General features: G+C 66.7%; 55 protein-coding genes and 1 tRNA gene (1 of these 56 cut by a window edge). 45 read left to right on the top strand and 11 right to left on the bottom strand.

Translation table 11 applies throughout. From position 1 onward, the window contains the following. Positions 1-296, bottom strand: partial view of a LysR family transcriptional regulator gene (locus tag ASE50_RS17595; RefSeq protein ID WP_056403702.1) — the 5' portion only. The gene continues 610 nt to the left of window position 1, outside the view; the window shows 296 of its 906 coding nt (coding positions 1-296); its start codon is at positions 294-296; its stop codon lies beyond the left edge, outside the window. A 114-nt stretch (positions 297-410) separates the two neighbouring features. On the opposite strand from ASE50_RS17595, the gene paoA reads away from it, so the two are divergent. The 4 genes from paoA to ASE50_RS17575 all read left to right on the top strand — a co-directional run bounded on the left by paoA (position 411) and on the right by ASE50_RS17575 (position 5,497). Then, positions 411-1,043, top strand: a complete 633-nt coding sequence (gene paoA, locus ASE50_RS17590) for an aldehyde dehydrogenase iron-sulfur subunit PaoA (protein WP_056403925.1) — start codon at positions 411-413, stop codon at positions 1,041-1,043. Continuing rightward, entirely contained in the window at positions 1,040-1,990 is a 951-nt protein-coding gene (locus tag ASE50_RS17585; protein ID WP_056403699.1) for an FAD binding domain-containing protein, read from the top strand. Before paoA ends, ASE50_RS17585 begins: the two co-directional genes overlap by 4 nt. Further along, positions 1,987-4,197 (top strand): aldehyde oxidoreductase molybdenum-binding subunit PaoC, encoded by a 2,211-nt coding sequence (gene paoC / locus ASE50_RS17580; protein ID WP_056403696.1) that lies wholly within the window; start codon positions 1,987-1,989, stop codon positions 4,195-4,197. The genes ASE50_RS17585 and paoC overlap by 4 nt, the downstream gene beginning before the upstream one ends. Before the next feature lie 85 nt (positions 4,198-4,282). Continuing rightward, positions 4,283-5,497, top strand: a complete 1,215-nt coding sequence (locus tag ASE50_RS17575) for an MFS transporter (protein WP_056403922.1) — start codon at positions 4,283-4,285, stop codon at positions 5,495-5,497. A 126-nt stretch (positions 5,498-5,623) separates the two neighbouring features. Here ASE50_RS17575 and ASE50_RS17570 read toward each other — a convergent pair whose 3' ends face one another. The 4 genes from ASE50_RS17570 to recJ form a co-directional block, all read right to left on the bottom strand. After that, complete coding sequence (locus ASE50_RS17570) at positions 5,624-6,448, bottom strand: restriction endonuclease (RefSeq protein WP_268794951.1); 825 nt, start codon at positions 6,446-6,448, stop codon at positions 5,624-5,626. A 122-nt stretch (positions 6,449-6,570) separates the two neighbouring features. Beyond that, the gene (locus ASE50_RS17565; RefSeq protein WP_156347280.1) at positions 6,571-8,484 is read right to left on the bottom strand and encodes a DUF6538 domain-containing protein; all 1,914 of its coding nucleotides are present in this window, start codon (positions 8,482-8,484) and stop codon (positions 6,571-6,573) included. Positions 8,485-8,582: 98 nt separating this feature from the next. After that, positions 8,583-8,657 (bottom strand) — tRNA-Glu (locus ASE50_RS17560). A 66-nt stretch (positions 8,658-8,723) separates the two neighbouring features. Next, positions 8,724-10,487 (bottom strand): single-stranded-DNA-specific exonuclease RecJ, encoded by a 1,764-nt coding sequence (gene recJ / locus ASE50_RS17555; protein WP_056403691.1) that lies wholly within the window; start codon positions 10,485-10,487, stop codon positions 8,724-8,726. Between the two features lie 98 nt (positions 10,488-10,585). Here recJ and ASE50_RS17550 point away from each other — a divergent pair, with 98 nt between their 5' ends. The 33 genes from ASE50_RS17550 (at position 10,586) to tatC (ending at position 43,300) form a co-directional block, all read left to right on the top strand. After that, the gene (locus ASE50_RS17550) at positions 10,586-11,794 is read left to right on the top strand and encodes a trans-sulfuration enzyme family protein (RefSeq protein ID WP_056403686.1); all 1,209 of its coding nucleotides are present in this window, start codon (positions 10,586-10,588) and stop codon (positions 11,792-11,794) included. Next, positions 11,791-12,189: a Co2+/Mg2+ efflux protein ApaG gene (gene apaG, locus ASE50_RS17545; protein WP_056403683.1), complete on the top strand. Its 399-nt coding sequence runs from the start codon at positions 11,791-11,793 to the stop codon at positions 12,187-12,189. Before ASE50_RS17550 ends, apaG begins: the two co-directional genes overlap by 4 nt. Then, positions 12,186-12,977: a LysR family transcriptional regulator gene (locus ASE50_RS17540; RefSeq protein ID WP_056403681.1), complete on the top strand. Its 792-nt coding sequence runs from the start codon at positions 12,186-12,188 to the stop codon at positions 12,975-12,977. Before apaG ends, ASE50_RS17540 begins: the two co-directional genes overlap by 4 nt. Positions 12,978-13,062: 85 nt before the next feature. Further along, positions 13,063-14,055 carry a cysteine synthase A gene (locus ASE50_RS17535; RefSeq protein WP_056403679.1) on the top strand — a complete coding sequence of 331 codons (993 nt, stop codon included), beginning with the start codon at positions 13,063-13,065 and terminating at the stop codon, positions 14,053-14,055. Between the two features lie 11 nt (positions 14,056-14,066). After that, complete coding sequence (locus tag ASE50_RS17530; protein ID WP_056403677.1) at positions 14,067-14,345, top strand: hypothetical protein; 279 nt, start codon at positions 14,067-14,069, stop codon at positions 14,343-14,345. Between the two features lie 440 nt (positions 14,346-14,785). Then, positions 14,786-15,256 carry a division/cell wall cluster transcriptional repressor MraZ gene (locus ASE50_RS17525; protein WP_056403674.1) on the top strand — a complete coding sequence of 157 codons (471 nt, stop codon included), beginning with the start codon at positions 14,786-14,788 and terminating at the stop codon, positions 15,254-15,256. Next, entirely contained in the window at positions 15,253-16,203 is a 951-nt protein-coding gene (gene rsmH, locus ASE50_RS17520) for a 16S rRNA (cytosine(1402)-N(4))-methyltransferase RsmH (RefSeq protein ID WP_056403672.1), read from the top strand. Before ASE50_RS17525 ends, rsmH begins: the two co-directional genes overlap by 4 nt. Beyond that, the gene (locus ASE50_RS17515; RefSeq protein WP_156347279.1) at positions 16,176-16,781 is read left to right on the top strand and encodes a hypothetical protein; all 606 of its coding nucleotides are present in this window, start codon (positions 16,176-16,178) and stop codon (positions 16,779-16,781) included. The genes rsmH and ASE50_RS17515 overlap by 28 nt, the downstream gene beginning before the upstream one ends. Then, positions 16,778-18,493 carry a peptidoglycan D,D-transpeptidase FtsI family protein gene (locus ASE50_RS17510; protein ID WP_056403666.1) on the top strand — a complete coding sequence of 572 codons (1,716 nt, stop codon included), beginning with the start codon at positions 16,778-16,780 and terminating at the stop codon, positions 18,491-18,493. The genes ASE50_RS17515 and ASE50_RS17510 overlap by 4 nt, the downstream gene beginning before the upstream one ends. Continuing rightward, entirely contained in the window at positions 18,490-19,905 is a 1,416-nt protein-coding gene (locus ASE50_RS17505; RefSeq protein ID WP_056403663.1) for a UDP-N-acetylmuramoyl-L-alanyl-D-glutamate--2,6-diaminopimelate ligase, read from the top strand. Before ASE50_RS17510 ends, ASE50_RS17505 begins: the two co-directional genes overlap by 4 nt. After that, positions 19,889-21,283 (top strand): UDP-N-acetylmuramoyl-tripeptide--D-alanyl-D-alanine ligase, encoded by a 1,395-nt coding sequence (locus ASE50_RS17500; protein WP_235512423.1) that lies wholly within the window; start codon positions 19,889-19,891, stop codon positions 21,281-21,283. The genes ASE50_RS17505 and ASE50_RS17500 overlap by 17 nt, the downstream gene beginning before the upstream one ends. After that, positions 21,283-22,353 (top strand): phospho-N-acetylmuramoyl-pentapeptide-transferase, encoded by a 1,071-nt coding sequence (gene mraY / locus ASE50_RS17495; RefSeq protein WP_056403919.1) that lies wholly within the window; start codon positions 21,283-21,285, stop codon positions 22,351-22,353. The genes ASE50_RS17500 and mraY overlap by 1 nt, the downstream gene beginning before the upstream one ends. Then, complete coding sequence (gene murD / locus ASE50_RS17490; protein ID WP_056403657.1) at positions 22,350-23,711, top strand: UDP-N-acetylmuramoyl-L-alanine--D-glutamate ligase; 1,362 nt, start codon at positions 22,350-22,352, stop codon at positions 23,709-23,711. The genes mraY and murD overlap by 4 nt, the downstream gene beginning before the upstream one ends. Next, complete coding sequence (locus tag ASE50_RS17485) at positions 23,708-24,940, top strand: FtsW/RodA/SpoVE family cell cycle protein (protein WP_056403654.1); 1,233 nt, start codon at positions 23,708-23,710, stop codon at positions 24,938-24,940. The genes murD and ASE50_RS17485 overlap by 4 nt, the downstream gene beginning before the upstream one ends. Beyond that, on the top strand, positions 24,937-26,082 hold the full coding sequence (gene murG / locus ASE50_RS17480; RefSeq protein WP_056403653.1) for an undecaprenyldiphospho-muramoylpentapeptide beta-N-acetylglucosaminyltransferase: 1,146 nt from the start codon (positions 24,937-24,939) through the stop codon (positions 26,080-26,082). Before ASE50_RS17485 ends, murG begins: the two co-directional genes overlap by 4 nt. Beyond that, complete coding sequence (gene murC, locus ASE50_RS17475; protein WP_056403650.1) at positions 26,079-27,485, top strand: UDP-N-acetylmuramate--L-alanine ligase; 1,407 nt, start codon at positions 26,079-26,081, stop codon at positions 27,483-27,485. The genes murG and murC overlap by 4 nt, the downstream gene beginning before the upstream one ends. After that, positions 27,482-27,676 carry a hypothetical protein gene (locus ASE50_RS17470; protein WP_056403647.1) on the top strand — a complete coding sequence of 65 codons (195 nt, stop codon included), beginning with the start codon at positions 27,482-27,484 and terminating at the stop codon, positions 27,674-27,676. The genes murC and ASE50_RS17470 overlap by 4 nt, the downstream gene beginning before the upstream one ends. Beyond that, positions 27,673-28,554 carry a UDP-N-acetylmuramate dehydrogenase gene (murB, locus tag ASE50_RS17465; RefSeq protein ID WP_056403644.1) on the top strand — a complete coding sequence of 294 codons (882 nt, stop codon included), beginning with the start codon at positions 27,673-27,675 and terminating at the stop codon, positions 28,552-28,554. Before ASE50_RS17470 ends, murB begins: the two co-directional genes overlap by 4 nt. Next, on the top strand, positions 28,551-28,727 hold the full coding sequence (locus ASE50_RS19585; RefSeq protein ID WP_235512422.1) for a hypothetical protein: 177 nt from the start codon (positions 28,551-28,553) through the stop codon (positions 28,725-28,727). The genes murB and ASE50_RS19585 overlap by 4 nt, the downstream gene beginning before the upstream one ends. Further along, entirely contained in the window at positions 28,724-29,647 is a 924-nt protein-coding gene (locus ASE50_RS17460; RefSeq protein ID WP_200909459.1) for a D-alanine--D-alanine ligase, read from the top strand. Before ASE50_RS19585 ends, ASE50_RS17460 begins: the two co-directional genes overlap by 4 nt. Continuing rightward, the gene (locus tag ASE50_RS17455; RefSeq protein WP_056403641.1) at positions 29,644-30,573 is read left to right on the top strand and encodes a cell division protein FtsQ/DivIB; all 930 of its coding nucleotides are present in this window, start codon (positions 29,644-29,646) and stop codon (positions 30,571-30,573) included. The genes ASE50_RS17460 and ASE50_RS17455 overlap by 4 nt, the downstream gene beginning before the upstream one ends. Before the next feature lie 13 nt (positions 30,574-30,586). Further along, complete coding sequence (gene ftsA / locus ASE50_RS17450) at positions 30,587-31,846, top strand: cell division protein FtsA (RefSeq protein WP_056403637.1); 1,260 nt, start codon at positions 30,587-30,589, stop codon at positions 31,844-31,846. 104 nt (positions 31,847-31,950) lie between these two features. Then, positions 31,951-33,471 carry a cell division protein FtsZ gene (gene ftsZ / locus ASE50_RS17445; RefSeq protein ID WP_056403634.1) on the top strand — a complete coding sequence of 507 codons (1,521 nt, stop codon included), beginning with the start codon at positions 31,951-31,953 and terminating at the stop codon, positions 33,469-33,471. 316 nt (positions 33,472-33,787) lie between these two features. Next, positions 33,788-35,686, top strand: coding sequence for an SPOR domain-containing protein (locus tag ASE50_RS17440; RefSeq protein ID WP_235512421.1), 1,899 nt, complete (start codon positions 33,788-33,790; stop codon positions 35,684-35,686). After that, positions 35,683-36,843 (top strand): deoxyguanosinetriphosphate triphosphohydrolase, encoded by a 1,161-nt coding sequence (locus ASE50_RS17435; RefSeq protein WP_056403628.1) that lies wholly within the window; start codon positions 35,683-35,685, stop codon positions 36,841-36,843. Before ASE50_RS17440 ends, ASE50_RS17435 begins: the two co-directional genes overlap by 4 nt. Before the next feature lie 73 nt (positions 36,844-36,916). Next, on the top strand, positions 36,917-38,644 hold the full coding sequence (gene argS / locus ASE50_RS17430) for an arginine--tRNA ligase (RefSeq protein WP_056403626.1): 1,728 nt from the start codon (positions 36,917-36,919) through the stop codon (positions 38,642-38,644). Beyond that, entirely contained in the window at positions 38,644-39,375 is a 732-nt protein-coding gene (locus ASE50_RS17425; protein ID WP_056403622.1) for an SPOR domain-containing protein, read from the top strand. Before argS ends, ASE50_RS17425 begins: the two co-directional genes overlap by 1 nt. 46 nt (positions 39,376-39,421) lie before the next feature. Beyond that, complete coding sequence (gene nagZ, locus ASE50_RS17420) at positions 39,422-40,426, top strand: beta-N-acetylhexosaminidase (RefSeq protein WP_056403619.1); 1,005 nt, start codon at positions 39,422-39,424, stop codon at positions 40,424-40,426. A gap of 32 nt (positions 40,427-40,458) precedes the next feature. Beyond that, positions 40,459-41,190, top strand: coding sequence for a segregation and condensation protein A (locus ASE50_RS17415; RefSeq protein WP_056403617.1), 732 nt, complete (start codon positions 40,459-40,461; stop codon positions 41,188-41,190). Beyond that, positions 41,187-41,753: an SMC-Scp complex subunit ScpB gene (scpB, locus tag ASE50_RS17410; RefSeq protein ID WP_056403615.1), complete on the top strand. Its 567-nt coding sequence runs from the start codon at positions 41,187-41,189 to the stop codon at positions 41,751-41,753. Before ASE50_RS17415 ends, scpB begins: the two co-directional genes overlap by 4 nt. A gap of 37 nt (positions 41,754-41,790) precedes the next feature. Continuing rightward, the gene (locus tag ASE50_RS18915; protein WP_082439102.1) at positions 41,791-42,078 is read left to right on the top strand and encodes a twin-arginine translocase TatA/TatE family subunit; all 288 of its coding nucleotides are present in this window, start codon (positions 41,791-41,793) and stop codon (positions 42,076-42,078) included. Positions 42,079-42,125: 47 nt separating this feature from the next. Next, positions 42,126-42,527 (top strand): Sec-independent protein translocase protein TatB, encoded by a 402-nt coding sequence (tatB, locus tag ASE50_RS17400; RefSeq protein WP_056403612.1) that lies wholly within the window; start codon positions 42,126-42,128, stop codon positions 42,525-42,527. After that, positions 42,524-43,300, top strand: coding sequence for a twin-arginine translocase subunit TatC (tatC, locus tag ASE50_RS17395; protein WP_056403607.1), 777 nt, complete (start codon positions 42,524-42,526; stop codon positions 43,298-43,300). The genes tatB and tatC overlap by 4 nt, the downstream gene beginning before the upstream one ends. 316 nt (positions 43,301-43,616) lie before the next feature. Here the strand turns inward: tatC and ASE50_RS18390 are convergent, their stop codons facing one another. From ASE50_RS18390 to lipB, 4 genes are all read right to left on the bottom strand, one after another. Continuing rightward, positions 43,617-43,751 (bottom strand): entericidin A/B family lipoprotein, encoded by a 135-nt coding sequence (locus ASE50_RS18390; RefSeq protein ID WP_056500683.1) that lies wholly within the window; start codon positions 43,749-43,751, stop codon positions 43,617-43,619. A 321-nt stretch (positions 43,752-44,072) separates the two neighbouring features. Then, positions 44,073-44,747 (bottom strand): hypothetical protein, encoded by a 675-nt coding sequence (locus tag ASE50_RS17390; RefSeq protein ID WP_056403604.1) that lies wholly within the window; start codon positions 44,745-44,747, stop codon positions 44,073-44,075. Between the two features lie 201 nt (positions 44,748-44,948). Continuing rightward, complete coding sequence (locus ASE50_RS17385; RefSeq protein ID WP_056403601.1) at positions 44,949-45,221, bottom strand: hypothetical protein; 273 nt, start codon at positions 45,219-45,221, stop codon at positions 44,949-44,951. 88 nt (positions 45,222-45,309) lie between these two features. After that, positions 45,310-45,999: a lipoyl(octanoyl) transferase LipB gene (gene lipB, locus ASE50_RS17380; RefSeq protein WP_056403912.1), complete on the bottom strand. Its 690-nt coding sequence runs from the start codon at positions 45,997-45,999 to the stop codon at positions 45,310-45,312. A gap of 63 nt (positions 46,000-46,062) precedes the next feature. Here lipB and ASE50_RS17375 point away from each other — a divergent pair, with 63 nt between their 5' ends. Together ASE50_RS17375 and ASE50_RS17370 are read left to right on the top strand one after the other, a co-directional pair. After that, positions 46,063-46,899: a hypothetical protein gene (locus ASE50_RS17375; protein ID WP_156347278.1), complete on the top strand. Its 837-nt coding sequence runs from the start codon at positions 46,063-46,065 to the stop codon at positions 46,897-46,899. Continuing rightward, entirely contained in the window at positions 46,896-47,639 is a 744-nt protein-coding gene (locus tag ASE50_RS17370) for a hypothetical protein (protein ID WP_056403595.1), read from the top strand. The genes ASE50_RS17375 and ASE50_RS17370 overlap by 4 nt, the downstream gene beginning before the upstream one ends. On the opposite strand, the gene ASE50_RS17365 is transcribed toward ASE50_RS17370, so the two are convergent. Further along, complete coding sequence (locus tag ASE50_RS17365; RefSeq protein WP_056403592.1) at positions 47,612-48,205, bottom strand: GNAT family N-acetyltransferase; 594 nt, start codon at positions 48,203-48,205, stop codon at positions 47,612-47,614. The two genes, ASE50_RS17370 and ASE50_RS17365, sit on opposite strands and share 28 nt — an antisense overlap. Before the next feature lie 4 nt (positions 48,206-48,209). Next, positions 48,210-49,052: an oxygen-dependent coproporphyrinogen oxidase gene (gene hemF / locus ASE50_RS17360; RefSeq protein WP_056403589.1), complete on the bottom strand. Its 843-nt coding sequence runs from the start codon at positions 49,050-49,052 to the stop codon at positions 48,210-48,212. 349 nt (positions 49,053-49,401) lie between these two features. Here hemF and kduI point away from each other — a divergent pair, with 349 nt between their 5' ends. The 6 genes from kduI to ASE50_RS17330 all read left to right on the top strand — a co-directional run bounded on the left by kduI (position 49,402) and on the right by ASE50_RS17330 (position 56,850). Continuing rightward, a complete protein-coding gene (gene kduI / locus ASE50_RS17355) occupies positions 49,402-50,241 on the top strand; it encodes a 5-dehydro-4-deoxy-D-glucuronate isomerase (protein WP_056403585.1) in 840 nt (279 codons plus the stop codon). Positions 50,242-50,440: 199 nt separating this feature from the next. Further along, complete coding sequence (gene kduD / locus ASE50_RS17350; RefSeq protein ID WP_056403581.1) at positions 50,441-51,193, top strand: 2-dehydro-3-deoxy-D-gluconate 5-dehydrogenase KduD; 753 nt, start codon at positions 50,441-50,443, stop codon at positions 51,191-51,193. Beyond that, positions 51,178-52,191 carry a sugar kinase gene (locus ASE50_RS17345; protein WP_082439101.1) on the top strand — a complete coding sequence of 338 codons (1,014 nt, stop codon included), beginning with the start codon at positions 51,178-51,180 and terminating at the stop codon, positions 52,189-52,191. Before kduD ends, ASE50_RS17345 begins: the two co-directional genes overlap by 16 nt. Before the next feature lie 68 nt (positions 52,192-52,259). After that, positions 52,260-54,848 (top strand): PAS domain-containing protein, encoded by a 2,589-nt coding sequence (locus ASE50_RS17340; RefSeq protein WP_056403577.1) that lies wholly within the window; start codon positions 52,260-52,262, stop codon positions 54,846-54,848. Beyond that, positions 54,845-56,044 (top strand): MFS transporter, encoded by a 1,200-nt coding sequence (locus ASE50_RS17335; protein ID WP_056403574.1) that lies wholly within the window; start codon positions 54,845-54,847, stop codon positions 56,042-56,044. Before ASE50_RS17340 ends, ASE50_RS17335 begins: the two co-directional genes overlap by 4 nt. Positions 56,045-56,091: 47 nt before the next feature. Next, positions 56,092-56,850, top strand: coding sequence for a metallophosphoesterase family protein (locus tag ASE50_RS17330; protein WP_056403572.1), 759 nt, complete (start codon positions 56,092-56,094; stop codon positions 56,848-56,850). The last annotated feature ends 389 nt before the right edge of the window (positions 56,851-57,239 follow it).

The following is a 57,239-nucleotide window of genomic DNA, read 5'->3' as shown; positions in this document are numbered from 1 at the left end:
CGGATCTTCCCACCAGGATTGGCGCGGAGCTGATCAAGGTTCAGCAGCGCAGAGCCGATGTCGGCAAACGATCCGGAAACGGATTTCTCCAGCGCCTTGCCTGCCGACGTCAACGTCACGGCTCGGTTCGTCCGGTTGATCAGACGAACGCCCGCACGCTCCTCGAAGCCCTTCAGTGCGTGGCTGACCGCGGAGGCAGAAACGCCAAGCTCAAGCCCGGCCAGTCGGAAATTGCGATGTCGCGCGATCGCCAGAAAACAGGCCAGGTCAGTTAGGTTTGTTCGGGTAACGAGCATGGCTGATGCTGAACCAGATTCATGGTTGCATCAAGTAGTGTATGGGTAACCGCCTTTCTCCTAATGCGTTTAATAGTCTTGATCGGCGACGATAGCCCGCATGCGGAGGTCCGGATGGCCAGTGAGACTTTCCAACTATCACGAAGGGAGATGTTGATGAGCAGCGCCACCACTGCCGCGGTATCTTCATTTGCGGGTGGAACGGCCGAAGCCGCGCCATCCGCGAAAGCCTGGCCGACGTACAAGGTCGCTATGAAAGTGAACGGCACGTCCCAAGCGCTGACGCTTGATCCGCGCACCACCCTGCTCGATGCACTACGCGAACATCTGCACCTGACTGGCACGAAAAAAGGCTGCGATCACGGACAGTGCGGCGCCTGCACGGTCATCGTCAACGGCGAGCGGATCAACGCCTGCCTCAGCCTCGCCGTCCAGCATGAAGGCGATGACGTGACCACGATCGAGGGGCTGGGTTCTCCCGGGCGCCTCCACCCAATGCAGGCCGCCTTCGTCAAGCATGACGGGTATCAGTGCGGTTACTGCACGCCGGGGCAGATCTGCTCCGCAGTTTCAGTATTGGAGGAAATCAAGCGTGGCATTCCCAGCCATGCGCAAGCCGATCTTATGGCGGCCCCGCAGCCTACCGGCGCCGAAATGCGTGAGCGGATGAGCGGCAATATCTGCCGCTGCGGTGCCTATTCCAACATCGCTGAGGCGATGGCCGATGTCGCAGGAGCGCGCGCATGAAGAGCTTTACCTACGAGCGAGCAAAGACGCCTGCCGACGCGGCTCGGATAGTCGCGCGCAATCCCGGTGCGCGTTTCCTAGCAGGCGGTACCAACCTCCTCGATCTGATGAAGCTCGAGGTCGAGACGCCGACCCATCTGGTCGACGTCCAGGACCTTAAGCTCGACCGGATCGAGACGACGGACACTGGCGGGCTGCGTATCGGTGCGTTCGTCAGCAACACCGCGCTGGCGAGCGATGAGCGAGTGCGGCGTGACTATGGCATACTCAGCCGCGCTATCGTTGCCGGCGCCTCGGGCCAGCTGCGGAACAAGGCGACGACCGCGGGCAATCTGCTACAACGGACGAGGTGCCCGTATTTCTACGATACCAACCAGCCCTGCAACAAACGCAAGCCGGGGTCGGGCTGCGCCGCAATCGGCGGCTATTCGCGCCAGCTTGCCGTGATCGGGTCGAGCGACGCCTGCATCGCCACCTATCCTGGCGACATGGCGGTCGCGATGCGCGTGCTCGATGCCACGGTCGAGACGGTGAAGGCGGACGGAAAGACACGATCCATCCCGATGGGCAGCTTTCACACGCTGCCAGGCAACACGCCCGAGCGCGATAACGTGCTCGATCACGGCGAACTCATCACCGCGGTCATGCTACCGCGTCCGGTCGGTGGGACGCACGTCTACCGCAAGGTTCGCGACCGCGCGTCCTATGCATTCGCGCTCGTATCGGTCGCTGCCATCGTTCAGCGCGACGGCAGCGGACAGGCAGCGTTCGGCGGTGTCGCTCATCGGCCCTGGCGCGTGGAGGCAGCAGAGGCGGCGATGCCCCGCGGCGCGGCCGAGATGGCGAAAGCCGTCTTCGCCGAGGCGCGGCCGACCGACGACAACGCATTCAAGATCCCACTCGCGACGCGCACCCTCGCGGCGATAATTGCAGAGGTGATGCCATGATCTTCGACACACCCGCAGGCGCCAACCCTACCGACCGGATGAAGGTGCTCGGCAAGCCACTCGATCGCTACGAAGGGCATCTGAAGACCACCGGCACCGCGACCTATGCTTATGAATGGCAAGATGTCGCGCCCGGATTCGTGTACGGCTACATCCTAGGCGCCGCGATCGCCAAGGGCCGGATCACGATGATCGACACCCGCGATGCCGAACGTGCGCCCGGCGTGGTCGGGGTCGTCACGTACCTCAACGCCGGCAAGCCCGGGGTCGGCAAGTTCTACGTCCAGAAGATGCTCGCCGCGCCGGAAGTCGACCATTACCATCAGCCGGTAGCCGTCGTCGTTGCGGAGACCTTCGAACAGGCTCGTGCGGCCGCAGCACTGGTGCGGGTCGACTACCAGCGGACGGCGGGGCGGTTCGATCTGGCCGCGCAGAACGCCAGCGCGCCGGTCCCACCGGAGGGCGAGTTTGGCGGCCCCAACGAGAAGCAGGTCGGCGACTTCGTCAGGGCGTTCGCCGCGGCACCGGTCAAGATCGACGAGATCTATACGGTGCCGGACCAGGCGCACGCGATGATGGAGCCGCATGCCTCGATCGCCAAGTGGGATGGCGACCGCCTAACGTGCTGGACCTCGATCCAGCAGATGAACTGGGGAACGCGCGACCTCGGGCTGATCCTCGGTATCCCCAAGCAAAACGTCCATCTGATCTCGCCCTACATCGGTGGCGGCTTCGGCGGTAAGGGGACCGTGCAGATCGATCTGGCGCTGGCAGCGATTGCCGCCCGCGTGGTCAAGCGTCCGGTGAAGATCGCGCTGCAGCGGCCGATCATGTTCAACACCACGATCCACCGGCCAAAGACGATCCAGCGCGTGCAGTTGGGCGCGGGCCGTGACGGGCGGCTGACCGCCATTGGCCACGATAGCCTGTCGGGCAATCTGGTTGGCGGGCGGACCGAGCCGACCGTCACCTCGACGCGAACGCTCTATGCCGGCGCGAACCGGCTGACCCGGATGCGGCTGGCTACGCTTGACCTCGCCGAGGGCAATGCGATGCGCGCGCCGGGCGAAGCCCCGGGGCTGATGGCACTCGAGGTCGCGATGGACGAGCTGGCGGAAAAGCTGAAGATGGATCCGATCGAGCTTCGCGTCGTGAATGACACGCAGGTCGACCCCGAAAATCCGGACAAGCCGTTCTCGACGCGTGCTTTCGTCCGCTGCCTGCGGGAAGGGGCCGAACGCTTCGGCTGGGACAAGCGCCAGAGCAAGCCCGGTACCGTCCACGACGGGCAATGGCTGATCGGCATGGGAATGGCGGGGGCAATCCGTGGCGGCAAGATCGCCAAGGCCGGCGCGCGTGCCCGGCTCGATCGGCACGGCGTAGTGACGATCGAAACCGACATGACGGACATCGGCACCGGCAGCTACACCGTCGTCCAGCAGACCGCGGCCGAGATGATGGGCGTCACACCTGACCGGATCGTCGTCAAGCTTGGCGATTCCACCTTTCCGGAAACACCGGGATCGGGTGGTCAGCAGGGTGCGCCGTCAGTGACGGCGGGCGTCTATGCGGCCTGCATGAAGCTGCGCGAAACCGTGGCCCAGCGGCTTGGCTTCAACATCGCTGACGTCGATTTCGCTGATGGACAGGTCCGCAGCGGCAATCGTTGGGTAAAACTCGCCGATGCGGCCAGGGACGGCGAGATCGTGGTCGAGGACCTGATGGAGTTCGCCAAGCTCGCCGATCAGTTCCAGCAGCAGACGTTCGGGGCGCATTTCGCCGAGGTCGCGGTCGACGCCTATACCGGTGAGGTCCGGGTGAGACGCATGCTCGCGGTCTGCGCGGCGGGCCGCATTCTCAATGCCAAGACCGCGCGCAGCCAGGTGATCGGCGGGATGGTGATGGGCGTTGGTGCGGCGCTGATGGAAGACATGGCAATCGACAAGCGCTTCGGCTTCTTCGTGAACCACGATCTCGCAGGGTATGAGGTACCGGTCCACGCCGACATCCCGCATCTCGACGCCTTCTTCATCGACGAGGTCGATCCGACGATCTCGCCGGTAAAGGCCAAGGGCGTCGGCGAGCTGGGTCTGACCGGGGTCGCACCAGCGGTCGCCAATGCGATCTACAACGCGACCGGCGTTCGCGTGCGCGAGTATCCGATCACGCTCGAAAAGCACCTCGATGGGTTGCCAACGATCACCTGACCAGCGGTACAAGCCGAGGCGTACCGCATGCCTATGGGTTCTCCGGAACCCCTTTTTCCAGGACCATGACAAAAAGTTGAAGGCCATGCACACTGCCGTAACGAACGAGGCGAAACCCTCATCCGTGGCCCGTTGGGGACCGATCTGCGCGCTGACGCTGTGCGTCTCCACCCTGATCGCGTCCGAGTTCATGCCGGTCAGCCTGCTGACCCCGATCGCATCGGATCTACGCGTGACCAAGGGCGCGGCGGGCCAAGCGATCTCCGTATCCGGGCTTTTCGCTGTCGTAACGAGCCTTTGCATCGCCACGCTTTCGCGCGGGATCGATCGCCGAGCGTTGCTGCTCGGCCTCACTGCCCTCATGCTCCTGTCGGGTACGACCGTGGCGCTAGCGCCCACCTATGCCGTGCTGATGGTTGGGCGGGCGTTGCTAGGGATCGTCATCGGTGGCTTCTGGTCGATGACGACCGCAACGGTTATGCGGCTGATGCCGGAGGATCAAGTGTCGCGTGCCCTGTCGCTGCTCAACGGCGGCAACGCGCTCGCGACAACGATCGCGGCTCCGCTCGGCAGTTTCCTGGGACAGTATATCGGCTGGCGCGGCGCTTTCCTTATCGTCGTGCCGCTCGCGGCCGCGACCTTCGTTTGGCAATGGGCGACGCTTCCGTCGATGCCGTCGGATCGATCCAGGCGTAGCGCGAGTGCGCTCGGCGTCATGCGGCAGCGGGGTGTGGCAGGCGGGATGATCGCGCTGGCGCTGCTCTTCATGGGACAGTTCTCGCTCTTCACTTACCTGCGCCCGTTTCTCGAGCAAACGGCCGGGCTCAGCACCAGTCAATTGTCGCTTGTGCTGCTCGGCATGGGTGGAGCCGGGCTGATTGGCAGTTGGTTGGTCGGACGGGCCGTGACAAGGAGCCTTGTCGCCACCCTTGCGCTGGCCCCGATCCTCATGGCAGCGATTGCGGGCGGATTGATCGTATTTGGCACGATGCCGATGGCAGTGGGACTGCTGCTGGCGCTCTGGGGTTTCATCGGAACAGCGGTGCCAGTTGCGTGGTGGACGTGGCTCGCCCGCATATTGCCCAGTGACGCGGAAGCTGGCGGTGGGTTGATGGTCGCGGTGATCCAGTTGGCGATAACCATTGGGGCCGCCGGCGGTGGATTGTTGTTCGATGTCGGCGGCTATCAGGCGACGTTTCTGGCGAGTGCGGCCACTTTGGGTGCGGCTGCGCTCGCCGCGCTCGTCGCCGGGCGCAACGCGTCCCAGATGAACAAATGTCTGAAGTTGGGCGATTGGTAGAATGTCTGGAACGTCCGGCTATGGGTCACCAGGGCAGGAGGGCAGAGCGGCAGCTCGCGACCAGCTCACGCCGTTCCGGAGCGCCATGATGAACGTCGGCTCGCGCCGGAATCGGTGATTCGATGGCTAATCGCAAAGATCGAAAAGCGCGGGTGCGCCATTCCATGCCGAATATAGGTTTCGGCCGTCCCAGTAATTTACCTCGCCGTTGCGGACGGACCGCTTCGCGCGAAAGACATTATCCGCTCTCAGACGATCAAGGCACGCGGGGCCGATCTCAGGCACCTCGCTGCCCCTTTGCCCGTAACCATCGTCCGAGATGGTTCGCGCAGGAATGGTCATTAACAGTGCTGCGTGCTTTGTCTCCTTAATGACGATTGCGAATTGGTTCATGATGACAGAGTAGCCTGTGCTCGCCTGAACGATACGGGGATCCTTTGAAGTGAGATCTTGAAGCGGCGAAGAAACCGCTTGGGGCATGACCAGCTTCGACTTGTCGCGTATGATCCCGTCGCTGGCGTCCCGGCACCATTCGCTGACATCGGTAGAGGTCGTCAGCGTCATGGGAATGCGGGTCCGGCTGGCGAACTTCCGTGCCGAGGGAAGGTAGTCGGAGGTGGTGACGAACATGCTCTTCTGGGCCGCTTCTACGTCGGCGACGCCATGAAGCGCGGCGACTGCGGATAGGTCGATCTTGTTTCTAGGAGCATAGCGCTTGGCTTGGACCAACGTCATTATGTCGCCCAGTGGATCCCTCTGGAGCACGCGGACATCTATGCCTCCGTCATTCGAACCAGGGCCTAACTCGCACGTGAACCCTTGAGCCTGGAAGATTCGGAATAGTAACGTCTCGAATTCGCGCCAAGTGAGGCGGTGGAGGTCCTCTGGGCGTTTCGCGAAGTACGAGTATAGCTCTTCGTAAACGTCTGCGACGTCCGGCTGCCCTCGTATCAGCTAGCGCTTCGAGCATATCATCGACCTGCTCGACGTTTAGAGGGTCGGTGAAAGCTGGCCGATCAAAGGCAGTCGCGATTGTTTCGAGAATGAGGCGATCTTGGTCACGAGGGTTGCCGTTAGCCGTGCTTCTTGATTATCCGAAAGCGCTGCAGCCGCTGATGGGCACACAGTACGACATCGTCCCACGGAACGCTTCGGAATTCGAGGCGATCAAGATCGGCTTTCAGCGTTTCAGTCGGCGATCCTTGACCGTAACGGCCTCCGACAGATACCGGAGCATGGCCGGTAAGCTGGTCGAGGCTTTGATTGTCGATCTTGAGCCGCCGCCCTTCACGCTTCATCGTATGACGGGTCGAATAGAACGATTTATCCGGTTCATTGATGCCGAGTTTGCGCAAAGCATCGTTGATCCGGCCCGACAGATACTTGTAGCGGTCGCCGTATTTATCGGCCTCGAGTTCGTCGAACAGCCATTCTGCGCCACGGTCACGCTGCAAGCGCGCGAATTCCGCGAAGCCGGCTTCCAACAAGATCCAGTGGATTGGGACGTCGCGAACTGAGCTACGCGTCTTCTGCCGTCGGGGGCGGGTCTCGCTGGTCGAAGCAGCGGCAGGACGGTTCCGGCGATCGCGACGGAACCGCATGACCCATTCGCGATCGTCCTGAACGATTTCGGTGGGTTTCAGTTTGCAATGTTCACCTGGGCGCGATCCGTGGAAGGGTGCCAGGAACAGGATCCAGAACATGGTGTCGTCGTAGGCGTCCGGGTTGGTCATCAATGGCGAGGCGTAAATTTTGTGCATATCCTCGTCAGAGAAGTGATCGCGCTCGTCACCCTCCCAAGCCGCTCCCTCAACCGAGATGCCTTGCGCTGGATTGCTGGAAATCCACTCCGCGTCCTTGGCCACGCTCAAGATTGCACGGAGCGCAGTCAATTGCTTGCCTACGGTCGGGGGGGATAGCGTCGGCAGAGCTTTAGCGTGCGCCAACGCGATCTGCTCGGTTAGCGGCAAGGCGCTGACAGCCTTCTTCGGGCGGAAGGGCAATTGTTCAACCAAGGAGATGAAGGTCCGCACCATCGCAGGCGTGATCGCTTCGACCGCGCTGGTGCCGCTGAGTTCTTCGAATCGTGCTATCGCGTTGGCGAACTCGTCGGCTGTTTTGTCCTTGCCGGTGATCCGCTTGCGGCGGCGCCAGAGATCGAAAGCTTCGGACAACGTGTGATGACTGGCTGGTACAGGGGAGGGCGGCGTTGCCAAAAGCGGCATCAACGCATCGGGTGATGCCACGACGGGCAAGTTGGCGGTCGACGGAATGACAACAGGGCGCAACGCTTCGCGGATGCCAACCGGCCAGGATCCGAACCTGTGCTCGGCCAATCGGGTCAGGTAGGCGTGCGCAATACGATCATAGCTAGCCTTGATGGACAGGTCGATTGCAGGGACAAGGTACGGCAGATAGCTGATCGCAAAGTGGAGCGGTTCGTACACGCCCTGCGCCAGCAGCTCACGGGCAAGTTCCTGATAAACGATGCCGCTGGTAGCGGCATTGCTCTCGAGGATTTCAGCGCGAAGTTGAAACCGCCTGCGTTCCTCATCGTCATCGATCGACGGAATTGGCGATGGTTCCGGGTCGAGCAGACTCGTCCAAGCTTCGCCGAGATGCTGACGCTCCACGGCCTGCGCATGGACGTTGCTCCACGAGGACCGGACGATCGACGCCAGCTTCTGCAATTCGCCGACTACCGCAAGATCCATCGAACGGGAAAAGCCGGCCAGCTTTTCGAAGGCCTGATCGACCAGCACGTCGGCGGACTGCTGGGCTTGCTGTGCCAAGATCATTCGCAGCCGGATCACCTCGCCCTTGTAATGCGCGCTCCAGGCAGCGCGGCGCTGTGCGGCGAGGTTGGGTTCTGCAGTGCTCAGCGAGTGCTGCCAGGACGTCTTGCCGGCAAGGTGACGAATGTCCTTCGGGACGTCCATCCGGAACCATGCGTTTCGCGAGGTCGCGCGCTTGTGGGAATGACTCATTCAACGCCCCATTCGTAGCACCCTTTCGTAGCATCGGGCACCTAATGAAGCATTGATTTCCGCCGCTTTCCGTCAAATTCCGCGACTTATCGCTGGAGTGGTGACCCCTACGGGAATCGAACCCGTGTTTCAGCCGTGAAAGGGCCGCGTCCTAACCGCTAGACGAAGGGGCCGTGAAGGCGTGGACGGGCTGTTAGGGGAGGGTTTGCGATCGGTCAACACACTTTCGTATTTTTCTGTCAATCCGCCCATGCCATGTCGTCGATGTGCAGTTCGGCGGCGGGGCGGCTGCCCCAGTCGTCGAGCTTGGCGCGGCCGGCCAGCCACAGCTTGCGGTGCGGCGGTGCCCCCAGCAGCGCCGCACCGAGATCGGTTTCGGCTTGGCGGAACGCCACGCCCTTGAACCGGCGGCCGTCGTCGCCAGTCAGGATCGCGCGGACATGGCCGTTGCCGACGATGTCCGCCTTCACGATCCGCACCGGCCCGGCGGCGACGCGCGGCGAGGGCCAGCCCATGCCGTACGGACCGCCGGCCTCCAGCGCCTCGATCAGCGACGGGCTGACCCCGCCGGGGGCCAGCACCGCGTCGACCAGCAGTGCGCGGTCCTCGCGGGCGCGCTCGACCGGCTCGGCCATGCGCGCGTGCAGGAAGTCGGCGAGCGCGGGAATCGCCGCCTCCGCCACCGTCACCCCCGCCGCAGCCGCATGGCCGCCGCCCGCGCTGACCAGCCCCAGTTCCTTTGCGGCAAGGATCGTCGCGCCCATGTCGACGCCGGGGATCGAGCGGCCCGATCCCTTGCCGACGCCATGTTCGTCGATGGCGATGACCAGTACCGGCCGCCCGAGCTTTTCCTTCAACCGTCCGGCGACGATGCCGATGACGCCCGGATGCCAGCCGCGGCCCGACACGACCACGCAGCCACGCGAGTCCTGAGCCCGCGCCGCGAGGTCCGCCTCCGTCTGGACATCGCCCTCGATCAGCCGGCGTTCCTCGTTCAGCCGGTCGAGTTCGACGGCCAGCGCCCGCGCTTCCTCCGGATCCTGCGTGGTGAGCAGGCGGACGCCGAGATCCGATTTGCCGACCCGCCCGCCGGCATTGATCCGCGGCCCCAGCGCAAAGCCGAGATCGGTACAGGTCGGCGCGCGAGTCAGGCGAGATGCCTCGATCAGCGCGGCGAGGCCGATATTGCGCCGCCCGGCCATGACCTTCAGCCCCTGCGCGACGAAGGCCCGGTTGAGGCCCCGCAACTGCGCGACATCGGCGACGGTGCCGAGCGCGACGAGGTCGAGCAGGTCGAGCAGGCGCGGCTCGGCCCGGCCGGCAAAAAAGCCCCGCGCCCGCAACGTCCGCAGCAACGCCGCGCCCAGCAGGAACGCAACGCCCACCGCCGCCAGGTGGCCGTGCGCCGCGCCTTCGCCTTCGTCGAGGCGGTTGGGGTTCACCACCGCCAGCGCGGGCGGCAATTGCGTCGTGCACTGATGGTGATCGACCACCAGCACATCGACCCCGGCATCGCGCGCGGCGGCGAGCGCATCGAACGCCTGCGCCCCGCAATCGACGGTGACGATCAGCGTGGCACCTTCGCCCGCCAGTCGCAGCATCGCCGGGGCATTGGGGCCATAGCCCTCAAGCTGCCGGTCGGGAATATAGGGGCGGGCGGCGAGGCCCAGGTCGCGCAACAGCCGCACCAGCAACGCGGCCGAGGTCGCGCCGTCGACATCGTAATCGCCGAAGATCGCGACCGGTTCGCCCGCGATCACCGCATCGGCGAGGCGGTCGGCGGCGCGGTCCATATCGCGGAAGATCGACGGGTCGGGCATGAACTGGCGAATGCTGGGCGTCTTGTGCGCATCCAGCCCGTCGCGCGGGCAACCGCGTGCCAGCAGGATACGGGTGACGAGGTCGTCGGCGACGAACCCTTCGTCGCAGACATCGCCCTCCAGCCCCCGCCAGCGCCAGGGTTGGCCGAGGATCGAACGATGCACATTGAGAACGGAACGCATCGACGCTCAATACGGTCGTGCGGGCGGCGGGTCCAGCAGGACGCCCCGCGCCGCATCGGCACTGGAAATTCTCGGCCCAAGCGCGCAAAGACCCGCCTATGAAGCGCAAGACCGGACAAGACCGCAGCATCACCGCCAACTGGCGTCCCGCAACGCAGGCCGTGCGCGGCGGCACCGCGCGCAGCGAATATGGCGAGACGTCGGAGGCGCTGTTCCTCACCTCGGGCTATGCCTATGATTGCGCGGGCGATGCCGCCGCGCGCTTTGCGGGTGAGCAGGTCGGCATGACCTATTCGCGGTTGCAGAATCCGACCGTCGAGATGCTCGAAGAGCGCATCGCCCTGCTGGAGGGTGCCGAGGCGTGCCGGACGATGGCGACCGGTATGGCGGCGATGACCGCGTCGTTGCTGTGCCAGTTGTCGGCGGGCGATCATCTGGTCGGCGGGCGCGCGGCGTTCGGATCGTGTCGCTGGCTGACCGATACGCTGCTGCCGAAATTCGGGATCGAGACGACGGTGGTCGACGCGCGCGATACGCAGGCGTTCATCGATGCCAGCCGTCCCGCTACGAAGGTCTGGTTCTTCGAAACGCCGGCCAACCCGACGATGGATGTCGCCGACCTGACCGCGATCTGCGCCGCGGCGCGTGAGCGCGGCATCGTTACCGTCGTCGACAACGCCTTTGCCAGCCCGGCACTGCAACGGCCGATGGAGTTCGGTGCCGACGTCGTCGCCTATAGCGCGACCAAGCTGATGGAAGGGCAGGGGCGCGTGCTCGCCGGGGCGGTGTGCGGGACCAAGGCGTTCATCGACGACGTGCTGCTGCCGTTCACGCGCAATACCGGACCCACGCTCAGCGCGTTCAACGCGTGGGTGGTGCTGAAGGGGCTGGAGACGCTCGACCTGCGCGTGATGCGCCAGTCGGAGAACGCGCTGAAGGTCGCCAGCTTCCTTGAAAAGCGCGTGCCGAAGATCAACGCGCCGGGCCTGCCCAGCCATCCGCAGCACGAATTGTGCATGCGCCAGATGAAGATGGCCGGGCCGATCTTCTCGTTCGAACTCGATGGCGGGCGCGCGCAGGCGCACGGGCTGCTCGATGCGCTGCAACTGATCGATATCTCGAACAATATCGGCGACTCGCGGTCGCTGATGACGCATCCGTCCTCGACCACCCATTCGGGCTTGGCCGAGGAAAAGCGGATCGAGATGGGGATTTCCGAAGGGATGATCCGCATCAATGTCGGGCTGGAAGATCCCGAAGACCTGATCGCCGATCTGGATCAGGCATTGCGGGCGGTCGCCCTATGAAGGCGCTGTTCCCGCACGAGGCGACGACCGCCGGCATCGCGGTGCGGGTATCGGCGACCTATCTGCCCGAACAGTCGCAGCCCGCGCAGGGCCGCTGGTTCTGGGCCTATCATATCCGGATCGAGAACGGGTCGGATCGCACCGTCCAGTTGCTGACCCGCCACTGGATCATCACCGACGGACGCGGCGAACGGCATAGCGTGGAGGGCGAAGGCGTGATCGGCGAACTCCCGGTGATCGAACCGGGCAGCAGCTTCGACTATGTGTCGGGCTGTCCGCTCTCCACGTCGAGCGGTGCGATGCAGGGCAGCTATCAGATGCTCGCCGATGACGGGGATACGTTCGACGTGGCGATCCCGCGCTTTGCCCTGCTGGCACCGGCGGTCGGGGCATGAAACGGACGCACCTCCCGCTAAACGGCCTGCGCGTGCTCGACGCCGCCGCGCGGCACCTGTCGTTCACCCGCGCCGCCGATGAACTGGCGGTGACGCCGGCGGCGGTCGGGCAGCAGGTCCGCGCGCTGGAGGATACGCTGGGCGTCGTCCTGTTCCGGCGCACGACCCGTGGTCTGGAGCTGACGCCCGAGGGGGAGGCCGGACTGGTCGCACTGCGCGGCGGCTTCCTGCAATTCGAGGAAGCGGTCCGCGCGATGCAGGCGGGCCAGTCGTCCAAGTCGCTGACCATCGCCGCCCCGCGGGACCTGACCCAGAAGTGGCTGCTCCCGCGCCTGTCGCGGATCGCGACGACCGATCCCGAACTGCGCTTCGCCCTGGTCGCGTCCGACGATGCGATCGACTTTACCGAAGCCAATCTCGACCTCGCCATCCGCTGGGGCGACGGGCCGGGCGCGCATGAGGGCGAGGCGCTCGAATCGGACGGCATGGTCACGATCGAACGCGCCGGCGGCGGTGCGGACACGCGGATCGGCTGGGCCGGGTGCGAGCCGGAGGATGCGGCGGCGCTGGTCCGGGTCGCCGACGCCGGCCTCGCGATCGACGCGGCGGTGGCGGGACTGGGCCGGGCGACGGTGCCCGAACTGCTCGCACGCGGTGACATCGCTGCCGGACGGGTGGCGGTGGTCGGCGAACCGAAGGGCGGCCGGCAGGGATACTGGTTGGTCGCGCCGTTGCCGCAATGGCGGCAGGCGAAGGTGAAGGCGTTGGTCGACGCACTGGCGGGGTAGGCGCAAAGCCCCCGTTGCCCGCAACCAACCCATTCTACCGCGCCGCCGGCTTGCCCCGGTGCCCGGTCCGGGCCATCTGCACTCCATGCACACCGCCCACGACACCCTCGCTCTGATCGGCAACACGCCCCTCGTCCGCCTGAAAGGGCCGAGCGAGGCCGCCGGGGCGGAGATTTTCGCTAAATGCGAATTCGCCAATCCCGGTGCCAGCGTGAAGGATCGCGCCGCGCTGTCGATCGTCGAGGATGCCGAGGCGCGTGGCCTCATTCAGTCCGGCGGGACGATCGTCGAGGGGACGGCGGGCAATACCGGCATCGGGCTCGCGCTGGTCGCCAATGCCAAGGGCTATCGCACGATCATCGTCATGCCCGAGACGCAAAGTCGCGAGAAGATGGACACGCTGCGCGCGCTGGGGGCCGAGCTGGTTCTGGTCCCGGCCGCACCCTATTCGAATCCCGGCCACTTCGTGCACACCAGCCGGCGGATCGCCGAGGAAACGCCGAACGCGATCTGGGCCAACCAGTTCGACAATATTGCCAATCGCCGCGCGCACATCACCGGCACCGCGTCCGAAATCTGGGAGCAGATGGACGGGCGGATCGACGGGTTCACCTGCGCCGCCGGGACCGGCGGGACGCTGGCCGGGGTCGGGCTGGGTCTGAAGGAAAAGGACGAATCGGTCACCATCGCGCTGACCGATCCGCACGGCGCGGCGCTGTACGATTATTATGCCCATGGCGAATTGCGGTCGGAAGGATCGTCGGTCGCCGAAGGAATCGGGCAGGGGCGGATCACCGCCAATCTCGACGGTGCGCCGATCGACACCCAGTTTCGCGTGTCGGACGCCGAAGGCATGGTCTGGGTCCGCCGCCTGCTGGCCGAGGAAGGGCTGTGTCTGGGCCTGTCGTCGGGCATCAACGTCGCGGGCGCGGTGCTGCTCGCTCGGCAATTGGGGCCGGGCAGTCGCGTCGTGACGATCCTGTGCGACACCGGCTTCCGGTACCTGTCGACGCTCTACAATCCGGAATGGTTAACGGCGAAGGGGTTGGTGGTCGACAGCGCGGAGACTTCGGCCTAACAAGCCTGCGAATGTTGCCACGGTCCGATCAATCGCAACTGCTGCAACGCCTGCGCGTCGGCGCGACCGGTCTCGTGCTGGTCGTGTTTCTGATCGTGCTTGCAAGCGCATTGTTCCGCTCCGCCATCGACGAACCGCCGATCGGCGAGGACGTCGCGGCGGTCGAGGGTTCGGCGAATGCCGCGCTCGCCAATCTGACCGCGAGCAATCCCGACGAACCGCTTGCCGAACTGGGCATATCGCCGGGCACCGCGCCGGGCGATAACGCGGCAACCCCCGAAACGCGCTGAACCTTCTGCTCGCGCGGCACCGTCTGCCGCGTGATCTCCTCTGCGAGCAACAGTCGTTCGCCGCTGCCGATGCGGCGGCGCAACCGGCCTTCCGTCTGGAGTCGAGGAACTCAGCGCGTGCCAGTCTCGCCCGACTGCGACGGTCCGGCCGCCCATCCGCACCTGTCGCGCACCGCCTTCTACCCCGAATGGGGTACCCTTCCATCCCCGTGCCCGGCTAAGCGGAAAAGTGCTTGAGAACAAACGACGTACATCCCATAAATCGACATCGCGGTGGGGTAAAATCCCATCCTCACCCAACTTCGCCCATTGTTACCCAGATCTAGTTTTGATACTTCCTTAACCGTCACAGGGGGCAGGTCCTGGGATCGTCGAATCTTCTCGCGCGGCGCGTATTTGCCGGGCGCGACGCTTCTCCTGCGTGACCGAACAGGGGCGATGTGTCGGACAGGGAACTCTACCTGAGCTATGGGCTACAGGCGGTCGACGCGAAGGGTCGCGTCGCAGTGCCTGCCAAGCTGCGCTCGGTGCTGGAGAAGAACGCCGACGCCCGCGAACTGCTCATCAAGCGGCACGGCAAGCATGTCTGCCTCAGCGCGTTCGACACCGCCTGGCCCAAGATCCTGTACTCGCGCCGGCCGCAGGGCAGCGACGAGGATGTCGACACCGACTACAATGTCGCGGGCAAGGCGTTCGGCAACCTCGAATCGGCACCGTTCGACAGTGCCGGGCGCTTCGTGCTGCCGACCTTTTATCGTCGCCGGGCGAAGATCGACAAATGGGCGTTCTTCCATGGGCGCGGCGACACCTTCAACATCTGGGACCCGTTCACCCTGATCGCCGATGCCGAGATCGACGCGGACACCCGCGAACTGTGCGAATTCCTGATGGAAGAGAAGGGGCTGCAATGACCGCCGCTCCCCACATTCCGGTGCTGCTGGCCGAGGCCGTCGCGGCGCTCGCGATCCAGCCGGGCGAGACCCATGTCGACGCGACGTTCGGCGCGGGCGGCTACACGCGTGCCATGCTCGCGGCCGGCGCGCGGGTGATCGCGTTCGACCGCGATCCGACCGCGCACGTCGCTGCCAGGCCGCTGCTCGACGAAGCCGGCGACCGGCTGCTGCTGATCGAGGCACCTTTTTCGGCGATGGCGGGTGAATTGGCGGCGCGCGGCATTGACGCGGTCGACGGGGTCGTCATGGATATCGGCGTATCCTCGATGCAACTCGATCAGGCCGATCGAGGCTTTTCCTTTCAATCGGATGGCCCCCTCGACATGCGGATGAGCCGGGAAGGCATGACGGCGGCCGAATGGCTGAACACTGCCGATGAGGCCGAGATTTCCGACGTGCTCGACCGCTATGGCGAGGAGCCGCGCCACCGCCGCGTCGCGAACTTCATCGTCGGCGCGCGGCCGCTGTCGCGCACCGGCGAACTGGCGGCGGTCGTGCGCCGGGCGCTCGGCCACCGGCCGCATGAAAAGAAGGACCCGGCGACCCGCGCGTTCCAGGCGGTCCGTATTCACCTGAACGACGAGCTGGGCGAATTGACCGCCGGGCTCGACGCGGCGGAGCGGGTGCTGCGTCCCGGCGGGCGGTTGTCGGTGGTCAGCTTCCACAGCCTCGAGGACCGGATCGTGAAGCGTTTCCTGCGGACACGCGGCGGCGCGATGCCTGCCGGTTCGCGGCACCGCCCGGTGGTGGTGCAGGGACCGGCCCCCAGTTTCGGCAACATCGCCAAGGCGGTGCGGCCAAGCGACGAAGAAGTGACGATCAATCCGCGCGCGCGTTCGGCGACGTTGCGCGTGGGGCTTCGCACGGCGTCTGCGCCGTGGAATTCGACCGGGAGTGCGATGTGATGGGTGCGTTCGGGTTCGGAGCGTTGGGGAAGCTGGTGGCGCTGGGGGTGATGGCCCCCGCCTTCTACCTCGTCATCTCGCAGGGCGCGGCGGAGCGCGGGCGCGTCGAGGCGATCGAGCGGTCGATCGTGCAGGCGCGACAGGACATCCGTTCGCTCGAAACCGAATTCGATACCCGCGCGAACATGGCGCAGCTCGAACGCTGGAACGGTGACGTGCTGGCGCTCGCCGCGCCGCGCGCCGAACAATATGTCGGTGGCGAGCATCAGCTGGCGTCGCTGCCCGGCCGGACCGAGGGCGGCAATGTCGCGCTCGCCTATGTCGTGCCCAGCGCGCCGATGGAGGCCGCGCCGGCCCCCGAACCGGCCCTCGCCGCCGCAGCGCCGGTCGCCGCGTCCGCGCCTGTCAGGGTCGAACCGGCGCGCAACGTGAAGCCGGTCGGCCCGGTACAGACGGCACGGGCGGATGTGATCCCGGCAAAGGCACGGGCAGTGGCGATGCTCGACCGAACCCTGTTAAGCGATGCGACGATGGCCGATCTGGCCCGCTCCGCCCGCAAGGAAGCCGCCCGCCCGTGATCGTCGTCGTCGCCCCTTCGCTCAACCAGCAGCGTGCCGATGGCGCCCGGCATACGCTGGTGAACGTCGCCCATTACCGGTTGATGGTGCTGATGCTGCTGTTCGCGGCAGGGGTGGCGGCTATTCTCGTGCGACTGATGCTGCTTGGCGTCATGGCCGAACCGCGTTCGGCGATCGCGGCGGAAGCGGCGCTGGTCCCGCTCCGCGGCGATCTGGTCGATCGCAACGGCGCGCCGCTCGCGCGGACCATCGATGCGTGGTCGATCGCGGTGCGTCCCGACAAGGTGATCGGCGACAAGCGGCAACTGGCCGAGCAGCTCGCCGCGCTGATGCCCGATCACGACGCGGCCTATTATTACGCGCAGCTCAATCTCGACCGCGGCTTCGTCTATCTGCGCCGCCGGGCGCTGCCCGAACTGGTGCAGGCGGTGAATGCGCTCGGCGAACCGGGCATCGCGCTGGGCCGGGAACCCGAACGCCTGTATCCGCAAAGTGCGATGGCGGCCCATGCGCTCGGCTATCTCGACATGGACGGGCGCGGCGTGCGCGGCATGGAGAAATTCCTGAACGCGCGGCTGATCGACCCGGCCGAACGCGGGCGTCCGGTGGCGCTCAGCCTCGACACGCGGGTGCAGGCCGCGCTGGAGAGCGAACTCGCCAATGCGATGGCGGTGTTCCAGGCGCGCGGCGCGGGCGGCGTCGTCCTCGACAGCGATACCGGCGAAGTGATCGCGATGACCTCGCTGCCGACCTTCAATCCCAACCACGTCACCGCGAACACCGGTCAGATGAACACGGTGACGCAGGGCGTGTACGAATTGGGCTCGGCGTTCAAGCCGCTGACCATGGCGGCGGCGCTCGACGATGGGGTCGTCCCGTCGCTGTCGAAGCGGTACGACGCGACCGAGCCGCTGCATGTCGGCGGCTTCCGCATCCGCGACGATCACGCGCAGAAACGCTGGATGAACGTCCCCGAAATTCTCGTCCATTCGTCCAATATCGGCACTGCACGTATCGCCGACGAAATGGGCCAGGCGCGGATGGAAAAGCTGTTCCGCTCGCTGCATTTCGATGCCGCGCCCGATATCGAACTGGAAAAGTCGCGTACGATCTGGCCGCGCTACTGGGGCCGGACGACGACCATGACCACCGCCTTCGGGCATGGCATTGCCGTTACCCCGCTGCACCTCGCCAGCGCCTATGCCGCGCTGGTCAATGGTGGCATCTGGCGTCCGGCGACGATCCTGAAGCTGAAGCCCGGACAGGCTCCGGCGGGTCGCCGCGTGTTTTCGGAAGCGACCAGCGCCAAGATGCGTGGGCTGCTGCGCCTGATCGTTACCGACGGTACCGGCAAGAAGGCCGAAGCTCCCGGTTTCCGCGTCGGTGGAAAGACCGGTACCGCCGAGACGGTTGGCGCGCATGGCGGCTATTCGAAGCGCGTGAACGTATCGACCTTTGCCGCCGTCTTTCCGATGGATCGTCCGCGCTATGTCGTGATCGCGATGCTCGACAGCCCGAAGGGGACGAAGGAGACGTTCGGTTTCACCAGTGCGGCATGGACCGCCGCACCGGTCGTCAGCCGCGTCATCTCGCGGACCGGTCCATTGTTGGGGGTGATTCCCGACGCCAATGCCGATATCGACGTCGCCGGACTGCGCGGGCTGCTGTGGCACGCGCCGGGTGATGCGAAGAAACTGGCGAACGTGGAATGAAATTAGGGACGATTACCGGCGGTGACGAACCGCAGATCGTGACCGGCTTTGCGATCGACCATCGCAAGGTCGCGCCGGGCACCGTCTTCGGCGCGTTCGAAGGGGCGCGGGTGAATGGCGAGGACTATATTCCCGCCGCGATTGCCGCCGGGGCGATCGCCGTCGTCGCCCGACCCGAAGCGGTGGTCGAGGGCGCGGTCCATATCGCCGTGCGGGACCCGCGAGAGGCCTTTGCCCGTGCCGCCGCGCAGTTCTTCGCGCCGTTCCCGCCGACCTGCGTCGCGGTCACCGGCACCAATGGCAAGACCAGCACCGTGGAAATGGTGCGACAGTTGTGGCGGATGCAGGGGCATCACGCCGCATCGATCGGCACGCTGGGCGTCACCACCGCCGACGAACGCGTCGTCACCGGGCTGACCACGCCCGACATCGTCACCTTCCTGTCGAACGTCGCCGGGCTGGCGCGCGAGGGCGTGACCCATGTCGCGTTCGAGGCGTCGAGCCACGGCCTGTCGCAATATCGCACCGAAGGGCTGCCGGTCCGCGCCGCCGCCTTCACCAATCTCAGCCGCGATCACCTCGACTATCATGGTGACATGGCCACCTATCTGACCGCCAAGCTGCGCCTGTTCGCCGAGATGCTGGCCGATGACGGTACGGCGGTGGTGTGGGTCGACGATCCCCATGCCGACCGCGTGATCGATCTGGCGCGCGTCCGCGGCAACACGCTGATCACCGTTGGCGAACATGGCGATACGCTGCGCCTGACCGCGCGCGTGCCGAGCTTGCTGGGACAGGCGCTGACGATCGAGGCCGAGGGGCAGGCACATCAGGTGCAACTGCCGCTGATCGGCGCCTATCAGGCGGCGAACGCGCTGACCGCCGCCGGGCTGGTGCTGGCGACCGGCGGCACCCTCGCCGCGACGCTGGCCGGGCTGGCGCGGTTGCAGCCGGTGCGCGGGCGGCTGGAACGCGCGGTGATCCTGCCTAATGGCGCGCCGGTCTATGTCGACTATGCCCACACCCCCGATGCGCTGGAGGCGGCGATTGCCGCACTGCGTCCGCACGCTGCCGGGCGGCTGATCGTCGTGTTCGGTGCGGGCGGCGACCGCGACACCGGCAAGCGGGCACCGATGGGCGAGGTCGTGGCGAACCATGCCGACGTCGCGATCGTCACCGACGACAATCCGCGCACCGAAGACGCCGCGAGCATCCGCGCGCAGGTATTGGCGGGCGCGCCGGACGCGACCGAGATCGGCGACCGTCGCGCCGCGATCCGCGCCGCGTGCGCGATGGCGCAGTCGGGCGACATCGTGCTGATCGCGGGCAAGGGGCATGAACAGGGCCAGATCGTCGGCGACATGATCCTGCCCTTCGACGACGTGCAGGTGGCGCGTGACTGTGCAGGCTGACGGAGCCGGTCCGCTCTGGACATCGGCAGCGATCGCCGCTGCGACCGGCGGTATCGCTTCGGCCGACTTCGACGCGAACGGCGTCGCCTTCGACAGCCGCGAGGTCGGGTCTGGTGACCTGTTCGTGGCATTGTCGGGGGAGGCGACCGACGGCCATCATTTCGTCGCACAGGCCTTTGCGCAAGGGGCGGCGGGCGCACTGGTGTCGCAGCCGGTCGACGGGCCTCACGTGCTGGTGTCCGACACCACTGCCGCGCTCGACCTGCTCGCCCATGCCGCCCGCGCCCGCACGACCGGGCGGATCATCGGCGTCACCGGATCGGTCGGCAAGACCGGCACCAAGGAAGCATTGTTCGCCGCGCTCGACCGCGTCAGCTTCGGACAGGCGCACCGCTCGGTCAAAAGCTACAATAACCATACCGGCGTACCCTTGAGCCTCGCTCGCATGCGCGCGACGACGCGGGCGGCGGTGCTGGAAATGGGCATGAACCATGCGGGCGAGCTGTCGCGGCTGACGCGGCTGGTCCGGCCCGACATCGCGATCATCACCACCATCGCCCCCGCCCACACCGAATTCTTCACCGGGGAAGACGCGATCGCCCGCGCCAAGGGCGAGATTTTCGAAGGGCTGACCCCCGGCGGCGTCGCGATCGTGCCGTTCGACAGCCCGCACCGCGACACGCTGATCGCGGCGGCCACGCCCTTTGCCGGCCGCATCGTGACGTTCGGCCTGCGCGAGGGTGCCGATGTCCGCGCGATCGAACATGTCCGCCTCTCCTCGGGCGACAGCTTCGTGACCGCCCGGCTGGGCGAGCGCGAGGTCAGCTACACGCTGGCGCAGCCCGGCGACCATTGGGTCGCCAATTCGCTGGCGGTGATCGCGGCGATCGATGCGATCGGCGGCGATCTCGGCGTGGCCGGGCTGGCGCTCGCCGATCTCGATGGCCTTGCCGGGCGCGGCGCGCGTCGCCGGATCGCGGTCGGCGACGGCGAGGCGCTGATCATCGACGAAAGCTACAACGCCAACCCCGCCTCGATGCGCGCGACGCTGAAGGTGCTGGCCGCCGAAACCGCCGGGCGCCGCGTCGCGGTGCTGGGCGAAATGCGCGAGCTGGGGGATTCGTCCGACGCCTATCATGCCGCGCTGGCGGTCCCGATCGACGAAGCGGGCGTTTCGCGCGCCATATTGGTGGGGCAGGGGATGCTCCCCCTTGCCAAGGCGCTTGAGGGGCGCGTCGAAACCGTCCATGTGCCCGACGCCGCCGCCGCCGCGCGGGTCCTGTCGGACCTGCTGCTGCCTGGCGATGCGGTACTCGTAAAGGGATCGAACGGGGTGGGGCTGGCGCGGGTCGTCGCCGACCTGTGGGGCCAGAACTGATGTTGTACGAAATCGCCGAATATCTCGGCTTTCCCGGTGTGCTGAACCTGTTCCGCTACCTGTCGTTCCGCACCGGTGCGGCGACGGCGACGGCGCTGTTCCTCGGCCTCATCATCGGTCCGCGCTTCATCGGCTGGCTGCGCGTGCGACAGGGCAAGGGGCAGCCGATCCGCCTCGACGGACCGCAGAGCCACCTCGCCAAGCGCGGCACGCCGACCATGGGCGGGCTGATGATCCTGACCTCGCTCACGGTCGCGGTGCTGCTGTGGACCGATCTCGCCAATCCGTTCGTCTGGGCCTGCCTGTTCGTGACGCTGGGCTTCGCCGCGATCGGCTTCCTCGACGATTATGACAAGGTGCGAAAGGCCAGCACCGCCGGCGTCTCGGGCCGGGTCCGGTTGCTGCTCGAATTCTTCATCGCCGGCGTCGCCAGCTGGATCATCATCCGCCAGACCGGCACGATGCTCTACGTGCCCTTCTTCTCGGGCGTGGCGATCGATCTGGGGCCGTTCTACATCATCTTCGCCGCCTTCACGATCGTCGCGTTCGGCAATGCGGTGAACCTGACCGACGGGCTCGACGGGTTGGCGACGATGCCGGTCATCATCGCCTCGGTCGCGCTGATGCTGATCGTCTATATGGTCGGCAACGCCAAGTTCGCCGCGTATCTGGGTATTCCGCACGTGCTGGGCGCGGGCGACCTCGCGCTGTTCTGCGGCGCGATCGTCGGCGCGGGGCTGGCGTTCCTGTGGTACAATGCGCCCCCGGCGGCGGTGTTCATGGGCGATACCGGCAGCCTTGCGCTCGGCGGCGCGCTGGGCGCGATCGCAGTTTCGTCGCACCATGAAATCGTACTGGCGATCATCGGTGGCCTGTTCGTGGTCGAGGCGCTGTCGGTCATCATCCAGGTGTTCTGGTACAAGCGCACCGGCAAGCGCATCTTCCGCATGGCCCCGATCCACCATCATTTCGAACAGCTCGGCTGGGCCGAGGCGACGGTGGTGATCCGGTTCTGGATCGTGGCGTTCGTGCTGGCGCTGGCCGGCCTGTCGACGCTGAAACTGCGGTGATTACCGCTGCCGCCTGGGCGGGGAAGAAATTCGCGGTGCTGGGACTGGCGCGCTCGGGTGCGGCGACGGTGCGTGCGTTGCTGGCGGGCGGCGCGCAGGTCGTGGCGTGGGATGGCGATGAGGCGCGCCGTTCTCCCTCTCTCCGCTTGCGTGGAGAGGGTCGGGGAGAGGGGCCTTCTTCCTCTCCGACGACAGCGCCCGCGACTGCCCCTCTCCCAACCCTCTCCCCTGAAGGGGAGAGGGCTTTAACGTTTGCCGACCCGTTGTCGATCGACCTCACCGGCTTCGACGGCGTGGTCGTCTCGCCCGGCGTGCCGCTCAACCGCCACCCAATCGCCCAGCACGCTGGCGGCGTCCCCATCATCGGCGACATCGAACTCTTCGCGCAGGCCCGCGCCGACCTGCCCCCGCACAAGGTCGTCGGCATCACCGGCACCAACGGCAAGTCGACCACCACCGCCCTGATCCACCACATTCTGACCCAAGCCGGCATCCCCGCGCGAATGGGCGGCAATATCGGCCTGCCGATCCTCGCGCAGGACCCGTTGCCCGAAGGCGGCGTGTACGTCCTCGAACTGTCGAGCTACCAGATCGACCTGACCACCAGCCTCGACTGCGACGTCGCGGTGCTGCTCAACATCACCCCCGACCATCTCGACCGCTATGCCGGGTTCGAAGCCTATGCCGCCTCGAAAGCACGCCTGTTTGCGATGCAGTCCGCTGGCCATGCCGCGATCGTCGGCACCGGCGACGCGACGTCGGCGGCCATCGCCGACACCCTGCCGCACGCCATTCGCATCGCCGTCCCGGCCGACGCGCTCGCCTTTGGCCCCGCGCTTGCCGGTCCGCACAATGCCCAGAACGCGCTGACCGCCATCGCCGTCTGCGAGGCGCTCGGCCTCGACGCCGACACCATCGGCGCCGGTTTGCAGAGCTACCGCGCGCTCCCGCACCGCATGGCGCACGTCGCCGACCTGAACGGCGTCGCCTATGTCGACGACAGCAAGGCGACCAACCCCGATTCCACCGCACCGGCGCTCAGCGCGTTCGGCCGCATTCACTGGATCGTCGGCGGCCTCGCCAAATCCGACGACCTCGACGCCTGCCGCCCCGGCTTCGGCAATGTCGTGCGCGCCTACACCATCGGCACCGCTGCCGAACGCTTCGCCGAATTGCTCGCCCCCGACATGGCCGTCGAAATCGCGGGCACGCTCGACGCAGCGGTCCGCAGTGCCGCCGAACAGGCCCAACCAGGCGACACCGTGCTGTTGTCGCCCGCCTGCGCCTCGTTCGACCAGTACAGCGATTTCGAAGCGCGCGGCCGCGCCTTCGCAGCAGCGGTGGAGGCTTTGCGATGACCGATCTGGGACGCGGGCGGGATGTCCGCGCGCTGCGGCAACGGGTCGAAACGCTGCAGGGCCGCAGCGCCCGCTCGCCGATCGGCGCATGGTTTCGCGAAGTCGACCGGGTGCTGCTGCTGATCGCGATGGTGCTGATCGCGATCGGGCTGGTCGCGGTCGCCGCGGCGTCGCCCGCCTCGGCGGTGCGCTATTCGGGCGGCGACGTCACCGTGCCGCCGATGATGTATTTCTGGCGACAGGCGGGGTGGATCGCCTTTTCCTTCCCCGTCATGATCGCAGTATCGATGCTGCCGGTTACCTTCGCCCGGCGGTTGTGCCTGTTCGGCACCGCCGTCCTGCTGCTCGCGCTGATGGTCACCCCGTTCGTGGGCGTGGAGGCGAATGGCGCGCGGCGCTGGGTAAGTCTCGGCATCGGCCAGTTCCAGCCGTCCGAATTTCTCAAACCGATGTTCATCGTCACGACGGCATGGCTGTTGTCGTTGCGCGCCAAGGACCCGCAACTGCCGATGCTGTGGGTCACCGGCGCACTGACGGCGGTCATCGCCGGCTGCCTGATGCTGCAGCCCGATTTCGGCCAGACGGTCATCTTCTGCTGTACCTGGGCGGCGCTGCTGGTGATCTCGGGCATTTCGGTCCGCACCATGGCGCTGCTTGCCGGGGCAGGGGTCGGGCTGGTCGCCGCCGCCTACACCTTCTACGGCACGGCGCGGGTTCGCATCGATGGCTTCCTGTTCCCCGACCCGCAAAGCGCCGCGACCGACAGCTATCAGGTCGACATGGCCCATGCCGTGCTGACCGCCGGCGGTGCGATCGGCACCGGTCCCGGGGGCGGGCGCGTGAAGTTCAAGCTGCCCGAGGCACATACCGACTATATCTTTGCCGTGGTCGGGGAGGAATTCGGCCTGATCGCCTGTGCGATCATCGCGCTGATCTTCCTCGCGATCGTCGTGCGCGTCTTCGTGCGCCTGCTCGATGAGGAGGACGCGTTCAAACTGCTCGCCGCTGCCGGCCTCGCCGTGCAGTTCGGGGCGCAGGCGCTGATCAACATGGCGGTCAATGTCGGAATCGCCCCGTCGAAGGGGATGACGCTGCCGTTCATCTCCTATGGCGGGTCGTCGATGATCGCGCTGTCGACGGCGATGGGACTGCTGCTCGCTTTCACCCGCCGGAACCCGTATCTGAGCCGCTCACCTTACGGCCCACAGCGCTGGAGCGGAGCGAAATGAGCAAACATTATGTCCTCGCCGCCGGGGGCACCGGGGGACATATGGTTCCTGCCGCCGCGCTGGCGGTCGAACTGACCCGGCGCGGCCACCGCGTCGCGCTGGTCAGCGACGAACGCGGCGTGCGGTTCCCCGACCTGTTCGACGGCATCCAGACCCATGTCCTGCCCGCCGGTCGGTTGAGCGGCGGGCCGATCGGCTGGCTGAAGGCCGGGCGGCAGATGCTGGCCGGGCGGTCGATGGCGATCGAACTGTACCGGACGTTCCGCCCCTCGGCGGTCATCGGTTTCGGCGGCTATCCGGCACTGCCGGCACTGCTCGCCGCCTTTGCGCAAAAGGTGCCGACGATCGTCCACGAACAGAATGCCGTGCTCGGCCGGGTCAACCGGCTGGTCGCGGGCAGCGTCGATGCCATCGCCACCAGCTACGAACAGGTCGACCGTCTGAAGGACAAGCATGTCCCCAAGACGCATCTGGTCGGCAATCCGGTGCGCGACAGCGTCCTCACCCTGCGCGATCGTCCCTATCCGATGCTCGATGCGGAGGGAATTTTCCGCGTGCTGGTGACCGGCGGCAGCCAGGGGGCTAGCATCCTCAGCCAGGTCGTGCCCGACGGTCTCGCGCTGTTGCCCGTCGCGTTCCGTCGGCGGATGCAGGTGACGCATCAGGCACGGATCGAGGATATCGACCTGGTGCGCGCCAAATATGCCCAACACGGCATTCCGGCCGAGATCGCGACCTATCTGCCCGACCTGCCCGACCGGCTGGCATGGGCGCATGTCGTGATCGCGCGCGCCGGTGCCTCGACCATCGCCGAACTGACCGCCGCCGGCCGTCCCGCGATCCTCGTGCCGCTGCCCAGTGCGACCGACGATCACCAGACCGCGAATTGCCGCGAGATCGTGACGGCCGGTGGTGGCCGGGCGATCGCCCAGTCGCAATTCACTGCCGCGGAACTGGCGAAGCAAATCCAGAAGCTCGGCCTCGATCCCGCCGCGCTCGCCAATGCGGCGGCGCGTGCGCGCAGTTGCGGGCGGCCGTTCGCGGTGCGTGACATGGCCGATCTGGTGGAGAGCATCGACGCACCCAAGGCGAAAGTGGGCAGGACCGCCCCCGCCAAACGACAGAAGGAAGCATTTGCGTGAAGGGTGTCGCGACCGATATCGGCACGATCCATTTCGTCGGCATCGGCGGCATCGGCATGTCGGGCATTGCCGAGGTGATGCACAATCTCGGCTACAAAGTGCAGGGATCGGACGTCGCCGAGGGCTATGTCGTCGACGGCCTGCGAGCGCGCGGTATCGACGTGCATATCGGCCACAAGGCGGAGAATGTGGAGGGCGTGGCGGTCGTCGTCACTTCCACCGCGATCAAGCCCGGCAATCCCGAACGCGACCATGCGCTGGCGAAGCGTATTCCGGTGGTGCGCCGTGCGGAGATGCTGGCCGAACTGATGCGGCTGAAATCGACCGTCGCGGTCGCGGGGACGCATGGTAAGACGACCACAACCTCGCTGATCGCCGCGCTGCTCGATGCCGGCGGCGTCGATCCGACCGTCATCAACGGCGGCATCATCAACAGCTACGGCTCGAACGCGCGGCTTGGCGCATCCGACTGGATGGTGGTCGAGGCCGACGAGAGCGACGGCAGCTTCCTGCGATTGGATGGCACGATCGCGGTGGTGACCAACATCGACCCCGAACATCTCGACCATTATGGCAGCTTCGACCGGGCGAAGGACGCCTATGTCGAATTCATCGAGAATGTGCCCTTTTACGGCGCGGCGGTGCTCTGTCTCGATCACCCCGAAGTGCAGGCACTGATCCCGCGCATACGCGACCGCCGTATCGTGACCTATGGTTTCTCGGCCCAGTCCGACATTCGCGGCGTCGAGGTGACGGCGGGCCGCGACGGCAACCGCTTCGACTGCGTGGTACGCGACCGTGACGGCCAGACCCGCACGATCTCGGGCATCCACCTGCCGATGGCCGGCCGCCACAATGTCCAGAACGCGCTGGCGGCGATCGCCGTCGCGGTCGAACTGGGTCTCGACGACGCGACGATCGCGCAGGGCTTCGCGAAGTTCGGGGGCGTGAAGCGCCGCTTCACCCGTGTCGGCGAAGTGGCGGGCATGACCGTGATCGACGATTACGGCCACCACCCGGTCGAAATCCGCGCCGTCCTTTCCGCCGCCCGCGAGGCGACCGGCGGGCGGGTCATCGCCGTCGTGCAGCCGCACCGCTATTCGCGATTGGGCGCGCTGATGGATGAGTTCGCGCAGGCGTTCAACGACGCCGATGCCGTTCATGTCCTGCCCGTCTATGCCGCCGGCGAGACCCCGGTCGATGGCGTGAGCGCCGAGGCACTGGTCGACGGCATCCGCCTGCGCGGCCACCGTTCGGCACAGGTCGCGGCGGACAAGGACAAGCTCGCCTCCGCGCTCGCCGCCGAAGGGCAGGACGGCGATCTGATCGTCTGTCTGGGTGCCGGCGACATCACCAAGATCGCCGCCGGCCTTCCCGCCGCGATCGGTGAGCGACTGGCATGAGCGACTGGTTCTCCACCGCGATCGAGATGCAGCGCGAGATTTTGCGCGCGCAACAGGCGCAGCTCGACGCGGCGAGCAAGTTGCTCGACACCGCCGAGACGAAGGACATCGGCGAAGTCGGCAAGCAGATCGTCGATGCGCAGGCCGAGGCATGGACCGCGTGGGCGCGCTTCTGGAGCGGCGGCAAATGACCCTGCCGCCGGTCCGTGGCAAACTGACCGCGAACGCTGCTTTGGCCCCGCTCGTCTGGTTCAAGGCAGGTGGTGCGGCGCAGTGGCTGTTCGAACCGGCCGATACGGACGACCTGTGCGACTTCCTCCGCGCGCTCGATCCCGCGACGCCGGTGATGGGGCTGGGCCTCGGCTCCAACCTGATCGTGCGCGACGGCGGCGTGCCCGGCGTCGTCGTCCGTCTCGGCAAGGCCTTCGCCAAGGTCGTGGCGGACGGCCTGACGCTCACCTGCGGCGGCGGAGCGAGCGGCATCCTCGTCTCCTCGACCGCGCGCGATGCAGGCATTGCCGGCGTCGAGTTCCTGCGCTCGATCCCCGGCACGGTCGGCGGTTTCGTGCGGATGAACGGCGGTGCCTATGGCCGCGAGGTGGCGGATGTGCTGATCAAGGCGCAGGTCGTCACCCGCGACGGCACGCTGACGACGCTGGCCAACGCCGACCTCCACTATCGCTACCGCCACAGCGACCTGCCCGCTGGCGCGATCGTCGTATCCGCCACCTTCCGCGGCGAGCAGGGTGAGCCGCAGGCGATCCAGGCCGAAATGGACCGCATCGCGTCGGCACGCGAAGCATCGCAACCGCTGCGCTCGAAGACCGGCGGCTCGACCTTCAAGAACCCGGACGGCCACAAGGCATGGGCGCTGGTCGACGCTGCCGGGTGCCGGGGGCTGGCGCGCGGCGACGCGCAGGTGTCGGAAAAACATTGCAATTTCCTGCTGAACACCGGCAACGCCACCAGCGCCGATATCGAGGCGCTGGGCGAGGACGTCCGCGCGAAGGTGCTGGCCGCCTCGGGCGTGACGCTGGAGTGGGAAATCCAGCGGGTGGGGGTGGCGTGACCAACCTGTCACCAACCACCCCGTTCGGTTCGAGCAGCTTCGAGCGAAGTCGAGAAGCGCCCGTCGAGAACGCGCGCGTCACCACCGCCTTCTCGACTACGGGTCTCGACAAGCTCGACCCTGCGCTCGAAGCAAACGGGTATAGTGTGATAACGAAGGAACCGACCGCGTGACCGACCCCTTGCACATCGTCGTCCTCATGGGCGGCTGGTCGTCGGAACGCGAAGTCTCGCTGATGTCCGGTGCGGGCGTCGCCACCGCGCTCGAATCGCTCGGCCACCGCGTCACCCGCATCGACATGGACCGCAACATCGCCGCGCGCCTGACCGAGGCGAAGCCCGACCTCGTCTTCAACGCGCTCCACGGATCGCCCGGCGAAGACGGCACGGTGCAGGGCATGATGGACCTGATGGGCCTGCGCTATACGCATAGCGGCCTCGCCACCTCGGTCATCGCGATCGACAAGGTGCTGACCAAGCAGGCGCTGGTGCCTGCCGGCGTGCCGATGCCCGGCGGCCGCATCGTGAAGACGCAGGAACTGCACGAACGCGACCCGCTGCCGCGCCCGTACGTCCTGAAACCCGTCAGCGAAGGCTCCTCGGTCGGCGTCGCGATCGTCACCGACGACAGCAATGTCGGCAACCCGATCGCAGCGGACGCGAAAGGTCCATGGCAGGAATTCGACGAACTCCTCGCCGAACCCTTCATCCGCGGTCGCGAACTGACCACCGCCGTCCTCGGCGACCGCGCGCTGGGCGTCACCGAATTGAAGCCCAAGAGCGGTTTCTACGATTACGACAGCAAATATACCGACGGCCTGACCGAGCATGTCTGCCCCGCCGACATTCCCGACGATGTCGCCCAGGCCTGCATGGCCTATGCCGTCACCGCCCACCGCGTGCTGGGGTGCAAGGGCGCATCGCGCACCGACTTCCGCTGGGACGATAATCAGGGCATCGACGGCCTGTTCGTCCTCGAAACCAATACCCAGCCCGGCATGACCCCCCTGAGCCTCGTCCCCGAACAGGCGCGCCATGTCGGCATGAGCTACGAAGCCCTTGTCGGCTGGATCGTGGAAGAAGCGATGCGATGACCCAGACCGGAAAGCGCGTCGTCCAGACCCGCACCGTCAAGCCCAAGCGCCGCGTCCAGCAGAAGCGCCCGGTCCGTGCCTCGGTCCTCGATCAGGCGGTCGCGGCGCTACCCGGTGGTGCCGCGACCGCGCGCCGCATCGTCGGCTGGAGCTTGACCGCCGGGGCCGGGGCGATCGTCGTCGCGCTCGCCAACTGGTTCGGCCTGTTCGGCATGGTCGGCGTGGCGGCGGCCGAAGCGGTCGGATCGGCCGGCTTCCGCGTCGAACAGATCGAGGTGACCGGCCTGAAGCGCATGGACGCGACCTCGGTCTATGCCGTGGCACTCGACCAGCGGTCGCGGGCGATGCCGCTGGTCGATCTCGACGCCACCCGGCAGAAACTGCTCGGCTATGGCTGGATCGCCGATGCCCGCGTCTCGCGCCGGCTGCCCGATACGCTGGTCGTCGACGTGGTCGAACGCGATCCGGCGGCGGTGTGGCAGAACAAGGGGCAGTTGATGCTGATCGATGAAGGCGGGGTGCTGCTCGACGGCGTTCAGCCCAACCGGATGCCGCGCCTGCCGCTGGTCATCGGCGACGGTGCGAATGCGCAGGAACCCGCCTATCGCAAGCTGATGGCAGCCGCGCCCGCGCTGAAACCGGTGGTAAAGGCGGCGGTGTGGATCGGCAATCGCCGCTGGGACATCCTGTTCCAGACCGGCGAGCGGCTGGTCCTGCCCGAAGGCGAGGCCGATTCGGCGAAGGCGCTGGTGAAGTTCGCCCAGCTCGACGGCACGCTCGGCCTGCTCGGCAAGGGCTATGACCGGTTCGACCTGCGCGATCCGACCAAGCTGGTCGTGCGGATGAAACATGCGACGCCGGACGAGGGCGAGGACGACGCTGGCGACAATGCGACCGCGGCGGCACCGCCGACCGACGTCGACTGAACAGGGGGGGCATATGGCGAAGACGGCACCGGAAGGCATCATCACCGCACTCGACATCGGCACGTCGAAAGTGTCGGCACTGATCGCGCGCGTCGACGACAGCGGCGAACTGACCGTGCTCGGCACCGGCCAGCGCGAGAGTCGCGGCGTCAAGCGCGGCTATATCGCCGACATGAAAGCGACCGAGACGGCGGTTCGCGAAGCGGTCGAACAGGCCGAACGCATCGCCGGCTTCAATATCGAGGATGTGTGGGTCAGCTTTTCGGCGGGTGGCCTCGTGTCCGATATCGTCAAGCTGGAGGTCGATCTGGGCGGCCACCGCGTCGAACAGTCCGATATCGATGCGCTGCTCAAGGCCGGTCGCAACGCGATCGATCCGGGTCAGCGCATGGTGCTGCATGCGCAGCCGATGCGCTACACCCTCGACGGTCTGGGCGGGGTGCAGGAGCCCAAGGGGCTGCACGCCGATCGCCTCGGGGTCGAAATCCATGTCGTCGCCACTGAAGGATCGCCGGTCCGAAATCTCGACCTGTGCGTCCGTTCGGCGCATCTCGAAACCAAATCGATCGTCGCCGCGCCGGTCGCGACCGGGCTTGCCTGCCTGTCGGAGGAAGAGCGCGAACTGGGCGTCGCGCTGGTCGAAATCGGTGCGGGGATCACCAACGTCTCGGTCTTCGCCAATGGCGTGCTGACCGGCCTCGCCTCGATCGCGATGGGGGCCAGCGACATCACCGACGACGTCGCCTCGGCCTTCGGCACCAACCGGGCGCAGGCCGAGCGGCTGAAATGCTTCTACGGGTCGGCCAACATGTCGCCGCGCGACAATCACGACATGATCGAGGTCGCACCGGTCCGCGCGGACGAGGATGCGGAGGGGACGCGGATCACCCGCGCGCAACTCATCACCACCATCCGCCAGCGGCTCGAACGGCTGGTCGGCGAAATCGGCAAGGAACTGCGCCGGCTGAACTTCGACGATCCGGTCGGGCGACAGGTCGTGCTGACCGGCGGCGGTGCCGAGTTGAAGGGGATCGCCGATTACGCGCAACAGGCGCTGGGTCGCCCGGTCCGCGTCGGTCGCGCGCGCGGGTTGACCGCGTTGCCGGAGGCGCATTCGGGTCCCGGCTTCGCGACGCTGGCCGGCCTCGCCATGTTCGCCGCATCGAACCCGGTCGATTTGCGCGCGTTACAACCCACGCAGCAGATGGTATCGCGCCCCAGTACGGGTGCGCTGTTCCAGCGGCTGATGACCGCATTCCGCACCAACTATTGACTTTTTCTACCCATCGGGCCGCGGGGGACTAGGATCGCCCCGCCGCTTGATGCACAACGGCATGGTAATTGTGCCCGGTGCCGGCCGGGACAGGGAGACCGAGTATGAGCATCGAATTTCTGGCACCCGACGTGGACGAACTGACCCCGCGCATTACCGTGATCGGGGTCGGCGGTGCCGGCGGCAACGCGATCGCGAACATGATCCGTGCCGAGGTGCAGGGGGTCGAGTTCCTCGTCGCCAACACCGACGCGCAGGCGCTCAAGCAGTCGTCCGCGCCGCAGCGTATTCAGCTGGGCGCGAAGATCACCCAGGGTCTGGGCGCGGGCAGCCGCCCCGAAATCGGCCGCGCCGCTGCCGAGGAGACCATCGAAGCGGTCCAGAAGAGCCTCGAGGGCGCGCATATGTGCTTCATCGCCGCCGGCATGGGCGGCGGCACCGGCACCGGCGCGGCACCCGTGATCGCCAAGGCGGCGCGCGAGATGGGCATCCTGACCGTCGGCGTCGTGACCCGTCCGTTCGCGTTCGAGGGCAAGCGTCGCGGCAAGTCGGCCGAGGCCGGCATCGAGGAGCTGCAGAAGTACGTCGATACGCTGATCGTCATCCCGAACCAGAATCTGTTCCTGATCGCCAACGCCAACACGACGTTCAAGCAGGCCTTCGAAATGGCCGACGAAGTGTTGCAGCAGGGCGTGCGCGGCATCACCGACCTCATGGTCATGCCCGGCCTCATCAACCTCGACTTCGCCGACGTCCGTTCGGTGATGCAGGAGATGGGCAAGGCGATGATGGGCACCGGCGAGGCCGAAGGTGACAATCGCGCCATCGAGGCGGCGCAGCAGGCGATCGCCAACCCGCTGCTCGACGGCGTGTCGCTGAACGGTGCCAAGGGTGTGATCGTGTCGATCACCGGCGGCGACGACATGCGTCTGCTCGAAGTGGACGAAGCCGCGAACCACATTCGCGAGCTGGTCGACGAAGACGCCAACATCATCTGGGGTTCGGCGTTCAACAGCGAGCTGGAAGGCAAGATCCGCGTGTCGGTCGTCGCGACCGGTATCGAGGATGAAAAGCCGTCGCAGGCACAGCCGGCTCCGGCCCAGGCCGAACCGACCCGCGCCTTCTCGTTCAACGCGCCGCGTCGCCCGGCCACGTCCGTCCCGGTCGCGCCGAGCGGTGCCGCTGCCGAACATCTCCAGGAAGCGCCTGCGCCCGCGCCGATGGAACGCTTCCCGCAGGGGGCGAGCCAGCCGTCGGCGTCGGAACGGGTCGTGCCGCATTCGACCTACGACGCCCCGCAGCACGCGTCGCAGCATGCACCGGTGCAACCTTCGCACGGCGATGAGGACGAACTGGTGCTCGGTGCCGAAGCCGCCGCACCCGCGCCCGCACCGACCCCGGCCAGCGATTTCGGCGTGTCGTCCAGCGAAGGCCGTCGTCGCTGGCTGACCCCGGAAGCGCCTGCCGAACCGGCCCCGCGCGAAGAAGCGGCACCGACCCGCAAGCCCGGCGGTACGTTGTTCGAACGCATGGCGAACGCCGGCCGCGCCCCCGCGCGCGGCACCGACGATGGTAAGGAACCGCTGGACATCCCGCGCTTCCTCCACCGCCAGAACAACCAGTAAGGCAACCCGCCCCGCGACCGGCATCGCGGGGCAACACCCGGAAATCCTCCCCGCTGCGCGGGGAGGGGGACCATCCGCAGGATGGTGGAGGGGGGGGCTTCCGCAACCGGAACCGAAGAAACTTTCCTACACCCCCAAACCCTGCCAGACTCGAAACCGGCAACAGCCGCCCACCCAGCCCGCCCGGAAACACGCCACTACGTGGCACCTTCGTCACCTTCGCCGCCCGTTCGTCGCCACGACCACTCGCTTCGTCGCCGACCGCGCGCAACCACCATTCCCGGTTCAGCCCCGACATGGTGTAGCGAGGTCGCCCATGACCCGATTCCCGATGTTCCGCGCGACGGCCCTGCTGCTCGCCTCCGCCGCCCCGCTCCCCGTCGCGGCCCAGTCCGGCGCGATCGTCCAGTCGGTGACGACCCCCAATGCCGATCGCCTGTCCGAACAGATGCGCATCCTCGGCCGCAGCCCCAATGACGTATCGGCGCTGGTCGAGGCCGGTCGCCTGAGCGGCAAGCTCGGCGACACCGACGCCGCGATGCAGTTCCTCGCCCGCGCCGAGAAAGTCGCGCCCAGCGACCCGCGCATCCGCGCCGCGCGCGGCGTGGCGCTGGTGACGATGGAACGGCCCGGCGAAGCGCTGGCGCTGTTCCATTCCGCCGAGCGCGCCGGGGTCGCGATGACGCCCTATCTGGCCGAACGCGGCCTCGCCTACGATCTGCTCGGGCGCGGTACGCTGGCGCAGGCCGATTACCGGCAGGCGCTGCGGGCCGGCGAGGATGACGAGGTCACCCGCCGCCTCGCGCTGTCGCTGGGGATCGACGGCGATCTGACCGAGGCGACCCGGGTTCTGAACCCGCTGCTGCTGAAGAACGATCGTGCCGCGTGGCGGGTACGCGCCTTCGTCCTCGCCATGTCCGGCGATACGACCGGTGCGGACAGGATTACCGCCAGCATGCTGCCGGGCTTCGCCAGCAGCCTGTCGCCTTTCTTCCGTCGCCTGCCGCAACTGGCCGGTGCCGACCGGGCGTTCGCGGTGCATTTCGGCCGGCTGGCGCCCTCGCCCGAGCGGATCGCCGACGCGCGCCTCGCGCCGCCGCTGCCCGCCCCGGTCCGCACCGCCGCACCGGTCGCCGTCGCCGCCGTGACCCGACCCACCGCCCCGGCGACCGTCCGCCCGCTGTCGAGCGGCGAACGTCGCCGTCAGGCGCAGGCCGAGCAGGCCCGCCGGGTGGCCGAGGTTCAGGCACAGCAACTTGCCCAGGCCCGCGCCGACGAAACCGCGCGCCGCGAATCGCTGGCCCGCGCCAATGCCCAAAAGGCGGCATTGGCCCAGCGCGAACGCGACGCGCAGCAACTCGCCGCCCAACAGGCCGAACAGACGCGTATCGCCGAGGCAACCCGACTGGAAGCGGAACGGGTCGCCGCGCGTCAGGCCGAGGAACGCCGCGTCGCCGCCGCTGCGCTGGCGGAACGCGACCGGCTGGCACAGGCCGCCCGTCCGCCGGTGCAGGTCGCCGCCGCGCCGGTGCCGGTCACCGTCGTCGACCGCCCGCCCGAAACGCCGCCCCCGGCGACGCCAGCCGTTTCGACCGCCGCCACGACGGTCGCCGCCCGGCGCGAAACGAACGACGACGTCCTTGCCCGCATCATCCGCAACCTCGACATTCCGGCCTCCGAACTCGGCGTCGGCCCGCCGCCCGTCGCCACCATCCCGACCAGCGCCGCCGCCTTCGCCGCCGATGCCGCCGCCGCGCGCAAGGCCGCCGAAAAACGCGAAGCCGATCTCCGCGCCGCAGACGTTGCCAAGGCCGCTGCCGCCAGGAAACTGGCGGACACCCGCGCCGCGACCGCCAAAAAGGCTGCCGAGGCGAAGAAGCTCGCCGACCAGAAAAAGGCCGAAGCCGCCGAGGCTGCCAAGCTCGCCGCGGCCAAGCGGGCCGATCCCGAACGCCATTGGGTGCAGATCGCCGGCGGTGCCAACGTCGCCGGCCTGCCCGCCGCGTGGGCGATCATGGCCAACAAGGCCCCTGCGCTGAAAGGGCGACAGGCATGGACCACCTCGCTGCGCGCGACCAACCGCCTGCTGACCGGACCGTTCAAGACCGATGACGAGGCGCAGGCCTTCGTCAACACGCTGCGCAAATCGGGGGTACAGGCCTTCGCCTTCACCAGCGAAGTCGGCCAGAAGGTCGCACGGGTCCCGGTCAAGTGACCGCAAGCCATGCCGCGAATCCGCACGCCCATGGCGGCCGCCTGCACGCCGAACCCGGTGACGCGACGCGTGGCCCACGCGACGCATTTCAGCGCGACCGCGACCGCATCATCCATTCGATCAGCTTCCGTCGCCTGCGCCACAAGACGCAGGTGTTCATGGCCCCCGATGGCGATCATTTCCGGGTCCGGCTGACCCACAGCCTCGAAGTCGCGCAGATCGGTCGCGCAGTCGCCCGCACGCTGGGGCTGAACGAGGATCTGACCGAGGCGCTGTGCCTTGCTCATGACATCGGCCATCCCCCGTTCGGTCATGCCGGCGAAGATGCGCTGGAAGCAGCGATGGTCGTGCATGGCGGGTTCGACCATAATGGGCAGACGCTGCGGACGCTGACCTGGCTCGACAGCCCATATCCGCGCTGGCGCGGGCTGAACCTCACCTGGGATACGCTGGAGGGGTTGGCCAAGCATAACGGCCCGATCCCGACGCCGGGATGGGCGCTGGCACAGGCGGATGCGGCGCACGCCCTGCGGCTGAACGAATGGCCGTCGCTGGAGGCGCAGGTCGCGGCGATCGCCGACGATATCGCCTACGACAATCACGACATCGACGATGGCCTGCGCGCCGGGTTGCTGACGCTCGATCAGTTGCTGAGTGTGCCGTTCGTCGCCGCCGGATGGGATGCGGTGCGCAACCGTTTCCCCGATGTGCCGCCCGAACGACTGGTCGGCGAACTGACCCGGTCGCAAATCGGTTCGATGGTCAACGACCTGATCGCCGAGACCAGCCGCCGGGTCGCGACGGCAGGCGTCGAGACCGTCGCCGATGTGCGCGCCGCCGGCCAGTGCCTCGCGCATTTCTCGCCCGAAATGGCCGAGCAAGAGCGGGTGCTCAAACGCTTCATGTACGCCAATCTGTACCATCACCCGCGCCAGCTGGCGGCGGCGGAGATGGCGGGGCAAGTCGTCGCCGGGCTGTTCGCCGCCTACCACGCCGATCCCCATGCGATGCACGATGGCTGGCGCACGACGCTGCCCGAAAGCGAGCCCGATCGCAGCCGCCACATCGCCGATTACATCGCCGGTATGACCGACCGGTTCGCCGTCCGCTGCTATCGCGAGGTCGTTGGGCCGATCGACCTGCCCGAAGGGTTCTGACCGCATAGCAGCTTTTGCCTAAGCCGGTCCTTTCCGCTAAGCGGCGCGGTTCCACCAATCGACCGGAACCGCCATGACGCTGTACCCCCGTTTCTTCGCCCATCTCGACCGCGCGCTCGACACGCTCGTGGCACGTGGCGACCTGCCGGCGGGGCTGGAGCGACGAGCGATCACGGTCGAGCCACCGCGCGATACTGCCCATGGCGACCTGTCGACCAATGCGGCGATGGTCCTTGCCAAGCCGGCGAAGACCAACCCGCGCGCGCTGGCCGAATTGCTGGTCGCCGAACTGGCGGGCCTGCCCGAAGTGGCTGCCGCGTCGGTCGCCGGGCCGGGCTTCATCAACCTCACGCTGACCGAAGCGACGTGGCGCGCCGAACTGGCCGCCATTGCCGAAGCAGGCGACACCTATGGCCGGTCGCAGGCGGGGGCCGGGACGGTCGTGAATATCGAATATGTCTCGGCCAATCCGACCGGGCCGATGCATATGGGCCATTGCCGTGGCGCGGTCGTCGGCGATGCGCTGGCCAGCCTGCTCGAATGGAACGGTGCGCGCGTCGTCCGCGAATATTATGTCAACGACGCCGGCGGGCAGGTCGCCGTCCTCGCCCGTTCGGCGCATCTGCGCTATCGCGAGGCGCTGGGCGAAACCGTGACCATTCCCGAGGGTCTGTATCCCGGCGATTACCTGGTCCCGGTGGGGCAGGCGCTGGCTGCCGAGTTCGGCGACCGGTATGTGAACGCGCCGGAGGACGAGTGGCTGGTGCTGTTCCGGACCCGTGCCGTCGCGGCGATGCTGGACATGATCCGCGCCGATCTGAAGCTGCTCGGCATCGAACATGACGTCTTCTCGTCCGAAGCCGAGTTGCAGGCGGCGAAGAAGCCCGAAGCCGCCGAGGCATGGCTGCGCGCGCGCGACCTCGTCTATGACGGCGTCCTCGAAGCACCCAAGGGCGAGACGCCCGAGGACTGGGAGCCGGTCGAACTGCCGCTGTTCCGCTCGACCAAGTTCGGCGACGATCAGGATCGTCCGATCAAGAAGTCGGACGGCAGCTGGACCTATTTCGGGGCCGACCTCGCCTATCATTTTCAGAAGGCGGAGGGCGTCGACCAGCTGATCGACATCTGGGGCGCGGACCATGCCGGCACCGTCAAGCGGATCGTCGCGGCGGTGCAGGCGCTGACCGAGGGCAAAACGCGCTTCGACGTGAAGCTGGTGCAGATGGTACGGCTGCTGCGCGGCGGTGAGCCGGTCAAGATGTCGAAACGCGCCGGCAACTTCGTGACGCTCGCCGATGTCGTGAGCGAGGTCGGTAAGGACGTCGTCCGCTTCACCATGCTGACGCGCAAGGCCGATGCGCAGATGGATTTCGACTTCGCCAAGGTGGTCGAGGCGTCGAAGGACAATCCGGTCTTCTACGTCCAATATGCCCATGCCCGCGTCCATTCGCTGGCCCGGCGTGCCGCCGAGGCGGGGATTGCCGTGGTCGACGATGCCGACCTGTCCCGTCTCGACACGGTCGAGCTGGCGCTGGTGAAGCGCGCGGCGCAGTTTCCGCGCATGGTCGAAAGCGCGGCCGCCGTGCGGGAACCGCATCGCATCGCATTCTACCTGTATGACCTGGCTGCGGAATTCCACGCGGCGTGGAATTTGGGCAATGACGACCCGTCGCGCCGCTATCTTCAGCCCGATGATGTGGCGCTGACGCAGGCACGGCTTTTCCTTGCGCGCGCGATCGGGCAGATTATCCGCAACGGCCTCGCCATCATGGGGGTCGAGGCGGTTGAGGAGATGAAATAATGGCGGATTCGATCGCATCGCGCGATCCCGACCACGAACGTCTGCCGTGGCTCGAAAGCGCCGATCCGGAACCGGACGCGCCGCGCCCGGTCTGGCGGACGGTATTGCTGGTGCTGATCGGGCTGCTGATGGTGGCCGCGATCGTCTTTGCCTTGCTCCGGCAACGCGACGCGCCGACCGCCAGCGGCACCGGTGACCTGATCGCCGCGCCGAACGAGCCGTACAAGACGCGTGCCGAGGGAAGCGACGGCATGCAGGTCACCGGCGACAGCGACACCGCCATCGCGACCAGCGAAGGGGCGACCGGCGGCAATGCCTCGGTCAATCTCAACGCAGTCCCCGAGGCACCGGTGCAGGGCAGCGCCGCCGCCCCGGCCAATACCCCGGCGAACAGCGGCACCGGCCGTGTCGCCACGGCCGTACCCACCACTACCCAGCGGCTGGAGGCACGTGCCCCGGCGGTTGCGGCACCCGCGCCGGTGGCGGCGGGGGCGGGTGGTTCGGTGGTACAGCTGGGGTCGTTCCCCAGCGAAGCGGTCGCCAACAGCGCCTGGAACCAGCTGTCGCGCCGCTTTGCCTATCTCGCTCCGCTGGGCAAATCGGTGCAGGTCGCCGAGGTGAAGGGCAAGACCGTCCATCGCCTGCGGGTGAATGCCGGCAGCGCCAATCAGGCATCGGACCTGTGCGGCAAGCTGAAACTGGCGGGGGAGAATTGCTTCATCGCCCGGTGACAACCACCGGTTGTCGCGCCGGGCCGCCTGCGGTAGCCCGGCGCGTATGAAGCCCGTGATCTTTGGCCTGTCCGGCCCGACGCTGACCGCCGACGAAGCCGCGCTGTTCCGCGAAGCCGATCCGCTCGGCTATATCCTATTCGGCCGCAATTGCGTCGATCGCGAACAGATGCGCGCGCTGACCGATGCGTTGCGCGACCTGTCGGGGCGGGCCGATCTGCCGATCCTGATCGATCAGGAGGGCGGTCGCGTCGCGCGGATGCGGCCGCCCGAATGGCCCGCCTTTCCGGCCCCTGCCGCGTTCGCCGCGCTCTACGACCGCGCGCCGTCCTCGGCGATTGCGGCGGCCAGGGCAAATGGGCAGGCGATCGGCGCGATGCTGGCGGAGGTCGGCGTAACCGTCGATGCGCTGCCGCTGCTCGACGTGGCCCAACCCGACATGACCGGCGCGATCGGCGACCGCAGCTATGGTGCCGATCCGATGCAGGTCGCCGCCCTTGGTCGCGCCACGCTCGACGGCCTCGCGGCGGCCGGGGTGATCGGCATCGTCAAGCATATGCCGGGTCATGGCCGGGCACGGGTCGACAGCCATCTCGAACTGCCCCGCGTCGATGCATCGGACGCTGACCTGGCGATCGACCTGCAACCATTCCGCACGCTGGCACACGCGCCGATGGCGATGACTGCGCATGTCGTGTTTTCTGCGTGGGACGCCGACCGTCCGGCGACGCTGTCACCGACCGTTATACAGCGGATCATCCGCGATCGGATCGGGTTCGACGGCCTGCTGATGACCGACGACATCGATATGAAGGCGTTGTCGGGAACACCGGCGGACAAGGCGTCGGCAGCGATCGCCGCCGGCTGCGACGTGGTGCTCGATTGCTGGGCGCGCATCGACGAAATGGTGGCGATCGCCGACCGCCTCGACAGCATCGCCGCCGGTTCGCGGGCGCGGCTCGACCGCGCGATGGCCGGTGCCGGCAGGACGAGCGATATCCCGTTCGCCGACCTCATCGCGACCCGCGACCAACTGCTCGCGCTCGCCTGACGCTGCTGCGTCGCGCGGATAGGATCGCCGCCATGGAAGCCGACGCGCCGACACTGACGATTGAACTCGACGGATGGGAAGGGCCGCTCGACCTGTTGCTGGCGCTCGCCCGGACGCAGAAGGTCGACCTGCGGCGCATCTCGATCCTCGCGCTGGTCGAGCAATATCTGCGCTGGATCGATCGGGCGGCGGCGGTGCGGCTGGAACTGGCCGCCGACTGGCTCGTGATGGCGGCATGGCTGGCCTATCTCAAATCGGCACTGCTGTTGCCGCGCGAGCCGGAGATGGACCCGGACCCCGAGGAACTGGCGCTGCGCCTGCAACTGCGGCTCGAACGGCTCGATGCGATGCGGGAGGCCGGGGCGCGGCTGCTGGCGCGCGACCGGATCGGCCGCGACGTGTTCATGCGCGGCGATCCCGAAGGGCTGCATGTCGTGCGCAAGGCGCGCTGGGATGCCAGCCTGTACGACCTGATCGGTGCCTATGGCCGGGTCAGCGCACGGACCCGGCCGGTGTTGCATATCGTGCGGCACCGGCCCGTCATGACGCTGGAGGTCGCGATCGAACGGGTGCAGGCGATGCTCGGCACCCGGATCGACTGGACCGCGATCGGCACGTTCCTGCCCCGCGACGCCGACGAACGCTTTCGTCGCTCGGCGCTGGCCTCGACCTTTCTCGCGGCGCTCGAACTGGCGCGGCAGGGCAGGGTGGCGATCCGGCAGGACGCGCCGTTCGGCCCGATCGACATCCGGCGGATCGCATGACCGATCCGTTCGTCCGGGCGGTGGAAGCGGTGCTGTTCGCCAGCGAGACGCCGCTGACCGCCGGCATGATCGCCGCCTATGTCGGCAACGGCGATGTCCGGGCGGCGCTGGGCGTGATCCAGGCCGACCATGCCGGGCGGGGGTTCGGGCTGGTTCGGCGCGGCGAGTATTGGCATTTCGAGACCGCCCCCGACCTCGCCCATTTCCTGCGCCGCGACCGGGACGAATCGCGCAGGCTATCGCGTGCGGCGATCGAGACGCTGGCGATCATCGCCTATCACGAGCCGGCGACCCGCGCGGACATCGAATCGATCCGCGGCGTACAGATTTCGAAGGGGACGATCGACGTGCTGCTCGTCGCCGGCTGGATCCGGCCGGCGGGACGGCGCGAGGTGCCCGGACGACCGCTGACCTATGCCACGACTCCCGCCTTTCTCGACCATTTCGGTCTCGACAGCCGGCGCGACCTGCCCGGGATCGACGACCTGCGCGCCGCCGGTTTACTCGAACCAATCGACGATGCCTTCGCAACCATGCTGGAAAGCGGCGACGATAGCGACTAAGTGAAGCGCACGATCCGTTTCGCTTGGAGTGTGGACGATGGGTGGTCTTAGTATTTGGCACTGGCTTATCGTCGGCGTCCTGGTCCTGTTGCTGTTCGGCAAGGGGCGTTTTTCCGACATGATGGGCGATGTGGCGAAGGGGCTGAAAAGCTTCAAAAAGGGCATGGCCGAGGACGACGACGTACCGCCGCCGCCCGTTCGTCCGCGCGAACGGCTGGAACAGCGTCCCGGCGATGATCGATATGATCACGATCCCGCCCCGCGCGATCCGGTGCAGCGCGATCCGATCGTGCGCGACACCGACCGTCCGCACGGCGACCGCTGATCCTTTGCCAACCGGCGGGCCGGTGGCCCGCCTGAAGTCGAGCGCCGATGTTCAATATCGATTCTTCCGAATTGCTGCTCGTCGGGCTCGTCGCGTTGCTCGTCATCGGCCCGAAGGACTTGCCCAAAGCGATGCGCTTTGTCGGCCATTGGGTCGGCAAGGCGCGTGGCGTGGCGCGGCAGTTCCGATCGGGGTTCGATACGATGGTCCGCGAGGCCGAGCTGGCCGAAATGGAAAAGAAATGGGCGGAAGAGAACGCCCGGATCATGCGCGAGCATCCGACCACGGATGCTGCGGTCCATCCGGTCGATGCGCCGTCGCCGCCACCGCCGGTCCATGACCCGGTGCAGCCGGTCGATCATGCAGCGCCGGTCATGGTCGAGCGTCCCGAACTGCGCGAGGGTCCGGCCGACCAACCGCCCGCTGCCGATGGCAAGGCTGCGTCATGAACGATATCGACAATAGTCAGGCGCCCCTGCTCGATCACCTGATCGAACTGCGCCGTCGCCTGCTTTATTCGGTGATTGCCGTCGCGCTGTGTTTCGGCCTTTGCTTCTATTTTTCCGAACAGATCCTGTCGTTCCTCGTTCAGCCATTGTTGGCGGCCGGGCAGAAGAAGGTCATCTTCACGCAGATTTTCGAGGCTTTCTTCGTCCAGATCAAGGTCGCGTTCTTTGCTGCGATGATGCTGGCGTTCCCGGTAATCGCCAACCAGCTGTGGCAATTCGTCGCACCCGGGCTGTATCGGAACGAAAAGAAGGCACTGTTTCCGTTTCTGCTGGCCACGCCGGTGCTGTTCATCGCCGGTGCGGCGCTGGCTTATTACGCCACGATCCCGGTCGCGTTGCATTTCCTGCTCGGCTATCAGGGCAATCTGGGCGGCGTGCAGCAGGAAGCGTTGCCGTCGGTCGAAAACTATCTGTCGTTCGTGATGCAGTTCCTGTTCGCATTCGGTCTGGCGTTCCTGTTGCCGGTCCTGTTGATGCTGCTGGAACTGGCTGGTATCGTTACCCGCAAGCAACTGGTCGGCGCGCGGCGCTACGCGATCGTCGCGGCCTTCGCCATCGCCGCCGTTGCGACGCCGCCCGATATCGGGTCACAGGTCCTGCTCGCGGTGCCGCTGATCCTGCTTTACGAACTGGCACTGATCGCGATCTGGTTCACCGAGAAGCGCCGGGCAAAGCGTGATCCCGAAGCAGCTACGGACGAAGAAGCCGCCTGAAGGTCGACGAGGTGCCGTGACGATGTACGTCGCGGCGCTCGGGAAGCCATCACCGCGAGGCACCTTCGCGGCGCGCTGCGGGCGCTCGGTTCGGCCGCCGCGTCGGTGTCGGGTGCTCGCGACGCATCTTGCCGGGTGCGGCGATCACCGCCCACTCCGGGCGCCATCTTTACAGAGTAGTCGCGACCGCCAGTGTTGGACCGGTTGGCAAGGTTTGCGGCGCTGTCGGTCATTGTGGACACGGTCACGCGGAGAGAAAAAGGGGCGGTCCGGACGAAACCCGAACCGCACCGTGACCTTGGTCCGTCCGACGGACCTACTTCGAATCCTTCGCCGCGCCTGCGACGGCATCACCTGCCGAGGAAACGTCACGACCGACACCCTCGACGGTGTTGCACGCGCTGATGACGAGGGCACCGGCAATTACTGCCAGGCTGAGAAACTTTCGCATGAGGACCTCCGATGAATAGGCGGCTCGAGCCGCTCCACAGGAAAATGACCGACCCGCCGGTTCGTTCCGGTTCGGCAACCGTTTCGCGCTACCGACAAAAAACAACCCGTCCGCTTTCGCGGACGGGCTGTTTAACTCAGAATTCGAATTCGGGCCCGGCGATGCTACCGGGGGGGGGGGAGGGTTCACACCAACCGGGCCCTGTTCGTGGATAGCGAGAGCGGGGGGGCATAAAATCGCTATCCGAGGGTGATAACGGGATGCCCGATGCTTGGTTCCGACCGCTACGCTTCTTTTTTTGAAATCGTCGGCCGGTGACGATCAGGCGGGAAACTCGCCGCAACGCTTCGTCTGCCACAGCCCCTTGCGCCAGCACTTCTTGTTCTCGAACTGGTAGAGCCGCACCGGGCGCACATAATAGGGGATGGCGCGCGTGAACTGCTGATCGCCATACGCGACCAGCGAGTTGCGCAGCTTGCGCAGCCGCATCTCGGCGAACTCGCCCAGATAGCCCCGCGGTACGAAGATCGCTTCCTGTCCGATCTCGTTTGCCGCCTGGCAGAAGCCGAGCTGCGCCGAAACCGTCGAGAAGCCCGAATATACCCGGGTGCCGAACTGGTCGAGCGCGGTCTGGCCGGCCTTGGTCGACCCGGCGGTGCGGATGAAATATTTGCTGAGCGCGTCATAGCTCTGCTTCAGCTCGTCGGTGTGATCGAACAGCATCGCATTGTAATTGTGCAGCGTCAGCAGCGTCGGTTCGAACTGGCATTGCAACGCCGCGACGTTCAGCCCCGATCGCAGGTTCCACAACACCGCGGCACGCAGTTCGGCGGGGGTCGCGCCGGGCAGTGCCTGCGTGGCGACGCCGGTCTCCTCGCCGGTAACGCGCGGGCCGTCGATATCGACCGGCTTCAGATAAAATTGTGCCGACGCGGGGGTTGCCGCGACGGTCAGGGCGGCGACAGCGGCCAGGACCAGAGTACGCACTACGCTCATCTCTTTCTTTCACGGCGCATCAGCGCCTTGGACGAGCGCGATGGTTAGGCAGTTTTGCCCAGCGACCCAAGCCCGATTTTACGATCACGTCACGTTTCGCCGCACGGCCGCGTAACGATCGTCGCGCCGCCCGATCGCGCAACGAGAAGGGGCCGCCCGGTCGCCCGGACGGCCCCCTGCCAGAATAGCCGAAACGGCTGATTACATGGCGTTGGTCATGCCGGCTTCGTTCGACATCATCATGGTATCGTTCGACATCATGCTGTCGTTCGACATCATCATGGTGTCGTTGCCCATCGCGCCGTCAACGGCGGTCATGTTGTCCGACATCGTGCCGTCCATCATGTCGGTCGAGTTCAGGTCGGTGACGGTCGCGTTGTCGGCGGTGGTTTCGGTGTTGCCACCGCAAGCCGACAGTGCCAGTGCCGCGCCGGCAACGATCGAACCGGTCAGAATCTTCGAAAATGCACGCATGGTAAGCTCCCTAAGCTGTGGAGTAGGCGGCGTTCTTAGCCGTTCATACCCAATCCGCTCGGGACAGTAGTCGAACGACCCGTCCCCCTCAAGCCTCGTTTTGTGCACTAGCGTACAAGGCGCTCAGGAAGACGGCGAAACCGTCTGCCAACGCCCGGTCGAAATCATTGGTATCGATCGGTTTGCCGAGGGCCTGCGCGCTCGTCACCGGATATTCCGCGATACCACATGGAATAATCCCACCGAAATGTGTCAGATCCGGGGCGAGATTGACCGAAAATCCATGCAGGGTCGCCCATCGCCGCACCCGGACGCCGATCGCGCCGATCTTTGCCTCGGTCCTGCCGTCGCTGGTCCAGATGCCGATCCGGTCGGGCACGGCATAGGCATGAATACCGAATTCACCGAGCGCGCCGATGACCCATGATTCGACCGCATGGACGAAGCGCCGCACGTCGCGCCCGCGCCGGGTCAGGTCGAGCATCAGATACCCGATCCGCTGGCCCGGCCCATGATAGGTATAGCGACCGCCGCGTCCCGCCGCATGGACCGGGAACCGGGTATCGAGCAGCTCGGCGGGGTCGGCGCTGGTGCCGGCGGTGTAGAGCGGCGGATGTTCGAGCAGCCACACCATTTCGGTCGCGCTGCGATCGGCGATGGCGGTCGCGCGCGCCTCCATCTCCGCCAGCGCCGCCGGATATTCGATGCGGCCGGGCGAGCGGCGCCATTCGATCTGCTGTTCGGTCGCGATGGGCGGGACGAAGGAGTGGGTAGCCATTTTCATTCGGGAAGAGGAGAGGTAGAGCGACGTCCATCGAACAAATGGGGAGCGAGCGCAACGATGGTAAGTGTCGGAACGGTGTGGGACCGGGCGGTCGATTTCGTCCGCGATCATCTGGGCGCGGTGATGCCGGTACTGATCGTCACCCAGTTCGCTGCGCCGGCGGTCAGCGGCAGCCTCGCCGGGGTGCGCGCCGATGCGACGGGCGGCACCGCCGCTGCCCTCGGGCTGTTGTCAGTGGCGACCATGCTGATCTCGCTATGGGGTGCATTGTATTTGATCGGGTTCGCCGCGCAGCCGAATGGTCGCGAGGATCGTCATGCGGCGATGAACATCGCCACCCGCCGGTTCGTGCCGCTGATCGGGATCAGCATCGTCGTCCTCGTCGCACTCGCCATCCTCGCGCTTCCCGGCATCCTGCTGGCCGTGGCCAGCGGGTTCGATTTCATGGCGATCGCGAACGGCACGTCGTTGCAGCCGTCCGAATTCGGCAAGCTCGGTTCGGCGCTGCTTTATTTCGTCGTTTTCGCGCTGTTCGTCCTGTGGCTGTCGGCGCGGTTGCTGCCGATCAATGCGGTCATCGCGATGGAGCGGCGCGGGCTGGGCGCGTTCGGTCGTGCGTTCGCGCTGACGCGGGGCATGACGTGGAAGCTGATCGGGCTGATCATCCTGTACGCCATCGTCGCCGGGATCGCCGTATCGGCGGCGCAGTTCGTGTTCGGTTCGGTCGTCGCGCTGATCGCCGGCGATACCGGCGGCCTGTCGCTCGCCGCCATCGGTGGCGCGGTCGCGGTTGCGGCGGTCAGTTCGGTGCTGGCGCTGTTCCAGTCGGCGTTCATCGGCAAGCTGTATCGCGCCATCGTCGGCGAGCAGGACGATCTGGCCGTCTTCGCATGAGGCTGGATATCGGTGCGGCGGTCCGTGAAGCGGTCGCGATCTGGCGGCGGGATCGCGACGTTATCGTGGCGGTCGCGGGCGTGTTCTTCTTCCTGCCCAATCTGGCGCTGTCGCTGTTGCTGACGACGGCACAGACGCAGGTTTCGGTCGGCGCGGCTGGCGCGGCGGACGAGCGCGCGATGCTGGCAGTGATGCAGGCACAGTTGATCGATAACGCCCCATGGTTCGGCCTGCAGCTGCTGGTTGAACTGATCGGTATCGCAGTGCTGCTGACGCTGTTGCTCGATTCTACCCGTCCGACGGTGGGCGAGGCCTTGCGCAGCGTCGCCCGCCGCCTGCCGGTGCTGGTGGCGGCGACGCTGCTGGTCAACGCGGCCAAGACGGTCGGATTGCTGCTGCTGGTACTGCCCGGCCTGTACGTGATCGGCCGGGTGTTCGTGGTTATGCCGGTACTGGTTGCCGAGCCGGAGCGGCGTTTTGGCGATGCGATGAGCCGCGCGCTCGCGCTGACGCGCGGTCATGTGCTGCAACTGCTGTCGCTGTCGGCGCTGTTGTATTTCGGCGGGCAGTTGATTGCGCTGCTGCTGACCAACACCGCCAGTGCGGTATCGCGCAGCGGCGGCAATCCGGTGACGATGGCTATGCTCGCGACCGCGATCGCCTTTGTCGGGGCGGCGATGTCGACCGCCTTCGCGCTGGTCCGGGCGACCGTCTATCGACGGTTGGCCAGCAGGGGATAATGCGGCGCGCCGTCGGCAGGAAGGATGCCGATGGCGCGCGGATCGGCGAAGGTTTCGATCGTCCGCTGGTACGGCACGAACCCCGAACGCCGATAGAAGCCCAACGCACCGGGATGGTCGAGCGTACAGGTATGGACCCAGACCCGCCGCACATCCTTGCGCCACGCCAGCCCCAGCGCCTGCGCCATCAGCCAGCGGCCAAGGCCCTGTCCCGTCAGTTCGGGGATCAGTCCGACATAGGATAGTTCGCACTCGCCCGCCTTCCGGTCGTCGAGTTCGAGCATTCCGACCTCGATCCCCGCGCGATCGACCACCGCCCAGATGCGGACCGCATCGCCATGGAGGATTGCGGCCAGCGTGTCGTCGGCCATCACCAGTCGCGAAAACCACAGCCATGGTCCGCCGATCCGGCGGAAGAGCGCGCGATAGCGATCGATCGCCGGCTTGTCCCAGCGCACCAGTTGCAGCGACGACGCCGGCAGCGGGGCCGGACGCGGCCGTTCGAGCATTTCGAGCGAGGTGACGATCGTCGCCACCTCGTCCGGCTTGACCGGGATCAGCCCCACCGCGTCAGCCCCACGTCGCCAGCGGCGGCAGGCTCATCAGGATCGCATCGATATTGCCGCCGGTCTTCAGGCCGAACAGCGTCCCCCGGTCATAGACCAGATTGAACTCGGCATAGCGCCCGCGCCATTCGAGCTGCCGGGCGCGATCGGCATCGTCGAACGGCATTCCCATCCGCCGCCGGACCAGTTGGGGATAGATCGACAGGAATGCTTCCCCGACATCGCGGGTAAAGGCGAAATCGTCCTCCCAGTCGTTCGACAGATGGTCGTAGAAGATGCCGCCGACCCCGCGGTGCACGCCGCGATGGGGGATGTAGAAGTAATCGTCGGCCCATTGCCGGAACCGCGGATAGTGCACCGGATCATGGGCATCGCAGGCGGCCTGCATCGCCGCATGGAAGTCGGCGGTATCCTCCGGATAGGGGAGGGGCGGATTGAGGTCCGCGCCGCCGCCGAACCAGCGTTTGGTGGTCACCAGGAACCGGCAGTTCATATGGACGGCGGGGACATGCGGATTGGCCATGTGCGCGACGAGACTGATACCCGTCGCGAAGAACCGCGGATCGTCGGCGGCCCCGTGGATCGACTTGGCGAACTCGCCCTCGAACGTGCCGCCGACCGTCGAGACGTTCACCCCGACCTTTTCGAACACCTTGCCCTTCATCACCCCGCGAACACCGCCGCCACCGGGCTCGCCCGACGGGTCGACGCGGTCCCAGCGGCTATAGTCGAAGGTGGCGTCCGACCCGCCCTCGCGCTCGATCGCTTCGAATGACGCACAGATGCGGTCCCGCAGCGATTCGAACCAGATGCGGGCGGATTGTTGCTGGGGGTCGAGCGGTTGCATGACCGTCGCTTTGCCGGGCGGGGCGGGCAGGGGCAAGAGCACGGAGAGCGCCTGCCGGATATACAAGGACAGGGAACCGGTGTCATTTATTGTTGAAGCGGTTCAGTCGGTCGGAGTTTCGACACTGAAATGTCCGCATATCGAACAGGTAAATCATATTACGGAACGATAAGATGGACCGGCCCTATCGGCGGCAACGGTTCGCTGCGACGCAAATCCACCATTCTTCTATCACAAAAACCGGTCGACGGGACGGTTCCGGGGGGGTAGGACGGTAATAACCAAATCGAACCGCCGGACCCCTTGGCAGCGAGCCTGCGCTGATACCGGTTACCTGATGGAGAGAGACATGTTCGACCGCACTTATTACGCAACCCATCCCGACATGATGGAATGCGTTTCGAACGAGGAACTGCGCGACCGGTATCTGATCGACGGGCTGTTCCGTGAAGGCGAATGCGTCCTGAACTATACCCATGCCGACCGGTTCGTGATCGGTGGCGTTGCGGTCGGCGATACGCCGGTGAAGCTGCCCGCGCAGACCGAACCGAAATCGGCCGCCGGGCACCCGTTTCTCGAACGGCGCGAAATGGCCGTGGTCAATGTCGGCGATGCCGAAGGCACGCTGACCGTCGATGGCGAGACGTTCACGCTCGGCAACAAGGACTGCGTCTATGTCACCATGGGTGCCACCGACGTCGAATTCGGCGGCACGGGCGCGCGTTTCTATATCGCATCGTGCCCGGCGCATAAAGGTTTCACCACCCGCAAGCTCGGCATCGCCGACGCCAATGCGCTCGACCGTGGCAGCTTGGAGGAATCGAACGAACGCACCATCTATCAGCTGGTCATTCCGGGCGTATGCGATTCGGCGCAGCTGGTTATGGGGCTGACGGTGCTGAAGCCCGGCAGCGTGTGGAATACCATGCCGCCGCACATTCATGAGCGTCGCAGCGAGATCTATTTCTACTTCGAACTGCCGACCGACAACGACAAGGTGTTCCATTACATGGGCGAGGGCGAAGCGATGCGCCACATCGTCATGGGCAATGAGGAAGCGGTCATCTCGCCGCCGTGGTCGGTGCATATGGGGTCGGGCACGCGCGCCTATGCGTTCATCTGGGCGATGGCGGGTGAGAACCAGGACTATACCGACATGAACGTGCTCGACATCTGCCAACTGGCGTGAGCGAACGGCACTGCTGACGATCGTACTCGAACCAAACGTCATCCCGGCGCAGGCTGGGATCTCCCGGTGATGGAGCGCGGCAGGAGCCGCGGGAGGCCCCAGCCTGCGCCGGGGCGACGTCCGGTTCGAAGGGGCGTTCTTCCAGCCGCATTGCCATGACCGCTTTGGAACCCGCCCGGCGGGACAAGAGGGACCAACCATGAATCCTTTCGATCTTTCGGGCCGGGTCGCGGCCGTCACCGGTGCCAATACGGGCATCGGACAGGCCATCGCGCTGGCGCTCGCCGCGGCTGGGGCCGATGTCGCGCTGATCGGTCGTACCCCGGCCACCGATACCGCCGAACGGGCGCGGGCAATGGGTCGCCGTGCGGAGATCGTCTCCGCCGACCTGTCGACCATCGCGCCGGTCGAAGGGGTCGTGTCGCAGGTCGTCGATACGCTGGGCGGCCTCGACATTCTGGTCAACAATGCCGGGATCATCCGCCGCGCCGACAGCCTCGACTTCACCGAAGCCGATTGGGACGCGGTGATCGACACCAACCTGAAATCGGTGTTTTTCCTCTGCCAGTCCGCCGGCCGGCATATGGTCGCGCAGGGGCGGGGCAAGATCATCAACATCGCGTCGATGCTGACCTTTCAGGGCGGTGTCCGCGTGCCGAGCTATACCGCGTCGAAATCGGGGATCGGCGGCCTGACCAAGCTGCTCGCAAACGAATGGGCGGCGAAGGGCGTGAACGTCAACGCGATCGCGCCAGGCTATATCGCGACCAACAACACCGCCGCCTTGCAGGCCGACGAAACCCGCAACCGCCAGATCGTCGAGCGCATTCCCGCCGGGCGTTGGGGTGCGGCCGACGATCTGGGCGGTGCTGCGGTATTCCTTGCCTCGTCCGCGTCCGATTATGTTAACGGTCACGTCCTTGCGGTCGATGGGGGATGGCTGGCGCGATGATCCTGTGTTTCGGCGAATTGCTGCTGCGACTGACCGCGCCGGGCCGCGAGTTGTTGATGCAGAGCGGCCGGTTCGACGTGAATGTCGGCGGGGCGGAGGCGAATGTCGCGGTCGGTCTCGCCAATCTCGGCCATGCCACCGCGTGCGCCAGCGCGGTCCCCGACAGCCCGCTGGGGCGCGGGGCCGTGTCGGCGCTCCGCGCGCAGGGCGTCGATTGTTCGCGGGTCGTGACCCAGGACGGACGCATGGGCCTGTATTTCCTCAGCGTCGGGGCGGGGTTGCGCGCGTCGGACATCGTTTATGACCGCGCCGGCTCCAGCTTTGCGACCGCACCGGCCGACAGCTGGGACTGGGACCGGTTGCTCGACGGCTGTACCCGACTGCACTTGTCGGGAATCACTCCGGCACTGGGGCGGGAGAGCGCCGATGCCGCGATCGCCGCTGCCGAAGCTGCGCGCGCGAAGGGGCTGACGATCTCGTTTGACGGCAATTACCGCGCCCGGCTGTGGGAAGCGTGGGACAGCGATCCACGCGGCGTGCTGACCCGGCTGGTCGACCTTGCCGATCTGCTGTTCGGGAACCACCGCGATGTGTCGCTGCTGATCGGACAGGACTTTTCCGGCGATGGCGAAGATCGCCGGCGTGAAGCCGCGCAAGCGGCGTTCGCGGCGTTCCCGAACCTCAAGCACATCGCCTCGACCGCGCGCCATGTCATCGATGCCGACCATCACCGCCTGTCGGCGCGGATCGACACGCCGACCGGTTCGGTCCAGACCCCGGAGGTCTCGATCTCCGGCATCGTCGACCGGATCGGCGGCGGCGACGCCTTTGCCAGCGGCGTGCTGCACGGGCTGATGTCGGGTGAAAGCGAGGACGTGGCGGCGCGCTGGGGCCTTGCGGTCGCGGCGCTGAAGCATTCGTTGCCCGGCGATTTTAGCCTGTTTCATCAATCCGATATCGATGCGTTTCTTGCCGGCGGGCTGGACGTCCGTCGCTGATCCGATCATAGCATGGGTCCGGGGGCACGGCTGCGGAACGGCGGCCGTCGGGCCACGTTGTGTGGACGATGCGAGGCGACGTGGATCTGGACGGGGGTAGCAGCGAACGGGCGCAGCGCGACGACCATCGCATCGCGCTGGAAATCGCCGGGACCGACAGCGGTACCGACCCGTTCGTGGCGGCGGTGCGCGCGACCCGGATGCCGATGGTCGTTACCAACCCCCGACTGCCCGACAATCCGCTGGTCTTCGTCAACGACGCGTTTTGCCGTCTGACCGGGTACGACCGCGAATGGGTGATCGGTCGGAACTGCCGTTTCCTGCAGGGTGAGGATAGCGACCCCGCGGCCGTCGCGCAGATTCGCGCGGCGGTGGCGGCCGAAGAGTCGATCGAGATCGACATCCGCAACTATCGCCGCGACGGGACGGCGTTCTGGAACCGGCTGTTGCTGGCCCCCGTCCCCGATGCCGATGGCAAGCTCGCCTATTTTTTCGCCAGCCAGCTCGACGTCACTGCCGAACGCGACCGGGTCGACGGACTGGAATCGACCAATGCCGCGTTGCTCGCCGAGCTGGCGGGCCGTTTTCGCGAACAGGAAGAGCGTGAACGCGAGATGCTGTTCGCGCTGGAGGCCGGGCGGTTCGGCACTTGGTCGTTCGACCGCGTCACGCGACAGCTGAGCATGTCGGCAATCTGCCGCGCCAATTTCGGCTTCGACGCCGATTACCCGCCATCGCCCGCCGAAATCTCCGCGATCCTCCATCCCGACGATCGTCCGGCCGCCATGGCCGCGATCGAGGCGAGCTTCGAGGGAGCATCGCTCGAGATCGAGGTCCGCGTCCGTCTGCCCGACGGCGAGACCCGCTGGATCGCCAGCCGGGGACAGCCGACTCGGAACGCTGCGGGCGACATCACCCGCCTGACCGGCGTGTCGATCGACGTCACCGCGTACAAGCGGCTCGAGCGGATGCGCGCGGCGATGGCCGAGTTGAACGAGATGCTGCGCCTGCTCGACGATCCGGTCGAGATGACCACCGCCGCGTCGCGCATCATCGGTGAGGCGCTGGGCGTCGACCGGGTCGGCTATGGCATCGTCGACCGCGCAGCGGAAACGATCACCATCGAACGCGACTGGAACACGCCCGGCGTCGCCAGCCTTGCCGGGGTGCTCCAGTTCCGCGATTATGGTTGTTACATCGACGACCTGAAACGTGGCGAGACGGCGGTGGTCGAGGATGCCCGGATCGACCCGCGCACCGCCGACACCGCCGCACAGCTGGAATCGATCAACGCCCGCGCGTTCATCAACATGCCGCTGACCGAACTGGGCGGGCTGGTCGCGCTGCTCTACGCCAATCACGGCGAGCCGCGCGTCTGGCGCGACGACGAAATCGCCTTCGTCCGCGAGGTCGCCGAACGCACCCGCGCCGCGACCGAGCGCCGCCGCGCCGAGCGCGAACTCGCCGCCCTCGCATCGTCGCTCGAGGAACAGGTGGTCGACCGCACGCGGGCGCTGGTCACCGCGCAGGACGCCCTGCGCCAGAGCCAGAAGATGGAGGCGATCGGCCAGCTGACCGGCGGCGTCGCCCATGATTTCAACAATCTGCTGACGATCGTACGCTCCGCGGTCGATCTGCTCCGGCAACCCGCGCTCGCGCCGGAACGCCGCGAACGCTATCTCTCCGCGATCAGCGATACCGTCGATCGTGCCGCGAAACTGACCGGGCAGCTGCTCGCCTTCGCCCGCCGCTCGGCGCTTCGGCCCGAGACGTTCGACGCCAATGTCGCCGTCGCGGCGCTCGGCGACATCGTCCGCACCCTCGCCGGGTCCCGGATCAAGGTGACGATCGACGCCAGCGCCGACCCGGCGTTCGTCGATGCCGATCCCAACCAGTTCGACACCGCCCTCGTCAACATCGCTGCCAATGCCCGCGACGCGATGCAGGGGGAGGGGCGGCTGACGTTGTCGGTCGGGTGCATCGACGGCATCCCCGCCAGCGCGACCGCGCCCGCCGCGCCGGGATCGTTCGTGGCAGTGACCATCGCCGACACCGGCAGCGGCATCGACGAGGAAACGCTCGGTCGCATTTTCGAACCCTTTTTCACGACCAAGGCGCTGGGCAAGGGCACCGGCCTCGGCCTCAGCCAAGTGTTCGGGTTCGCCAAGCAATCGGGTGGTGAGGTCCGCGCGCGCAGCGTGCCGGGCAACACCGAATTTATCCTGTACCTGCCGCGTGCCGCCGCGCCGACGGGCGATGCCGCCCCGATCCGCAGCGAGGTCGAACCGGGCGGCGGCGACGGGCTGCGCGTGCTGGTGGTCGAAGATAACGAAGCGGTCGGCACCACCACCACCCATGCGCTGGAGGCGCACGGCTTCGTCACGGTCCACGCGGCCGACGGGCAGGTCGCCCTCGACATGCTGGCCGCCAATCCGGACGGCTTCGACGCCGTGTTTTCGGACGTGATGATGCCGGGGATCGATGGCATGGAACTGGCGGCGCGGGTGCGGGACCAGTATCCGCGGCTGCCGGTGCTGCTGACCAGCGGCTATAGCGACGTGATCGTCCGCCACGGCACGATGGGGTTCGATCTGCTGCACAAACCCTATACCATCAGCCAGTTGGTCGTCGCGCTGCGCCGGACCGCCGGACGGTGAACGCACCCCCGGTCGCGACGCCGCGCGGGTTCGTCGCGCTCTACACGCTCGCCTATTGCGGGCTGTTCGTCGCGTTCATGCCGTTCGTGTCGATCCTGTTGCAGGTGAAGGTCGCCGCGATCGACCCCGCCAACCGCGTGACCCTGTTGGGACAAGCGGTGCTGGGCGGTGCGTTGATCGCCAGCATCGCCAATATCGCCGCCGGCTGGCTGAGCGATATCGGCTGGCGGCGCAGCGGCAGCCGGCGGTTGCCGATCGCGGTCGGGCTGGTGCTGATCGCTATCGCCTTCGCCGCGATCCACCGCGCGCAGACGCCCGGCTGGCTGCTTGCGGCCATCGCCTTCTGGCAGGTCGCACTGAACCTGATGTTCGCGCCGATGGTCGCGGTGATCGCCGATGAGGTGCCCGACGCCGCCAAGGGCCGGGTATCGGGCCTGCTCGGTATCTCGCACCCGATCGGCGTGTTGTCGGCGGCGGCGGTGACCGCCGCGATGTTCGCCGGCGAAGGCGCACGGTTCGCCGCCAACGTCGCGCTGGCGGCGGTCATGATCCTGCCGTTCCTGCTGTTCGTGCGTGAGCGGGGGGCGGGCGGCGGTTCGGCCGGCGCGGATGCAGCAGCGGCGACCGTCGTGCCACGCGGCGACCTGATCCGCACGTGGATCGCGCGGCTGGCGATGCAGGTCGCGGGCAACGGACTGACGGCCTATGCCTTTTTCCATTTCGCCGATCGCTGGCGGGGCGAGGGCGATGCGGCGGGACCGGTCGCGCGGGCGATGGCGATCGTCACCGCCGTCGTCGTCGTCGCTACCATCCTTGCCGGGCGCTGGTCGGACCGGGTCGGCGGGCGCAAGCCGTTTCTGGGCGGGGCGACGCTGTTGGTCGTGGCCGGACTGATCGGCATGGCAATCGCGCCCGGCTTTGCCGGTGCGGCGATCGGCTATGGCGTGACCCAGACCGGGTTGTCGGTATTCCTCGCGCTGCATTCGGCGCTGGCGATGCAGTTGCTGCCCTCGTCGCGTACCCGTGGGCGCGATCTGGCGATCCTGAACCTCACCAACACGCTACCCGCCTGCGTTCCGCCATTGCTGGCGGCGCTGGTGCCGGCAGGCGCTGGGCTGGGCGCGGTGTTCGTCGTGCTGGCGCTGGTCGCGGCGGGTGGCGGGCTGACCGCGCTGGCGATCCGGTCGGAGCGCTAGGCCCCCTCGTGCGTTGCCCGCACTTGCAGTTTTAGGGGGAGCGCCCGATGATCCGTCTGTTCCATGTCAGCGACGTCCATTTCGGCGCGGAGGACAAGGACGCGATCGCATGGTTCGGGGAGGCGGTCGCCCGCGAGCAACCCGATGCGATCATCATGACCGGCGACCTGACGATGCGCGCGCGCACCGCCGAGTTCGAGGCGGCGGCCGAATGGCTCGAAAGCTTGGGTCGTCCGGTCACGGTCGAGGTCGGCAATCACGACCTGCCGCTCTACAATCTCTTCGCCCGCTTCGTCCGGCCGTACAAACGCTACAAGCGACTGGAACGGATGATCGAACGCCCGCTGGAGATCGACGGCGTCGCGATCGTGCCGCTCAAGACGACCGCCCGCTTCCAGTTCCGTTGGGACTGGTCGAAAGGCTATGTCGGGCCGAAGGCGCTGGCGCGCACCCTGCGGCTGATCGAACGGGTGCCGGAAGGGCGGCTGATCTTCATCGCCGCGCACCACCCGCTGGTCGATGTCGGCACCAAATCCAGTGGCGAGACCGATGGCGGTGCCGCCGCGCTCGACGCCGTCATCGCGGCCGGGGCGCATGCGGTGCTGTCGGGCCATGTCCACGACCCGTTCGATCTTCCCTATCGCACGTCCAAGGGTCGGTTGCGCATGATCGGTGCCGGCACGCTGTCGACCCGAACCCGCCGCGATCCTCCGTCGTTCAACGAGATCCGGATCGACGGCAATGCGTTCGAGACGATCGCGCGCAAAATGGGCGCGGCGGACGAACCGGTGACGATGCGCGAGTAGGGGCAACCCTGCTAGATTGGTCGATAGATTCGCCGAAAAACACTGCGCAGGCGCGGTTACCCCAAACGTTCCGAAAGGAGCCAACTCGCTGCTTTACCCCCGGCCTTCGCCGGGGTGCGGACAGAGGGTTTTCGCTGAAGTCTCGCGTCGGCGGGACCTATGCAAACGTACCGATTGCCGATCGCGTGGCGTACCCCCGCGTAGGCGGGAGTGTTCACGTCGGACTCTGTAGGCGTTTTCTGGCGAGGAAGATGTCGAGGGTGATCTCGAGCATCTGTTGGGTCTTGGARGCGCGTTTGGTTCGGCGGTTGAAGCGGGCCAGCATGTCGCGGAACGAGGCGTTGGACGATTCGATCAGATGCGTCTGCGCCTTGGTCTGCTGGTGGGGT

The organism is Sphingomonas sp. Leaf5 (genome assembly GCF_001421155.1).
Taxonomy (GTDB): Bacteria; Pseudomonadota; Alphaproteobacteria; order Sphingomonadales; family Sphingomonadaceae; genus Sphingomonas.
This window is presented reverse-complemented; position numbering and strand designations above follow the sequence as displayed.

Bases quoted from the DNA above. Each gene is read 5' to 3' on its own strand.
- ASE50_RS17375 (WP_156347278.1), top strand. From the start codon at position 46,063: ATGGTAAGTGTCGGAACGGTGTGGGACCGGGCGGTCGATTTCGTCCGC.
- tatB (WP_056403612.1), top strand. From the start codon at position 42,126: ATGTTCAATATCGATTCTTCCGAATTGCTGCTCGTCGGGCTCGTCGCG.
- ASE50_RS17505 (WP_056403663.1), top strand. From the start codon at position 18,490: ATGAAATTAGGGACGATTACCGGCGGTGACGAACCGCAGATCGTGACC.
- kduD (WP_056403581.1), top strand. From the start codon at position 50,441: ATGAATCCTTTCGATCTTTCGGGCCGGGTCGCGGCCGTCACCGGTGCC.
- ASE50_RS17340 (WP_056403577.1), top strand. From the start codon at position 52,260: ATGCGAGGCGACGTGGATCTGGACGGGGGTAGCAGCGAACGGGCGCAG.
- murB (WP_056403644.1), top strand. From the start codon at position 27,673: ATGACCCTGCCGCCGGTCCGTGGCAAACTGACCGCGAACGCTGCTTTG.
- ASE50_RS17550 (WP_056403686.1), top strand. From the start codon at position 10,586: ATGAAGCGCAAGACCGGACAAGACCGCAGCATCACCGCCAACTGGCGT.
- mraY (WP_056403919.1), top strand. From the start codon at position 21,283: ATGTTGTACGAAATCGCCGAATATCTCGGCTTTCCCGGTGTGCTGAAC.
- ASE50_RS17415 (WP_056403617.1), top strand. From the start codon at position 40,459: ATGGAAGCCGACGCGCCGACACTGACGATTGAACTCGACGGATGGGAA.
- ASE50_RS17575 (WP_056403922.1), top strand. From the start codon at position 4,283: ATGCACACTGCCGTAACGAACGAGGCGAAACCCTCATCCGTGGCCCGT.
- ASE50_RS18915 (WP_082439102.1), top strand. From the start codon at position 41,791: ATGGGTGGTCTTAGTATTTGGCACTGGCTTATCGTCGGCGTCCTGGTC.
- hemF (WP_056403589.1), bottom strand. From the start codon at position 49,052: ATGCAACCGCTCGACCCCCAGCAACAATCCGCCCGCATCTGGTTCGAA.
- apaG (WP_056403683.1), top strand. From the start codon at position 11,791: ATGAAGGCGCTGTTCCCGCACGAGGCGACGACCGCCGGCATCGCGGTG.
- murG (WP_056403653.1), top strand. From the start codon at position 24,937: ATGAGCAAACATTATGTCCTCGCCGCCGGGGGCACCGGGGGACATATG.
- ASE50_RS17540 (WP_056403681.1), top strand. From the start codon at position 12,186: ATGAAACGGACGCACCTCCCGCTAAACGGCCTGCGCGTGCTCGACGCC.
- ASE50_RS17485 (WP_056403654.1), top strand. From the start codon at position 23,708: ATGACCGATCTGGGACGCGGGCGGGATGTCCGCGCGCTGCGGCAACGG.
- rsmH (WP_056403672.1), top strand. From the start codon at position 15,253: ATGACCGCCGCTCCCCACATTCCGGTGCTGCTGGCCGAGGCCGTCGCG.
- ASE50_RS17425 (WP_056403622.1), top strand. From the start codon at position 38,644: ATGGCGGATTCGATCGCATCGCGCGATCCCGACCACGAACGTCTGCCG.
- ftsA (WP_056403637.1), top strand. From the start codon at position 30,587: ATGGCGAAGACGGCACCGGAAGGCATCATCACCGCACTCGACATCGGC.
- ASE50_RS17535 (WP_056403679.1), top strand. From the start codon at position 13,063: ATGCACACCGCCCACGACACCCTCGCTCTGATCGGCAACACGCCCCTC.
- ASE50_RS17530 (WP_056403677.1), top strand. From the start codon at position 14,067: ATGTTGCCACGGTCCGATCAATCGCAACTGCTGCAACGCCTGCGCGTC.
- ASE50_RS17390 (WP_056403604.1), bottom strand. From the start codon at position 44,747: ATGAGCGTAGTGCGTACTCTGGTCCTGGCCGCTGTCGCCGCCCTGACC.
- ASE50_RS18390 (WP_056500683.1), bottom strand. From the start codon at position 43,751: ATGCGAAAGTTTCTCAGCCTGGCAGTAATTGCCGGTGCCCTCGTCATC.
- paoC (WP_056403696.1), top strand. From the start codon at position 1,987: ATGATCTTCGACACACCCGCAGGCGCCAACCCTACCGACCGGATGAAG.
- ASE50_RS17385 (WP_056403601.1), bottom strand. From the start codon at position 45,221: ATGCGTGCATTTTCGAAGATTCTGACCGGTTCGATCGTTGCCGGCGCG.
- ASE50_RS17455 (WP_056403641.1), top strand. From the start codon at position 29,644: ATGACCCAGACCGGAAAGCGCGTCGTCCAGACCCGCACCGTCAAGCCC.
- recJ (WP_056403691.1), bottom strand. From the start codon at position 10,487: ATGCGTTCCGTTCTCAATGTGCATCGTTCGATCCTCGGCCAACCCTGG.
- kduI (WP_056403585.1), top strand. From the start codon at position 49,402: ATGTTCGACCGCACTTATTACGCAACCCATCCCGACATGATGGAATGC.
- paoA (WP_056403925.1), top strand. From the start codon at position 411: ATGGCCAGTGAGACTTTCCAACTATCACGAAGGGAGATGTTGATGAGC.
- argS (WP_056403626.1), top strand. From the start codon at position 36,917: ATGACGCTGTACCCCCGTTTCTTCGCCCATCTCGACCGCGCGCTCGAC.
- lipB (WP_056403912.1), bottom strand. From the start codon at position 45,999: ATGGCTACCCACTCCTTCGTCCCGCCCATCGCGACCGAACAGCAGATC.
- scpB (WP_056403615.1), top strand. From the start codon at position 41,187: ATGACCGATCCGTTCGTCCGGGCGGTGGAAGCGGTGCTGTTCGCCAGC.
- ftsZ (WP_056403634.1), top strand. From the start codon at position 31,951: ATGAGCATCGAATTTCTGGCACCCGACGTGGACGAACTGACCCCGCGC.
- nagZ (WP_056403619.1), top strand. From the start codon at position 39,422: ATGAAGCCCGTGATCTTTGGCCTGTCCGGCCCGACGCTGACCGCCGAC.
- ASE50_RS17585 (WP_056403699.1), top strand. From the start codon at position 1,040: ATGAAGAGCTTTACCTACGAGCGAGCAAAGACGCCTGCCGACGCGGCT.
- tatC (WP_056403607.1), top strand. From the start codon at position 42,524: ATGAACGATATCGACAATAGTCAGGCGCCCCTGCTCGATCACCTGATC.
- ASE50_RS17330 (WP_056403572.1), top strand. From the start codon at position 56,092: ATGATCCGTCTGTTCCATGTCAGCGACGTCCATTTCGGCGCGGAGGAC.
- ASE50_RS17345 (WP_082439101.1), top strand. From the start codon at position 51,178: ATGGCTGGCGCGATGATCCTGTGTTTCGGCGAATTGCTGCTGCGACTG.
- ASE50_RS17370 (WP_056403595.1), top strand. From the start codon at position 46,896: ATGAGGCTGGATATCGGTGCGGCGGTCCGTGAAGCGGTCGCGATCTGG.
- ASE50_RS17440 (WP_235512421.1), top strand. From the start codon at position 33,788: ATGACCCGATTCCCGATGTTCCGCGCGACGGCCCTGCTGCTCGCCTCC.
- ASE50_RS17565 (WP_156347280.1), bottom strand. From the start codon at position 8,484: ATGAGTCATTCCCACAAGCGCGCGACCTCGCGAAACGCATGGTTCCGG.
- ASE50_RS17470 (WP_056403647.1), top strand. From the start codon at position 27,482: ATGAGCGACTGGTTCTCCACCGCGATCGAGATGCAGCGCGAGATTTTG.